This is a genomic window from Campylobacter sp. FU_520 (assembly GCF_025772385.1).
GTDB lineage: Bacteria > Campylobacterota > Campylobacteria > Campylobacterales > Campylobacteraceae > Campylobacter_D > Campylobacter_D lari_C.
Genome location: NZ_JAKMRZ010000010.1, coordinates 1 through 57,671, shown reverse-complemented (window position 1 = coordinate 57,671; position 57,671 = coordinate 1). Strand labels below are relative to the sequence as shown.

Here is a 57,671-nt window from a genome sequence, read left to right as displayed (position 1 = left end):
CACAAAGGCCTTTGCAAATTTTTACTAAAAAACAATATTCTTTGCCAAAAATTATAAAATTTATCCATATAGATGACGATTTAAAACCAAAATTTAAAAGTATTTTTAAAAACGCATTGGCTTTTTTTTCTTTATTTAAAATTTTTGCTTATGTGTTTTTAATAACAGGATTTTTATTTTTAGAGTTTCAAGGTTTAATGAGTATTTTTGCCTTGTTTTGTGCAATGTTTGTCACACCCATAGCGGTATTAATATATAATTTTTTAATAAGAAAATGTTGAGCTCAAAAAGAACGATTAGATCATTAACTGCATTGTTTTTTGGTATGATTTTTGTTTTTATAGGAAGTGCTTTAACGGTAAATTCTATAGCAATTATTTTAAAACATAACGATGTTAGTAATTTTTATATAGGGATAATAGGAAGTTGTTATTTTCTTGGTGCTATGGTAAGCACTATTAGTGCTCATAGGATAGTCTCTAAAGTAGGACATATAAGATCTTTTGGAATTTTTGCCATCATTTTTGGTATAGCTACTATGCTTCATAGTTTAAACTCTAATCTTTATTTTTGGATGGTTTTGAGATTTTTGCTTGGTTTTTGCTATTATGCACTTTTAATGGTCATAGAATCATGGCTTAATGAAAAAGCAAAAAATGCTATTCGCTCAAGAGTAATAGCCTTTTATGAAGTGGTATTTTACTCATCATCAGGCTTTGGAATTTTACTTATGTCATTTGACTTCCCAAGCAATACAGTATTTATTTTAAGCGCTAGTTTTATTATGTTTGCCTCTATTCCTTTATTTTTAATCCGTATTAAAGAGCCGGTTTTACCACAAAAAACCAAAATTTCCATCCCTAAAGTTTTTGATATAGTGCCTTTAGCTTTAGTGACAAGCTTTATAGCAGGTATGCTTTTAAATGGATTTTTCTCTATGGCTTCTTTATTTATACTTATACAAGGATTTGGCGCAAAAGAAGCTTCGATTTTTATATTTTGCACCATGTTAGGAGGATTTATATCTCAACTTTTCATCGGAACCCTTTCTGATAAAATTAGTCGTAAATTTGCTATTATTTTATGTGCTTTTACGGCTTTAAGTGCTATGCTTTGTATTTTATTATTAAGCTATAATATTTATTTAAAATACTTTTTTGGCTTTTTACTGGGTATGGGAATGTGTTGTTTATATGCTCTTTCTTTAGCTAGAGCAAATGATATGCTTGATGATTCTAGCAAAAGAGTTGAGCTAGGTAGAGCCGTTCTTTTTACTTATTCTTTTGGTGCTTTATTTGCGCCTGCTGTGCTTGGAACTTTGATGTATTATTTTGAAGGCAATGGTTTTATGTATTTTTACATCGTTTTATTAACTGTTTTAATTGCCTTTGCTATAGATAAACCAAAATTTAAAAATCTAACCAAATTTAAAAGAAAACCAGGTAATATGGTAATGCTAGATGATAACTAATATTTCTAACAATCAAAATCAATTTGCAAAAAACGAAACAAGCAAAGACAACAAAAGCGAGAAATCAGACAAAAAAACCTCACTTAATGATGCTTTAAAAAATCCTTTATTTTCTAAAAATGATCCTGAAGTCAAATTACATAAAGATTATGTAAGCAAAATCGATCAAAAATTACAAGAATTATTAAATAAACTTTTAGATCAAATCAAAACCAACAAAGATCCTGATTTAGCAGTATTAAAAAATCATAAAGATTTAAATTTTGCACCTAATTTTGCTAATGAAGTTAAAAAACTTCAAGCAGAGCTTTCTAAAAATCCTGAATTTGAAAAACTACTTAAAGTTTTAGAAGATCTAGTTAAACCCGCTAAAGATATCAACAATAAAAATCTTTCATCTTTGGTAAAAAATTCAGGTGTATTTTTAGAAGCAAAACTCAATCATTCTTTAAAAGAACAAAATTTACCACAAAGCTTTTTTAATCTTTTAAATACCATAAAAGGGGCTACTAGCGAAAATCTAAAACGCGATATAAGTAATTTAGATCTTAAAAATCTTGACACCACAAGTACGCTAAAAGAACTTATTCACATCTTACAAAATCATAAAAAAGAAAATAAAATTTCTTTAGAAAATACAAACTACAAGACACTTTTTAAACTATTTGATAAAATAGAAAATTTTAAAAACTATATCAATAAAAACCCAAACTCCATTAGTCAAGAAAAGCTACAAAATATTGCTAATAATTTCATTAAAAATCTTAATAAAAATTTAACACTTATCAATAAAGAACTAGCTAAACCTGAAAATATAAAAATTCAAAATACGCATATACTAAAAGAACTTAGTCAAAACATTAAAGATCTTATAATACTTTTAAAAGACATAAAAAATCACAAAAACAAAACTGAAACAACACAAGAAAATTTAAATAAAACTCCACACACTAAAGACATCAAAGAAGAGTTAAAAGAGGAAATAAAAACTCCGCAAAAAAACACAGAAGATAAAAAAGAAACTCAGCAAAAACAAGAAAGCATAGCAAAAGATAAAGAAATTCAAAACACAAAAGAAGAAAAAATACCACAAGGTAAAGATATTAAAGAAAATCCTAAAGAAGAACCAAAAACACTACAAAAAAATGCTGAAGAACCAAGCAAAAATGATAGTAAAAGTCAAAATTTACAAACAAATAATACTAAATTAGAAGATATATTTAAAAGCACTTCGGGCAAAATTTTACTAGAAGATATTTTCAAACAAAATGTAAGTAAAAATCTTAATTTTAGTCAAAATTTACAAGAAGAGCTTTTAAATAATCTAAACAAAGAACTAGGCTTAATAGGAAGAAAACTCAATGAGGTTTTAAAAGCTTTAGATCCTAAAAATTATGAGGCAAAAAATTCTTTAGATGATATAAAAAACATAGAAAAAAAATTAGAACTTTCTATAAAAGATCTTGGAAAAATTACTCCAAAAGATACTGCAGAAATTTCTTCAGAATTACAAAAAGACATCAAATCCACTCTTTTACAAGTTTCTAATCTAGCCAAAAATTTAGACAATGAAAGCATACTAAATCAAGCAAATCGTCTTATAGCTCAGCTTGAGTTTAATCAGCTTTTATCTTTAGCTAATAATAGCATTCATACTTTTTTACCTTTCTTTTGGGATGATTTAGAAAAATCTAATGTAGTTTTTAAACGTGGTAAAAAAGATAAATTTTATGCACAAATTAATCTTGAATTTGAAAAATTAGGAAAAATTAATGTATTTTTATCACTAAGCAATGATAAATACATTGATATAAATATGATGATAGAAAATGCTAATTTTAGAAAAAAACTTTACGAAAGAGCACATGAGTTAAAAAAAGCCTTAGTTAAAGTAGGACTTCTAAGCTCTAATTTTTTCATCAGCGATATAGTTAAAAGTAAATTTCACAATCAAGAAGAATACAATGATTTCAATATGGGTTTTGATACAAGGGCTTAAAAATGGCTAAAAAAACAAAAAAAGCCGTTGCGCTAGGCTATAACAAAGAAGATCAAAATGCACCAAAAATCCTAGCTAATGCCAAAGGTGAAAACGCTGCTAAAATCATCTCTTTAGCTAAAGAAAATGGCATACCCATAAAAGAAGACAAAGACTTAGTAGAAGTGCTTAGCAAACTTGACTTAGGCGATGAAATCCCACCTAATATGTATAAAGCAGTGGCTGAAATTTTTGCATTTTTATATAAAGTTGCTAATGAAGATGAGACTAAGCAAAGTCCGCAATCTTCTTAGAAAATTCAACTTGCTCGTAAGCATTTTTGCTAAATTTTAAAAACCCTTTTTGGGCGATTAAAACTATCGTTGAACCTAGCTCAAAATTTCCAAGTCTTTGGCCTTTTTTTACAAAAAGATCTTCATAAGTATGAGTAAAATCAAAATTTGCAGCGTTAGTTTGTATACTAGTATCAAAGCTAAAGTGCATTTTACCAACATTTAGCGCACCCACAAATACCATCCAAAGTATAAATTTTCCTTCCACTAAGCACTTTAAAACTACTCTTTCATTTTTAGTATAAAGATTTATAATCTTAGCTAACTTTGCCTCACTCACACTAAATAAAGCCCCACTCATATAAGTAGCACTTAAAATTTGCATATTACAAGGTGCGTGATAATGATGATAATCTTTTGGAGATAAATAAATATTTGCATAATCTATGCCATTTTCTAATTCTTCTTTACTGGCTGAGTTTTTTAAAAGCTCTTCTATACTATAACTTGAACCTTTAATGCTAAAAGCTAAATTTTCTTTTAAATCATTTTGAAAACTACTTCCAAGTTCTAAAATTTTACCATCACTTGGACTTACAAAGCCATCTTCTAATTCTCGCTCATTTAATAAAGTTCTTGTAAATAAAGCATTTAAGCTCTCATATTCTTCTAAAGACTTAAATTCACTCATATTGATATTAAAAGCATTTACATAAGCTTTATTAATATTTTTTTGTATGATTTTTGGAAATTTATATTTTGCTATGATTCCAAACATTTTTGAAGCACTATTGCTAAATCCCACTTATTCTCCTTTTAATCTAATCAAAGCTATCTCACTAGGAGCCAAAAATCTCACAGCAGGCCCCCAAAATCCAGCTCCACTACTTACATAAAGCAAACTATCTTTACTTAATTTATAAAGCCCATACACAAAGCCTTGCTCTAAATATACTAGCAAAGAAAAAGGGAAAATTTGTCCTGCATGTGTATGTCCTGATAAAATCAAATCAAACCCATTTACATCATAAGTTTTTACATACTTTGGTTGATGAGTGATTAAAATATTAACTTTTTCTTGATTGATTTGAGTTTTGATTTTTTCTATATTGCTTTCTTTAAATCCCAAACGCTTAGCAGCCAAATCCAAAGTCCCACTTAAAGTAAAATCCCCAAAATCAATACTTTCATCTTCTAAAACTTTGAAATTTTTAAGCGTTTTAAGCTTTTTGCTTATTGCATTTATATCATTATAATACTCATGATTTCCATAAACAAAATAAGTACCATATTTTGATTTAAAATTTTCTAATAAATTAATATAAGACATACTAGCTATATCTGCATCGATTAAATCCCCAGCTATGATAATTATATCAGCATTTAAAGCATTAACCTCATCGATTAAGGTTTTTAAAAAATCTTCACCTAAATTTTTCCCCAAATGCACATCAGAAAGCAAAGCTATGTTTAAATCTTCTTTTAAATTTTTAATTTTAATATCTACCTCATTAACCTTAGGTGTACTAATAGCATTTACAAAACCTTTAAACACCATACTAACGCTAAGTATAATAAGCCAAGAATCAAAAATTAATTTTAAAAACTTTCTTCTTTGAAGGCTAAAAATTTGCTCTTTTTTATTTTCATTAAAGAAAATCCAAGAACCAATTTCAAAAACCACTCCAAAAAGCAAGAAAAAACAGGTAATAGTAGGAAAAATCGCTAAAATATAATAAAGCTTTTCATGTAAAAAATCCCCGCGCATATTTACAAAAAAGATTAATTCACATGCAAAAACTATTAAAACAAAAGCTAACACAAGCTTTTTATAAGGTTTTAAAAAATCAACCTTACTTAAAAATCTTTTATAAATATACCAATTTGCCAAAGCAAAAAATAAAACTAATAAAGTAAAAAAAACAAACACTCTCATAGCGTAATTTTATTTAAGCAAAATTAATACTTTTTAAAGTAAAATCGCAAAAAAACATTTGGGAAAGAAATTTGGCTTTAATAGATTTAATTGACGCAAATAAGAAATTTAATACAAAAATAGTTTTAGAAAATGCAAATTTTAGTGCAAATTTAGGAGAAAAAATCGCCATTATAGGCAAAAATGGCGAAGGAAAATCAAGCTTTCTAAAAGCCCTTATGGGAACTTTAAAACTAGATAGCGGTAGAGTGATTAAACAAAATAATGCTAGCATAGGCATGCTAAGCCAACAAGTAAGCTTTGAAAGCACCTTAAGTGTGAGCGAAGCCATCAAAAAAGAACTTGAAGAAATTTATCAAGCCTTAAAAGAATTTGAAAACTATAACGAAAAACTAGCTCTTGATCCAGAAAACAAAGATTATTTAAAAAAAGTAGATGAACTAAGTTTATTTATAGATTCAAAAGATGCATGGAATTTAGACCAAAAAATACAAAGAATACTAGAAGAGTTTAAACTATTAGAGTATAAAGACAGAGCACTTTGCTCTTTAAGTGGAGGCGAAATAAGACGCGTAGGGCTTTGCACGCTTTTGCTGAAAAATCCTGATATATTATTGCTTGATGAGCCAACCAACCACCTAGATGTATATATGAGTAGCTTTTTAGAAGAAAGATTAAAAGCTTCTAAGATGTGTGTTATTTTCATCTCCCATGATAGGTATTTTATCGATGCGATAGCACAAAAATGCGTAGAAATAGAAGCAGGAAAATTAAGCATTTTTGAGGGTGGGTATACGCAATATCTAGAAAAAAAAGCAGCTATTTTAGCCTCCTTAGCTAAAAGTCATGAAACCTTACTTAAGCAATTAAAAAGCGAAGAAGAATGGCTAAGAAGAGGAGTTAAAGCTAGACTTAAACGCAACGAAGGACGTAAAGAACGCATTTTTAAAATGCGTGAAGAAGCTAAGAAAAATCCAGGAGCTATCAAACGTTTACAACTTGAGATTAAAAGAGCGAGTAAAAATTTCAATCAAACCCAAAGTCAAAACCGCAAAAAAATGCTTTTTGAACTTAAAAATATCTCAAAATCCATAGCAGACAAGACACTTTTTAAAGACTTTAATGCACGAATTTTACAAGGTGAACGCATAGCCATAGTAGGTAAAAATGGCTGTGGTAAATCTACTTTTTTAAAAATTTTACTTGATCAAATTCCGCTTGATAGCGGGGAAATTAAAAGAGGTGAAGTTAAAATAGGCTATTTTGATCAAAGTAGAAGCTTACTCAATACTGATAAAAAACTTTTAGAAATTTTTTGCCCAAATGGTGGTGATCATATTCAAGTGCGTGGTAAAAATATGCATGTTTATGGGTATTTAAAACAATTTTTATTTCCAAAAGAATTTTTAGAACAAAGTGTGAGTGTGTTAAGTGGGGGCGAGAAAAACAGAGTTGCTCTTGCCTTGCTTTTTACTAAAGAATATGATGTATTAATCTTAGATGAACCAACAAATGATTTAGATATAGCTACAATAAATATCTTAGAAGAATATTTACTTTCTTTTGAAGGTGCGATTTTGCTTGTATCACATGATAGATATTTTGTTGATAAAATAGCAACTAAACTTTATGCTTTTGAAGAGAATGCAAATATTAACATAGAAGTTCTTTCTTATAGTGAGTATTTAGAAAATGAAAGAGAATACAAAGACTTTGAAGAATTTTCTAAAAGTTTAGAAACAAACACTACAACAAGTGCAAAAACAAAAGAAAAATCAAGTAAAAAACTAAGCTATAAAGAAAATGAAATTTTAAACTCATATCCTGATAAAATTCATAAATTAGAAGAAGAAATAAAAGAAATAAAAAATGCTCTAAGTAATCCTGCAATCTATCAAGAACTAGGTATAAATACCCTTTATGAAAAGCTAAATTCCTTAGAAAATGAACTTAGTATTTTAGAAGAAGCTTATTTTGAGGTTTTGGAAAAAAGTGAAAGTATTGATTAACTTTATATATTTTAAATAAGATAAAATTACTCAAATTTATTTAAGGAAAAATTATGACTTTAATAACTATTTTATGTATTTACACAGCCTTTTTGGTTTTTATATCTTATATGCAAATTTCTTTTTTAAAAAAAGAAAGAGAAAAGCATGCAATTATTTTAAATGAGCATGATTATAAAAATGCTGCAAATATCGCCATAGAAAATGAAAAATACAAAATCTTTTCTAATCTTTATAATCTGATGATTAATATTTCTTGGATTAGCTTTGGCTTTTTATATTTAAAAGAAATTTTCATCAAAGAAAATTCTACTTTAGAAAATACTTTATTTTTACTTACATTTTTATTGATTATTAGTATTTTAAATTTACCACTTAGTTATTATGAAAGCTTTATAAAAGATAAAAAACACGGCTTTTCAAATATGACTTTAGCACTTTTTATTAAAGATAGCATTAAATCTTTAGCTCTAATGCTTATTTTTGGCTTTTTAATCATCTATGCTTTAGTGTTTTGTTTTGAATTTTTTAGCACATACTGGTGGGTAGTGGCTTTTGCTTTAAGCTTTATAATCATACTTATTATAAATCTCATCTACCCTACTCTTATTGCACCTATGTTTAATAAAATGAAAAAACTTGAAGATGAAAATTTATTAGAAAAAATCACTAATTTAATGCAAAAATGTGGCTTTAGTGCAAATGGTGTTTATGTTATTGATGCAAGTAAAAGGGACAAAAGATTAAATGCTTATTTTGGTGGCTTATTTAAGAGTAAAAGAGTGGTGCTTTTTGATACACTTTTAAATGCTTTAAAAGAAAAAGAACTCATCGCTGTTTTAGGTCATGAGCTAGGACATTTTGTGCATAAAGATTTACTAAAAATGTTATTTTCTAGTGCTTTGATGCTTTTTGCTTTATTTTTTATCTTTGCACATTTACCAAGCTTTTTTTATATTGAAAGTCATTTAGATGGGGTTAATGCTGGAGTTTTTGTGCTTTTATTGATTTTTGGAAATATTTTTACTTTTATTATCTCCCCGCTACTTAATAAAATGAGTCAAAAAAATGAATTTAATGCTGACTTACATGGAGCAAAACTAAGCTCTAAAGAAGATATGAAAAATGCTCTCATAGCTTTAGCAAAAGAAAATAAAGCCTTTGTTAAAACAAGTAAATTTTATACTTTCTTTCACTTAAGTCATCCTTGCATTTATGATAGAATCAAAGCTTTGCAATGATTTCAATCAAACAAGCTTTAAAGCAAGCTTACGCAAAAGATCCTACTCACAAAGAATATATACTTTTTATTCTTTGTGAGCTTTTACAAAAAGATAAGGCTTGGATTTTTTTAAATCCTGAATTTCAAATCGATGAAAAAATCTTTTTAGAATATGTAGATAGATTTTTAAATGGCGAGCCTTTTGAGTATTTATTTAAAAAAACACAATTTTATGGTTTAGATTTTTTTATTGAAAAAGGGGTTTTAATACCGCGTTTTGATAGTGAAATATTACTTGAAAGATGCTTAGAAATTTTAGATCATAACTCTTTTAAAAATATACTTGAGATTGGCTTTGGGAGTGGAATTTTAAGTATCTCCTTAGCAAAATTAAAACAAATTTTTATACAAGCTTGCGATATTAATCCAAAAGCACTAGAGCTTGCTAAAAAAAATGCAGATTTTCACAAAGTTTCAAATTTGATTGATTTTCAACTTTGTGATTTTAAAACTATGCGTGGAAATTTTGACTTTATTTTTTCTAATCCGCCTTATATTAAAAATGACTATCCTTTGGATAAATGGGTGCAAAATGAACCACATAATGCTTTATTTGGTGGGGATAAAGGTTGGGAAATTTTACATAAAATTATCCTTTTTGCTAAAAAACACAACACAAAAGTCTTAGCGTGTGAGTTTGGTTATGATCAAAAAGCAATTTTAAATAAAATTTTAGAGGAAAATGATTTCAAGGCCACTTTTTATCAAGATTATAATGGATTTGATAGAGCCTTTGTTGCGTGGAATTTAAAAAATTAGACTATAATTATCTTTTTATAGGAGAAAATAATGAAATCAATATATTTATTTTTGCTAGCAAGTTTAATTGGGATTGAAATTAGCATAGGTGTATTTTTAGCTCCGACTATATTTTATCCTGCTAAATTCATAGGCGAAGGGGTTTTAACTCATTTTCAAAGCGGACTTTTAATGACACACATTTTTGTACAATTTGGTTATGTTTTGCTAGGCGTGAGTGTTTTATCTATTTTAATGGAAATTTTCTCATTTAAGGATAAAAATTTAACTTTTAAAATAAATTTTTCAAAATTTATGCTTTCTTTAATCATTTTGGCACTAAGTTTGCTTTTTGTATTTTACTTCACTGCTTATGTTTTAGAAGCACAAAGTTTAGGAGAAGAAGCAACTAAGACTCAAGAATTTATAAAAATTCATGGTGCAAGTGAAGTTGTGATGAAAATTATCATGTTATCACAAGTAGTTTTGTTTTTTTTAAATTTTAAAACAAAAAAGTGATATAATAAAATAAGTCTTTAAAAGGAGTCAAAGATGAAAATAGGCGATATAGGAACAACTCAACAAAACCATTACTTAAATCAAGCTCAAAAAAGCCAAGAAAAAGCTTTAGAAAATATAGCCACAATGCGTGCTATAGATGGAAGCGATGGAGCAAATTTAGCCATAGCTGATTCTTTAAGAAGTCAGTATAGCACCATAGATCAAGGCATTTTAAATGCTTATGATTCAGTGGGTGTTTTGCAAATTGCAGACTCAGCGCTAAATAATATCTCGGCTACTGCAGATAGACTTAATGAACTTTCAGTACGCTCAAATAGTGCTGCATTAAATGATAGACAAAAAAGTATGCTAAACGCTGAAGCAAATAAACTTATAAGTTCAATCAATGATGCATTTTCAAATGCAACTTTTAACGGAAAAAATGTTTTCCAAAGTATGGATTTTGTTGTTGGAGCTGGGGTTGAAAGTATTAATTTAAATCAACCAAGCACAGCAAACTTAAGCCTTGAAAACCAAGATGGAATTCGCGATTTTCAAGATCAAGTAGGTTCTTTACGCGCAGATATTGGTGCTGGGATTAATGCTATCCATTCTAACATCAACTCATCTTTGCAAACTAGCATTAATACTAAAGAAGCTGAAAGTAAATTGCAAAATAATGACTTAGCACAAAATATCAATGATTTTAATGCAAACTACTTAAAAGAAAATGCATTTTTATTTGCAAATGCTCACTCAAATGTAATGCTACAAACTAAACTAGCAAGCCTACTTCAATAATAAAACTCCCAAATAAGGGAGTTTTTCAAGGAAAAATATGCAAGATAATGCTTTGTTAAAGCAAGTTTTAAAACATCCTTTATATGAAAAAATTCAAAAACTTAGCACAAAAATTCAAAACTCAAATTACCTTATAAATGAAAGTTTTGATATTTTTTGTGATAAAAGCTTAGATAATGAGATTAAGGACATTGCCTTGGAATTAAAACCTTGGCGCAAAGGACCTTTTAAAATCAATGATTTATTTATAGACACAGAATGGCAAAGTTTTATTAAATTTAATATATTAAAACCTTATATGCAAGAAATCAAAGGAAAAATAGTTGCAGATATTGGCTGTAATAATGGTTATTATATGTTTAAAATGCTTGAATTTAATCCTTCAAAACTCATAGGTTTTGATCCTTCTATTAAGTATTATTTACAATTTTTACTTTTAAACTCTATTGCAAAAACTCCTATACAATATGAGCTTTTAGGTGTAGCTGATGTGCCAAATTATGGCATAAAATTTGATGTGATTTTTTGCCTTGGAGTAATTTATCATCGTAGTGATCCTATAACCATGCTAAAACAACTCAAGCAATCTTTAAATAGAGATGGTATAGTCTTTTTAGATACTATGTATATAGAAGATGAAAGAGAAATTGCACTCATTCCTCAAAAAACTTATTCAAAAATACCAAATATTTTTTTCATTCCGTCGATATTGGGTTTAAGAAATTGGTGTTATAGAGCTGGATTTAGTGAATTTGAAGTTATAGCAACTAAACAAACTGATTTTGAAGAACAAAGAAAAACACAATGGATTGATTCTTATTCTTTAGATCAATTTTTAGATGAAAATGACTCAAATTTAACTTGCGAAGGTTATGAAGCACCAAAAAGAGTTTATGTTAAATTAAAGGTGTAAAAATGGCAAGAGCAGCAAGTGCTGTTAGCATAGAAGAATTAATAGACCCAGAAGAATTAAATCGCATTAAATCAGAACTTATCACCTGTCCAGGGATAAACAATACTCTAGCAGGAAGTATTTCCCATATAGAAAAAAATTTCGCCAAGGGTATTTTAATCACAACCCATGATATGGCAGTAGATGAGCTAGGATTAGTGCATAGTGGTTTTGTATTTAATGCAGCAAATTATATAGCTCAAGCTGCAATCAATAAAGAATTTAGTGTATTAATAGGCTCAAGAAGCTTTTTCTATGCTCCTTTAAAAGTTGGTGATATTCTAAACCTTGAAGCAAGTGCTTTATTTAGCGATGACTCAAGAAAAAGAGAAGTTAAAGTGGTTGGTTTTGTTAATGAGATTAAAATTTTTGATGCTTCTTTTCAAGTTGTCACAACCGAAGATCATATATTTAAGCTTAAACAGAGTCAAAACACCACAAACAACAACCAAAACCAACAAGAACCTGCAAAACAAGAAACAACACAAGAAGAACTCAATGCAGCCTTAAAAGGAATCGGGGGTTAAAGGTAAATCCACCCAATTCTTTGGGCATTCTTTATGGTAAGTCCCACTTGCATCATAATATTCTTTACAATCATCATAAAAGCGGTTTGAAACCCCTCTTTCATTTACAAAGCAACCATTAAAAAATAATACTAAAAACCCTAGAAAAAATACACTTTTAAACATTTTTCATCCTATTTTAATCTTATTTGTTTACGCCATTTATAAGGCTCTATAGGATTTTCATCTACCCATAAACCCTTTTTGTTTTCCTTGGCATAATTTTGCTCATTTACATATAAATCACTATAATATTCATAAGCCCAAGCAAAACCATTTTTAACCATAACTTGATTGATATCTTTATCATTTAAATACACAATGGCTAAAATTCTACCATATTTATCCTCATCTTTTACATTTAAAACAACTTCTTTATTCAATACAATAGCTTTTAAAAATTGCGTAGCCATTTTTCCATAGGCTTGATCACTCTCAGGCGCATCGATACCAAAAAGTCTGATTTTAAGTTTTTCATTTTCAAATTTAGCCTCAATAGTATCTCCATCTACCACACGACTTACTTTAGCATTAATATATGAGCCATTATCATAATTTAAAACATAAGCAAAAGCGACTAAAAAAAGCACAATTAAAAATTTCTTTGGCTCTTTTAATAAGGTTATTAATAATTTAATTTGCTTTTTAGAAATTTTCATTTAAACCTCATCTATATAAAAATATGCCATAATTACAACAAAAAAAGGAGATTTTATGCAAGAAATTATACAAAATTTTAAACAAATCGCTCAAATACCTCATTGTAGTTTTAAAACCGAAGAATTAAAAAATTTTCTCATTGATTTTGCTAAAAGTCACAACTGTCAAGTAAGCGTTGATAATGCAGGTAATATCCATGCATGTAAAGGAAATCCAAAAATTTGTTTACAAAGCCATTATGATATGGTTTGCATGGGAGAGGCTCCTAACATACAAATGTATGAAGAAAATGGATATTTAAAGGCTAAAAACTCAAGCTTGGGTGCAGATAATGGCATAGGAGTATCATTAATGATGCAAGCTTTAAAAGACTTTGAAAATATCGAATGTCTTTTTACTAATGATGAGGAAGTTGGCCTTTGTGGAGCAAATAATCTTACGCATACTTTGATTTCAAACAAGCTGTTAAATTTAGACCATGAAAGCGATGATGAAGTTGTTATAGGTTGTGCTGGCGGAGTAGATATTTTTGCTAATTTGAAATTAGAAATAGATGAAAAAGAAGATGAATGCTATGAAATAGAGGCAATAGATTTTAAAGGTGGACATTCAGGGATTGATATTGTTAAAAACATCAAATCTTCTATCAAAGAAGCAAGTTACTTTATCACTCAAAATCAAGGCGAGCTTTGTGAATTTAGCGCAGGTGAGAGAATAAATTCGATACCAAAACATGCTAAAATCGTAGCATTTTTTAAAAATCCTCCAAAAGAAAATAATCATTTTAAAGTAAATTATATAGGTAGAATCAAAAGAACATATTATAAAAACTCTAAAATCATTTTAAATCTTATCAATGCTTTTGCACAAGGAGTTAGAACTTTTAATCATCATCTAAATTTAGTCCAAACAAGTATCAATCTTTCACTAGCTTATGAAAAAGAAGGTAAATTTCATTTTGAGCTTTTTGCAAGATCAAATGATTTGCAAGAGCTTAAAAATATAGAATTTGAAACCTTAACTTATTTTAAAATGCAAAGCTGTGAAGTTTCAAGTGCAAATTTTTATCCACCTTGGACTAATAAAGATACTAAATTTGGAGAAGAAATTCTAAGTTATTTAAAAAAAGAAAATCCAAACGCCAAGCTTTATACTATACATGCTGGCTTAGAGTGTGGTATCATAAGTGAAAAACAACCTTTAGAATGTTGTTCCATAGGGCCAAATATATATAGTCCACATTCAACAGATGAAAAATGCGAAATAGCTTCTATCGAAAAAATCAGCAAAATTCTTTTTGCTATCTTAAAAAATCATCAATAATTAATAAATAAAAAACCAATATTTTAATAAATAAAATTAAAATATTGGTAAATATTTATTTAAATAATAAAAATTTTTATTTACTATTAATAAAACTTACACTATACTCTTGTATATTTTAAAAACAAGGAGAGAGTATGGAAATGCTAACTAGCCTTAGTGAAGGCACTCAATTTAGTATCCAACTAGCTGTAGTTCTCATTTGTCTTTTTTATGGGGCAAAAAAAGGTGGTATCGCTCTAGGTTTGTTAGGCGGTATAGGTTTATTGGTTTTAAGTTTTGGTTTTGCTGTAGCACCTGGAAAACCTTCAATTGATGTTATGCTTACCATCTTAGCTGTAGTTGTTGCTAGTGCAACCTTGCAAGCTAGCGGTGGTTTAGATGTAATGTTACAAGTAGCAGAAAGAGTTTTAAGAAAAAATCCTAAATTTTTAACCATCTTAGCACCTTTTGTAACTTGTATTTTAACCATGCTTTGCGGAACCGGACATGTTGTTTATACCATGATGCCTATTATTTACGACATTGCTATTAAAAACGGCATACGCCCAGAAAGACCAATGGCTGCTTCTAGTATTTCTTCTCAGCTTGGTATCATCGCAAGCCCTGTTTCAGTTGCTGTTGTAAGCTTAACAGCGCTACTTTTAAATCCAGAAATCAACAAACATCCTTTAGCAGGTTTTGATGGTTATGTGGATTTACTTGCTATTACTATACCTTCTACTTTGGTAGGTGTTTTAGCTATAGGAATTTTTTCTTGGTTTAGAGGAAAAGATCTTGATAAAGATGCAGACTTTCAAGCTAGAATCAAAGATCCAGAACAAAGAGAATATATCTATGGCGATAGCAAAACCCTTCTTGGTCAAAAACTTCCAACTATTCAATGGGTAGCTATGTGGATTTTCTTAGGCGCTATTGCAATAGTAGCTATACTTGGAGCCTTCCCAGAACTTAGACCGCAATTTACTTCAAAAGGTGTTACTAAACCTATGAATATGGTTGCAGTAATTCAAATGTTTATGCTTTTAGCAGGTGCAGCACTCATCATCTTTACTAAACTTGATGCAAGCAAAATTGCAAAAAATGAAATTTTTAAATCAGGCATGATAGCTTTAGTGGCTGTTTTTGGAATTTCTTGGATGGCAGATACTATGTTTGCGGTGCATACTCCTATGATGAAAGAATCTTTAGGAAATATCGTTATAGAACACCCTTGGACTTATGCAGTTATGCTTTTATTAATTTCTAAATTTGTTAATTCTCAAGCAGCAGCAATCGCAGCATTTGTCCCACTTGCACTAGGAATTGGTGTTGAACCAGGCATTATTATCGCTTTTGCAGCAGCTTGTTATGGATATTATATTTTACCAACTTATCCAAGCGATCTTGCAACCATACAATTTGATAGATCAGGTACTACAAAAATAGGTAAATTTGTTATCAACCACAGCTTTATCTTGCCAGGTTTAATTGGTGTAATTGTTTCTTGTATAGTAGGTTATTTCTTAGCTTTAGGTGCAGGATATTTATAAAAATTAAAGGGCTTTAAAGAAAGCCCTTTTTTCTTATTTAAATGCTTTTTCTAAATCAATAGGCATAGCTTGATAACCAGTACTTGCTCCACTAAATCGAATTTGTACCGAAGGCTCTTTAGCTCCCCATTTAAATTCATCTATTTCAGGTCTTGGCTCACCTACAGCAGCACCTTTGCTTAAGTCAAATGACATTCCAGCAGTAGCACTATAAACCATGATGGAATTTTTATCTTTATGATACTCAGTTAAAGAAGTAACAGGTGAAAACCACTCATTACCTCTTTGCTTACCATACTCCCAAATTTGTTCTACGGTTTTATTTTTTTGATCTATTTTATACACAACCGCTCTTGAGTATTTCATCGAAGCAAAAGCAGGTTGTTCTATACCCCTTGCATCGCCATTATCAAAAGCTGTGATATAAATATATCTTTTATCAGACTTTTCATCTATTCTAAAAGCAGTATGCTGTGTCCATGTAAAATCAAAACCACCTTCTTCGTTTTCATAGCCAGGACATTTGCTATACTCATCCTCACAAACTATCTTTTTGCCATTTTTATCAATAGGTTGTAAAAGTACTTTTTTATATTTTTCTCCCCAGCCCTTATGTGCTCCTAGTATCCATTTTACCTTTTTATCGCGTCCTATTTTTATAATAGCACTTTGATGACGGCTTGAAATAATAATACTATCATCACTTGGATCATAATCTACGCTATTTACATGAGCCCAGTTACGCCCTACTCCAGTACCTGCTATATCGCCAAAAGAATCACTTGCATCCATTTTAGCTAAATCCTCATCACTTAAAGTAACCCCTGCTTTACTCGCATCAATATTTAAACAAACCGCGCCTTGATCTAATGCTTTGATTACATTCGCTCTATATGGATCTAAAATTTCAAACAATCTCCACTCATCTACTACATTGCCATTTTTATCAACTTCTACTATCACATCACGCACTGAACGTACATTTTTACCATCAGGACGCTTAACATTGGCAGAAGCCACCCTTAAAAGATAATTTCCATTTTGCATATTATCCATAGAATGAGAAAAATCTATATATGAAGAAGGTAAAAGACGATTAAAAATTTCTCTACCCATCAAATCATACTTAACATATCTTTGTCCAAAACCCCAAGTTAAAGCTCCATCAGTATTTTGCCTAAATCCCATCATAATACCACGGTTGTAAATATTATTCCAATCCATCAATTTATCATTGTCAAAATACCAACGAATTTCACCTTTTGTATCAATGATAAATGCATTTGAATTTTCATCCCATTCCATTGCGCCACCTGCTGGGTTATTCCAAACAGATTGGGAACCTTTTCCACTTTGTTTCCCTGGAGCATTATTAACCAAATACAACCTATCTTCAAAACCCTTATCTACTTTAATCACTTCCACTTTTTCAAAAGGTACACCTCTTTGCATAATACTTCCACTTGGCTCTATATTTACTCCACCAGTTGCTATTTTATATACCTCATCTACTACTTTTTCACTTTTTCCAAAAGCAGTTTTGGTATAACTTACTTTTACTGTATTAAAATATGATGGATAAAGTCCAAAAACAGGAATTCCTCCATAAGTTTTAATTTTATTAGGGCTAACCTTATAAGATATAGTTTGCCCATTTGGCTTTGGAACTATAGTTACGCTTACATCGCTTAGTTTGTATCCTCCATCCATAATTACAGCGCTAAGCGGAGATAAACCATAAGGATTCATCTTTACTGCGCCAATTTTGCCTTGAATTTCCCAATCAATTTTAGCACCACTAGGTCCACCCATAGCTAAAGAAACACTAGGTGCTACCATAACAACACTACTAGCAAGCAAAATACTACTTACAATTTTACTAATTTTCATTCTTTCTCCTTTTTCAATACTACTAAGCCATTTGCACACTTGGCTCACCTAAAATTTTAAGAATAATCACAAACACCAAGACAATCAAAGCGTAAATTTTGGCCTTAGAGTGTGAAAACGCATAAGAGACAAACATGCCTCCTAAAATCACCAAACAAACAACAAAAGCCAATAAGCAACAAATCGCCATATTCATAAATTCCATACTAGGAATCAAATACCAACCATTACTATACAACCCATCTTCAAAATTTGGAGGAGTTCCAACAAAAAATTTCTGAAAAGCATTTAAACTACCATAAACATCTTCAGGTACTATAGGTGTATCCATGCCACACTCACCTGTTGGTAAAAACCATCCTGGTGCCCATTCATGCAATGGTAAATTAAAAGGATATATAGGAATTTCTCTACATCCATCAACACCAGCAAAAGGATTTTCTGAATGTACTACCTCATGGATATGATTAAGAGTAATACAATACTCTATACCAAGCCATATACCCCAAAAAACAAAAATATAAGCAAAAATTTTTAGATAATCATTTTTAGGATCTATCAAGGCTAAAATACCACCAAAAGCCATAGTTAACATAGCAAATCTTATATAAACACACTGCTCACAAGGTTCCATATAAAGATATTCTTGAAATAAAAAGTGCGCTATGAAAGTTAAGCCTACCATAGCTATAACCATTATTAACCAAGGCAACCTAGTATTTTGCCAAGCACCAATTTTACTAATAGGACAAAAATTCATTTTGACTCCAAAACTACATTTTACTTAATTCTTCTGTTATTTCTATTAAAGCTTGTGGAGATGTGATAGCTTGTGGTATGATTTGATATTTTCCATTTACTACAAAAGCAGGCGTGCCATAGTTTTTAGAAATATCATTAGCACTTTCATAAGATTTTAAAATTTCACTAGCCTCAGGAGTTTTTAAAAAATTATCTAAATCTTCTTTGCTTGCTGAAATTGCTTTTAATCCCACTTCATAAAACGCTTCAGGATTAGCTCCATTTCCCCATCTTTGTTTTTTCTTAAAATAAGCATTAAAATATGCTTCAGAAGCTTTATGAGTTAAACTATTTTTATCACTTTGGCTTACTTTATTTTGCTCATCTTTAAAAGCAGCAAAAGCAAAAATTTCATTAGCTTGCTTACCATAATCACCCATAGAGCTAACAGGATAAAATTTATAAGTTAACTGCGGTAATTTTTCTTTAACTTTTGAGATTGTATTGAATTTATGGTGATCATAACAATGCGTGCAACGATAAGAAAACACTTCTATTAAAGAATTTTGGGCATTTGGGATAGGTGTTTTTAAAACCACATATTCTTTACCTTCGCTAAGTGCATTTGCACTCACACCAAAAACAAAAGCAGCCATTGCTACTGCTTTTGACCAATTACTAAAGTTAAAATTCATTTTATTTCTCCTAAATTTTTTATTATTTATAATAAATTACAAATATTTATTATAAACTTTGTAAAGCTATATTAACATAACTTAAATATTTATTAAATATAAGAAAAAATTTACAAAATAAAATGCAATTATCAAAAAAAAAAAAAACGATAATATATTATCATAAAAATAAAAGAAGATGGATTACTAAATAATGCTTTTTAAAAGCATTATTTAGTAGAAAGTTCTTTAACTATACGGATTAATTCTTCTAAAGAAGTGATATACTCAGGATTGATTTGATATTTGCCATTTACTACAAAAGCAGGCGTGCCATAATTTCTTGAAATTTCATTAGCTACATCATAAGCAGTTAAAAGCTCTTTGGCTTCTTTTGTTTGTAAAAATTTTTGCAATTCTTCTTTACTAGCACCGATAGCATTTAAACCCATTTTGTAAAATAAATCAAGATCATTTAATTTTAACTTTTGTTCAAAATGACTTACAAAATACACATCAGCAAGTTTATAAGTAAGACTTTTTTCACTAGTTACATCTAACCCCAATGTCTTTTGCTTAAACGAAGCCAATGCAAACATCTCATTCAAAGCGCCACCATACTCACTCATAGAGCTTACCGAAAAAAGATCATATTTTAAATTTGGCAAAGCCTCTTTAACCTTTGCTAGAGTGTGAAATTGATGATGATTATAACAATGAATACAACGATAAGAAAAAATTTCTATCAGTGAATTTTGTGCATTTGGGATAGGCGTTTTTAAAGTAATATACTCTTTACCCTCACTTAACGCATTTGCATTTACACTAAAAACAAAAGCTATAATAACTAACAATTTAAACATTTTTTGCAACACTTGCATGATTTTCCTTTTTTTGATGATATAAAATATAATTTTAACATAAGATATAAAATCAAGAATATTTTATGCTTTTCTTATAGCATTTTAGATAAAATTTATATTTATTAGACATAAAACAAGGCAAAATAAATGCAAAAGCTTCTAGAATCTTATGGTGTATTGATACAAGAAAATATCAAAGATGCAAATGTAGAAATAAATGAGAATACAGTAACTATTCGCAACTCTAACATTAGTGAAATTAGTTTAAACACTCTAAAGCAAAAACAAATAAATAAAATCACTATAACAAACTGCGAAATCAATTGTATTTATTTTGCAAATAATAATATAGCATTATTTTTTACAGACTGTGTTTTTAAAAATCAAATCATTGCTAGAGGATTTAGCTTTCATAGAAAAGTTAGTTTTATTCAATGTATTTTTGAAAAAAAAGTTGATTTTTCAGGCACAATTTTTAATAATCAAGTTGATTTTGGTTTAACAAAATTTGAAAGTGAAGCAAGGTTTATAGAAACAAAATTCTTAGCTGAGTATACAAACCAAGAAAACATAGAAAATAATTTTAGAGAAGCGGTTTTTAAAGGTAAAACTTCTTTTGATAGGGCAGAATTTAAAGCTAGGGTTAATTTTGACATAGCACGCTTTGAAGGTGAAGCTAGATTTATACAAACAAAATTCTTAGCTGAATATACAAATCAAGAAATCACAGAAAATAATTTTAGAGAAGCGGTTTTTAAAGGTAAAACTTCTTTCGCTAGGGCAGAATTTAAAGCTAGGGTTAATTTTAATATGGCACGCTTTGAAGGCGAAGCTAGATTTATAGAAACAAAATTCTTAGCTGAGCATACAAATCAAGAAATCATAGAAAATAATTTTAGAGAAGCGGTTTTTAAAGGTAAAACTTCTTTTGATAAGGCAGAATTTAAAGCTAGGGTTGATTTTAGCATAGCATATTTTGAAGGTAAAGCTAGTTTTATAAACACTTCTTTTTTTAAAAATACAATCATATTTAGCGAAGTGGAATTTAATAATGTTAAATTTATTTCCAGTAAAAAACGTAATACAACTAATACCAATGATACAACAAAACAAATATACCATTTTCAAGATATTACTTTTAAAGGCATTGTCAATTTTGAAAACATACATATAGAGTATTTAAATTTTAAAAATGTAATATTTAACAATATCGTAGTTTTTGACAATGCCACTTTAGATAACAAACCAAAATTCATAAATTGTACTTTTTCTAATCAGTTTAACATAGAGCATGATTGCATACAATACAACCATGAAGAATTAGAAGAAGAAATAGAAAAAAATCATTATGATGAATTTTTAAATTTAAGAGATTTATTTAGAAAATTAAAAAGCAACCGCATAACTCATCACAATCTAATCGATGCTTCAGAGCTTAGAGCACAAGAGCTTTATGCTAGAGAATTAGAACTAACACACAAAGAAAATAAAAATTTAAAAGATACAATCGAGCAATGGCAACTTTTCTTTTATCGCAAGCTTTGCGATCATCATACAGATTTAGTTTTAAATGCAAAATGGCTAGTTTTTACAATAGCTTTATATATCTTACTTATAGGAAAAATTTGGTATATATACCCCATAGCATTAATAAGTTTTTTTATTATTGATGTTTTTTTAAAAGCAAAAAATACTTCTATAATAATATCATCTATAATAATTTTTATAACATTATGCAATCAACCCAAAATGATTTTAGCAATACCAAATTTATTAAGTAATGATTTTAACTGGTGGCAAAATTTAATCACATCAATTTATATCATAGTTTTTGGTTTAATCATCTTTTCCCTTCAAAAAACAGCAAGAAAAAACACTATCATACCAAATTAAAGGATTTTAAATGCAAATACGAATTTATTATGAAGATACCGATGCAGGTGGAGTGGTATACCATAGCAACTACTTAAAATTTTGCGAAAGAGCAAGAAGTGAGATTTTTTTTCAAAAAAATGCAAAAATTTTTGATAAAAATACAGGACATTTTCTACTTACAAAAGCAAATTGTAACTTTTTAAAACCCGCTAAACTTGGAGATCTTATAGAAGTAAAAACATTTATCACAAAGCTTAAAAAAGCCTCAGTTTGTATAAAACAAGAGATTTACAAAGATAGCACTAAGCTTTTTGAGGCTGAATTTACCCTAGCCTTTTTAAAAAATGAAAAAGTAGCCCCTATAGATGAGGCTATAGCTAAGGTTTTTACTGATCTTGCAAAGGAGCAAAACCTAAGCCTTGCGAGCGTATGATCTTAACCTTATAGTCAAATTGATTATCATTTAAGCTCTCATCGAAAATTCTTTGAGAGTCTTTGTCTAAAAACTGCGTATAAAAATAATCAAGTCCTACACTAGTTGCATACGCTATCCAGTTATAGTTAATATTTTGCGAAAAAAGCTCATTAAGATAGCTTAGAGTTTGATCCTCATTAGAAATGGAATTTGCTAGCAAAAGTTTTTTTCTATCATTAATTTGCGTTAAACTTAGCAAAATAGGATTATAATTAATCTGAGTTGATAATAGCACAAAAGGTTCTATATCGTAAGTTCTTATTTGCGAGCTTATGAGCGCTGTTTTAATCAAAGAAGTATTTAAAATAATACTAGAATCTTGAAAACTTCTATTTTGATTTAAAATACTTCTAAAATCAAACTTAGAACTATTAATAGTGTAAATTTTCTCACTACCATTCCCTGCGTTTAAAACATTCTCATCTAAGCGATTTGCCAAAGGTGTTTCATCTGAAAAAATAATATTTTTACCATTTGAATACTCTAAAAGTCTTTGAATTTGTTTTTGATAATCTATACTTCCAAAATATACATTTTCATTTTGCGTATCAAAATTTCTTTTGTGTGCAGTTGGTATGAAAACTTTTACATTTAAACCAAGATTTTCTTTTAATAAATTTTTCACACCCTTATCCGTAAAACCTGCTATGATATAGTTAAATTTTTCTTCTTGAGCTTGCTTAAGGGCTTTAGCTATCTTGCTCTCATCTTCAGTACCTATTAAAAACACCTTTACTTTTATCTGCGCTCTTTGTCTTAGCAAATACGCTATACTTGAATTTATAATAGTATTAGAATAACTTTTAATCGTTTGCTCAGGTATAATAATAGCTAGTTTTACACTAGCATTTTTTTGAATTCTTTTTTCAAAATCTATAATGGAGTTTAAAAGTTTAGTATAGATATTAACCAAAAGTTCATTTGCATTATCATTGTTAAATCTTGACAAGAAATTAAAATAAAGTCCTGTTTCTAGCAAAGTAAACAAACAATCATTATCGCAATTTTGAAATTCTAAATTAGGATAAAAAGACTCGCTAGGTTCTATGGGTGATGGCTTTTGCTCTTTTGCAAAAACACTTAAAGTTAAAACAAAACTCATCATCAAACAAACTAAACTTTTTCTCATAAATAACCTTTTATTTTTTTAATATCTTCTATAAATTCAGTATAAAAGCTAGGATTTTTACTCACAAAATTCAAATCATAACTTGGCAAAAGCAAAGCATTATTAAAACGCATACATTGCCCTTTGTATTTTTGAAAATTCTCAAAACCCAAACTCGCAAAAGCTTCTTGACCAAGACATAAAATAATCTTTGCTTTTACAAAATCAAGCTCATTATAAAAATATGGCAAGCATAATCTTAATGCCTGATCATCTATTTTAAAATTACTAAAACATTTAAACATATAAGAAAAATATATTTCATCTTCTTTTAAATTTAAAAGCTCTTTACATAATCTTAAAAACTCTTGCTTATTTTTAGAAGCAAAAAACTTTCCACTTTCATTTTCTTCTTTATCAACAAAAGCTTGGTAAATCAAAATTTTAGCATTTTTGGCTTCTTTTTCCATTAAACTATGCTTTCTTAGCCTAGAAAAATGACAAAGATTGCAAGTTTTCACTCTTTCATTTAATTCTTTAAAACTTAAGTTAAAATGTCTAATTTGCTTTTGTTCGTTAAAGTATTCATAGCCAAAAGCTTTTAGATAATACAAACTGCGTTTATTCATCACATCAATGCTTCTAAATTTTCACCCTCTAAACGATAAGTTCTCCACTCACTCATATGTCTTGCATTTAACTTGGTATAAAATTCAATGCCCAAATCATTATCATTTAAACAAACCCACTCTAAGCGTTTGAGATTTTTTTCTTTACAAATTTGCGCTAAATATTTAAAAACAGCTCTAGCATAGCCTTTTTTTCTATATTTTGGCTGTATGTAAATATCTTCTAGGTATAATCCACCCAAACCCCAAAAAGATGAAAAAGTAAAATAATACATCACATAACCTATTATCTCACCATCAACCTTTAAGCTCAAAGCCTTAGCATATTCATGTTTAAAAAACGATTCTTCAAGCTCTTTAGTTGTGCATTTTACATCATCAAGCATATTTTCATGAATAGCAAGTTCTTTGAGTAATTCCAAAATTTTTTCTAAATCTTCTTTTTTACTCTCACAAATTTCAAAAGCCATTATTTTTCCTTAATTTACAAAATAAAATCAAAATTTAGCAAAAAGTTTTAAAATAACTCTTAATTAAAAGCAGATTTAAGTAAGATTTTGCTAACATACTCGCTTATTATTTTGTTTTTTATTTTAAGTTTAAGGAAAAAATATGAAAAGAACATACCAACCACATAAAACCCCTAAAAAAAGAACTCACGGCTTTCGTGTACGTATGAAAAGTAAAAATGGTCGCAAAGTGATCAATGCTAGACGTGCTAAAGGTAGAAAAAGATTAGCGGTATAAAAGATTTTCTAAGTATTAACGACTTAGGAGAGTTTGCAACAATTTACAAAGAAGGTAAAAAATGGCATTGCGAAGGCATGATCATCTTTTACTCTTTAAGTGATGAAAAAAAATTCGCTGTTGTTGCTAGCAAAAAAGTTGGAAAAGCTGTCGTAAGAAATAGAGCCAAAAGGCTCTTAAGATCAGCTTTTTTTCAGGTTAAAAATCAAGTTGAAAACGGAAAATATATACTTGTAGCCAAAACAAGTATCACTGAAATTCCTTTTTTAAAATTAGAAAAAAACTTGAAATGGGGTTTGAAAAAAATAGGATGTATAAAATAGCTTGTCTAAAACTTATCAGATTTTATCAACTCTTTATCAGTCCTTTTAAACCACAATGCTGTAGGTATTACCCAAGTTGCTCTGAATATGCCTTGTGGCAATTTAAAAAAAATAATATTTTTAAGGCATTTGGTGCAGTTTTTTTAAGAATTTTAAAATGCAATCCGTTTTTTAAAGGTGGTATTGATTATCCTAAAATACGCAAGAATAATCTAAACTCAGGTATATGTTTTAAACCTAGTTTTAATGCTTTAAAACAACTCAACTATCTTTATATCCCTTGCAACGATAATCAATTTTTTTTAATTAAGATTATATTTCCAAAGGACAATCCGTGTCAGAAAATTTATCTCAACAAAAACGCATATTAATTGCTGTTGTATTATCATTTTTATTTTTTGTAGTTTATGATTATTTTTTTATCCCCAAAGCTCCACAAACTGAGCAAAATATCACCCAAATAGAACAAAACAATTCAGCACCACAAAGCACTACAAACACAAACACTCAAGCTCCAAAAACAGAACTTAGTGTTAATCAAAAAGAAGAAATAGCAGTTGTTAAAAGTGAGCATTTTGAAGCACATATTGACTCTTTAGGTAGAATAGCTAAATTTTATCTAAGTGATGAAAAATATAAAGACGAAAATGGTAAAAGTATTAATCTAGTAGATACTTCTTTGTCGCCTTTACCACTAGAAGTAAGATTTAGCGATGCAAAAATTAATCAAGAAGCTTTTAATACTTCATACACCACAAGTCAAAAAACTATCAATGTAAGCGATGAAAACACAACCTTAATCCTTACTCAAAATCTAAACGATTTAGTAGTAACTAAAAAAATTACTTTCCATAAATATGGAAACTATGATTTAGAGGTTAATCTAAGCAAGGACGCAGCTTATTTTATCACTCCAGGTTATCGTCCAAATATAGCAGTTGATAGCTATACAGTGCATGGGGTTTTAATCTTAGATAAAGATGATAAAATCACAATGTTAGAAGATGGTGATGTAGAAAATGATGAAAGTTTTTCTAATGTAACCCTTATGGCGGCTTCAGATCGCTATTATAGTGCTTTCTTTTATAATTTTGAAAAACCACTTAATGCTGTAGTTACTAAAGATAATCACGAAAACTCTATCGTTTTTGCAAGTGCGACAAATACTTTTAAAGCAAGCGGTTATGTTGGCTCAAAAGAACATGAAATTTTAAGAAGCATTCATGCGGATTTAGATGATGTTGTAGAATATGGTTGGTTTACTTTTATAGCTAAGCCTATGTTTGAATTTTTAAATTTCTTACATGGCTACATGGGCAACTGGGGTTGGGCTATTGTAGTGATGACTTTAATCGTGCGTATTATTCTTTTCCCACTTACTTATAAATCAATGATTTCTATGAATAAACTCAAAGATTTGGCGCCTAAAATGAAAGAAATCAGAGAGCGCTATAAAGGTGATCCGCAAAAAATGAATCTTCATATGATGGAACTTTATAAAAAACATGGCGCAAATCCTATGAGTGGATGTTTGCCTATACTTATTCAAATTCCAATTTTCTTTGCAATTTATAGAGTTTTACTAAATGCCATAGAACTTAAAGCTGCACCTTGGGCTTTTTGGATTACAGATTTATCTGTAATGGATCCATGGTTTATTTTACCTATATTTATGGGTCTAACTATGTTTATCCAACAACTTATCACACCAATGGCCATACAAGATCCTATGCAAGAAAAGATTATGAAATTTTTACCATTAATTTTCACTTTCTTCTTCTTAACCTTCCCAGCAGGTTTAACTTTATATTGGTGTGTAAATAATATATGCTCACTTATTCAACAAGTGATCGTAAATAAACTTTTCAAAAACCACAAAAAAGAGGAAATAGCTAAACATGAACATAGAAGCTAAAGACTTACAAACCGCACTCATAGAAGCCTCAAAGCAACTTGAGTGCTCTGTGATTGATCTAGAATATGAAGTTATTCAGCATGCTAAAGCAGGATTTTTTGGTTTGTTTAGAAAAAATGCTATTATTTGTATCAAAGGGCATAAAAAAACTCAAAAACCTCATCAAGAAAAAACTAAAAAATTTCATAATGAGAAATTTAACAAGCATACGCAAAAAAACTTTGATAAAAACGAACCAAAGAAAGAATACAAAGAAAATTTTCAAAAACCAATTGAAGATATTGCTCAACCTAAGGAGCATTATAAAGTAAAAAATGATGCTATTTTTGATTCATTTCATAAAGAATCTTCAGAAGAAAGAAATATCACTTCTTATATCGATGAGATAAAAATTTCACTAGAAAATTTACTGGCAACTTTTGATTTTGACATCAAAGTTGTACAAGTTAGCATTTGGGATGAAAATTGTGTATTGATAAAACTTGATGGAGAAGATGCGGCTTTACTTATAGGCAAAGAAGCTCATAGATATAAGGCTTTTTCTTATTTGCTTTATAACTGGCTTAGCGCTAAATACAAAATTCAACCAAGACTAGAAATTGCTCAATTTTTAGAAAATCAAACCCAAGCTATAGAAAATTATTTAAAAATTCTTATAGAAAAAGTAGAAAACACAGGAAGAGTTCAAACAAAACCACTTGATGGAATTTGGTTAAAACTTGCTTTAGAAAAATTAAGAGAACGCTTTCCCGACAAATATGTAGCTATCAAACAAAATGACGATCAAAGATATATCGTTGTGAATGATTTTTTGAAGAAAAATGAATGAATGATACTATAGCTGCCATTGCCACAGCCCATGGAGTGGGCTCTATAAGTATTATTAGAGTAAGTGGAGAAAAAGCTTTAGAGTTTGCATTAAAAATTACCCACAAAAAAGAACTAACACCACGCTATGCACATTTGTGCAAACTTTATAAAAACAACAACGATTTTTTAGACGAAGCTTTAGTAATTTATTTTAAAGCGCCCTACTCTTTTACAGGAGAAGATATAGTAGAATTTCAACTCCACGGGGGCTTTTCTTTAAGTGAAATTTTACTCGATGAGCTTATTTTAGCAGGAGCACGTCTTGCTAACCCTGGTGAATTTAGTAAAAGAGCTTGTTTAAATGGCAAGATGGATCTTTTAAAAGCTTTAAGTATACAAGATGCCATCATGTCAAAATCAGCAAGCGCTGCAAATATCATAGCAAAAAATATTAAAGGTGATTTAAGTAAATTTTTAAATACCATTAGAATAGATCTTGTTCAAACTCTTGCTTTTGTAGAAACAAGCATTGATTATGCAGATGATGACTTACCACAAGATTTACTTGATCAAATCATTACTATGTGTGAAAAAAATTCAAAACTTTTACGCGATATAGTAGATATTTCTTTAAGTAAAAAAGGGCTTATAGAGGGCTTTAAAGTTGCTATTATCGGTAAACCAAATGCAGGAAAAAGTTCCTTGTTAAATTCACTTTTAGCTTTTGATAGAGCTATTGTTTCTAATATTGCAGGTACTACAAGAGATCGTATTGAGGAAAGTTTAAAAATAGGTTCACATTTAATAAAAATCATCGACACAGCAGGTATAAGAAGCGCAGATGATGAGATAGAAAAAATCGGAGTTAATCTAAGCTATGAAAGTATTAAAGAAGCAGATATTATCATAGCTGTTTTTGATGGATCTAAAGAATTTGAAGAAGATGATGAGCGTATTTTACAAGCTTTAAAAAATTGTGATAAAAAAATCATTTATGTTTTAAACAAAAGCGATCTAGTTACCAAATTTCAACATGAAATTAGCACTTCTTGTATACGCATTTGCGCCCAAGAAAACACCCAAGCCATTAAGGAAAGTTTAAATGAATACTTAAATACTTTAGATGGCGATGGAATGCTAATTAGCAATACCTTAATACTCAATGCTTGTAAAAATGCTAGCGAAGCTATTTTGCGTGCAAGAGATTTATTAAAAGAAAGTTCTTTAGAACTTTTTGCTTTTGAACTAAATTTAGCCATAGGAGAGATAGCCCAATTTACAAAAGATTTTGAAAGAGATGAAATTTTAGATGCTATGTTTAGTAATTTTTGTTTAGGTAAATAAAAAGGAGAAAAAATGGATAAAGAAATTATAAAACAACACAAAATTAGTGACGAAGAATATCAAGAAATTTTAAATATACTAGGCAGAGAGCCTAATTTGCTAGAGCTTGGAGTAATTTCTGCTATGTGGAGTGAGCATTGCTCATATAAATCAAGTAAAAAATACCTTAATGGCTTTCCAACTAAAGCTCCTTGGGTGATCCAAGGTCCTGGTGAAAACGCTGGAGTAATAGATATAGGCAAAGGAATGGCAGCTGTATTTAAAGTAGAAAGTCATAATCACCCAAGTTTTATAGAGCCATTTGCAGGTGCAGCTACAGGTGTAGGCGGAATTTTACGTGATGTTTTTACCATGGGAGCAAGAGTTGTTGCAGGTATGAATTCTTTAAAATTTGGCAATATCCACGATGAAAAAATAGGTAAACATCAAAAATATTTAGTTAAAGGTGTGGTAAGTGGAATTTCACACTATGGTAACTGCATGGGCGTGCCTACTATTGGTGGAGAATGTGCTTTTGATGAATGTTTTAATGGAAATATCTTAGTTAATGCTTTTGCACTTGGAACTTGCAAAATCGAAGATATTTTTTATGCAAAAGCTGAAGGTATAGGTAATCCTGTAATTTATGTAGGTTCAAAAACCGGTCGTGACGGGCTTGGTGGAGCTGTAATGGCAAGTGATAGTTTTAATGAATCTAGCAAAAGCTTAAGACCAACCGTGCAAATTGGCGATCCATTTGCTGAAAAATTATTAATGGAAGCTTGTTTAGAACTTTTCAAAACTGATTATATAGTTGGAATTCAAGATATGGGCGCAGCAGGACTTACTTCAAGCTCTTTTGAAATGGCAGGACGCAGTGGTAGCGGTATGAAACTTTACCTTGATAAAACTCCTATGAGAGAAGAAGGTATGACTCCTTATGAGTTAATGTTAAGTGAATCTCAAGAAAGAATGCTAATTTGTGCTAAAAAAGGCTATGAAGAAAAAGTTATTGAAATTTTTAACAAATGGGGACTTGATGCAGCTATTATAGGCGAAGTTACCGATACTGGTAAAATGGAACTATTTTGGCATGATGAATTAGTTGGCTTAATCCCTATTGAACCACTAAGCGAAAAAGCACCTATGCTTGATAGACCTGTATCTAAGCCAAAATACTTAGATGAGATAAAAAACTATCAATTTAAACTTAACATTCCTACCCAAGAAGCATTTGAAAAACTCCTTGCAGATGAAAATGTTAGCAATAAAGCTTATATTTATGAGCAATTTGACTCAAGCGTACAAACCAATACTTTAAAAAGTGATGGAGCTTTAGGTGCAAATAGTATTAGAATTAAAGAAAATAACTGCTTACTTTCTATGGCAATTGAATGCAACTCAAGATTAAACTATGTAAATCCAAAAATCGGTGCAGCAGCAGCCGTTGCAAGTGCAGGAAGAAAAATAGCATGCTCAGGAGCTAGACCTTTAGCAATTAGTGATTGTTTAAACTATGGCAACCCACAAAATCCTGAGGTAATGTGGCAATTTGCACAAGGTTGTGAAGGTATTAAATTAGCTTGTAAAGAACTCAATACCCCTGTAGCAAGCGGCAATGTTTCTTTATACAATGAAACCGATGGTGTAAGTATTTTTCCAAGCCCAACTATAGCTTGCGTTGGGGTAAATGAAAAAGCAGAAAATGTTTTAAAATCATATTTTAGTAAAGACACTAGGGCTATTTATCTACTTGGAGAAAGCAAAGGTAATTTTGGAGGATCTTTGATTGCTAAAGTACTAGATCAAAAAGTAGCAGGAGGACTTGAAGATATTGATTTTAATGCAGAATTAAAACTATGGGATTTCCTATTAAAAGCAAACGAAGCAAAATTACTTGATTGTGCTAATAGCATAGGCATAGGTGGCCTTGCTATTACTTTAGCTAAAATGAGTGCAAAAGCAAATTTAGGTATTGAAGTAAAAACTGATTTTGAAGATAAGAGTTTTATTTTCGAAGAAAGTCCGACAAGAGTTATAGTTGGCGTTAAAGATGAGGAAAAATTTATTAAATTTGTAAATGAAATGGGAATTAAATTTACAAAACTTGGAAATTTAAATGAAAAAGATTTCATTTTAGATGATATTAAGATATCTTTAGCAAAACTACAAACAATTTATTTTGATAAATTTAATGAGTATTTAGGATAAAAATGCTTTTTGTTTTACTTGTATTGGCAATTTTGGCATTTTATTGGTATTATAAAACATGGGGTAAAGATGATCTTTTAGGCTCTTTTAAAAAAGGGGCTAAAAGTTTCTCTCAAGGTTTTAAGCAAGGCTATCACGAAGAAAGAATTGATGGCTTTAAAAGAAGATTAAACTACTATGTTATAGCACTTTTAGCAAAAATAGCAAAAAGTGATGGTAGAGTTAGTGAAAATGAAGCTAATATGATCTCACAAATTCTTGATTATAACGCTAAAGATTCAAGAGAAAGAGAGTTTTTAAAACAAAGTTTTAATGAACATAAAAATACCTTAAATGATACCTATGAAGTAGCCAAAGAACTCATCAAGGAAGTACCTTTACCTCAACAAGAAAGAATTAATATATTAAATGTTTTGGTTGCAATGGCCTTGATTGATGGAGAACTTAACAGCACTAAAAAAGATGTATTAAAAGCCATTGTCAAAGTCTTTAATCTTGATCTAAATATACTTGAAAGACTTCTAAATTCTATGCAAACTCAAAAAGTAGGTATGAATTTGCAAAAAGCATGTGAGATTTTAGGTGTAAGTGAAAATGTAAATTTACAAGAGCTTAAAAAACGCTATAGAGAACTTGCTAAAAAATATCATCCTGATATTTTAAACGCAAACAACAGCGATGAAGCAAAAATAAAAGAAGGTGTAAAAAAATTTCAAGAAGTTAATGAATCTTATGAATTTTTAAAACAATACATAGAAAGGAAAAATCAATGAAAGCACTAATTAGTGTCAGCGATAAAGAAGGAGTAGTAGAATTTGCTAGTGAGCTTGCAAAATTAGGTTTTGAGCTTTTATCTACTGGAGGCACTTATAAGCTTTTAAAAGAAAATAACTTGCAAGTACAAGAAGTTAGTGATTTTACTCAAAGTCCTGAAATGTTTGAAGGACGCGTAAAAACCTTGCACCCAAAAATTCATGGCGGAATTTTATACAAAAGAGAAGATGAAAATCACCAAAAGCAAGCTAAAGAACATAATATAGAAAGCATAGACTTACTTTGTGTGAATTTATATCCTTTCAAAAAAACTACAATTTTAACCCAAGATTTTGATGAGATTGTAGAAAATATCGATATCGGTGGTCCTGCTATGATACGCAGCGGTGCAAAAAACTTTAAAAATGTCATTGTGGTTTGCGATATTTTAGACTATGATAAAATCATACAAGCTTTAAAAGATAATACTTTAGATCTTGATTTTAGAAGAGCATTGATGATCAAAGCTTATGAGCATACAGCAAATTATGATGCTTATATAGCAAACTATATGAACGAGCGTTTTAATGGTGGTTTTGGGGCAAGTAAATTTATTGTAGGTCAAAAAGTGTTTGATACAAGATATGGAGAAAACCCTCACCAAAAAGGTGCTTTATATGAATTTGATGACTTTTTCACACACAATTTTACAACCTTAAAAGGTGAAGCAAGTTTTAATAATCTAACCGATATCAATGCTGCTTTAAATTTAGCAAGTGCTTTTGATAAAGCTCCAGCGGTAGCCATTGTAAAACATGCAAATGCTTGTGGATTTGCCATAAAAGAAAACTTACTCCAAAGCTATATCCATGCGCTTAAATGTGATACCTTAAGTGCTTATGGAGGAGTTGTAGCTATCAATGGAACTTTAGATAAAGAATTAGCGCAAAAAATCAATGAAATTTATATAGAAGTAATCATTGCAGCAAATGTAGATGATGATGCTTTGGAAGTATTTAAAGATAAAAAACGTATTAAAATCTTTACACAAAAAGCGCCATTTTTAACTAGAGCCTATGATAAATATGATTTTAAACATATAGATGGTGGTTTTGTATATCAAGATAGCGATGAAGTTAAAGAAAATGAATTAAAAAATGCGGTATTAAAAAGCGAAAGAAAAGCTAATGAACAAGAATTAAAAGATCTTGAAATAGCTATGAAAATTGCTGCATTTACCAAATCAAATAACGTAGTTTATGTAAAAAATGGTGCTATGGTGGCTATTGGAATGGGTATGACAAGTCGTATTGATGCAGCTAAAGCAGCTATTAATAAAGCTAAGGAAATGGGACTTGATTTAAATGGTTGTGTTTTAGCAAGCGAGGCTTTCTTTCCATTTAGAGATAGCATAGATGAGGCTAGCAAAATAGGTGTAAAAGCTATTATTGAACCAGGTGGAAGCATAAGAGATGAGGATATCATCCAAGCTGCTAATGAATATGGTATTGCACTATATTTTAGTGGCGTAAGACACTTTTTGCATTAACACAAGGAGTTTAAATGTTTAAAAGCATAGGTGCAAAGATATCTTTAGCAATGATTTCTACATTGCTAATTAGTTTTATTATTATGCAAATTATTTTACAAAAAGACTCTCAGCAAACGACCGATAGAATCAGCCGTGCAAATTTAGATACCTTAAGCACTTCTGTTTTTCAAACACTAAGAATGGCGATGAATTTGGGTGATCCTGCCATTATAGAACAAGCTATAAAAGAAGCAGGTGAGATAGAAGGTATAAAAGATATTAAAATTTATCCTTCCAAAAGCACCGTTGAGCTTTTTGAAATGCAAAAATACACAAAAAGTAACGAAAGTATTATCAATGAGCAATTTAACAAGCCAGAAATTAAAGCAGTTGAGATTAACAATGATCAAGGACATTATCTAAGGCTTATACGTCCATTAATTGCTAACGAGGGTTGTCTTGCTTGCCATGCAAACGCTAAAGAAGGTGATGTTTTAGGGGTTATGGATATGTATAATGACTTAAAACATATAGATGATGATTTGGCAAGCTCAGCTAGAACTTATATTATAATCTTTAGCATAGCTTTACTTTTTACTGTTTTTGCTGTGCTTTATATTTTAAAAATAGTTGTAGGTAATCCTGTTTTAGATCTTTTAAAACATGCTAAAGAGCTGGCTAGTGGCGATGGAGATTTACGCGCAAGAATTAACATAAAAAGCACTGATGAGATAGGTAAAGCTTGTACTTATATTAATCAATTTATTGAAAAAATTCAAAATGCAGTAATTTCTACTAATGAAAATTCTCAAATGGTAGATAAACAATCTAAACTTTTAAATGCTAATGCACTTGATCTAGCAAATAGAACTAAAGAAGGTCATACAAAAACTGATGAATCTTATCATTTAAGTGAGCAAATTCATACAGAGTTACAAGATCTTGCTGAACTTTCAAATAATGCAAACAAGGCAAATACAAAATCTTTTGAAGTTTTAAATACTATGCTTGATTCACTAAATCAGGTAGTAGATAAAGTAAGAGTTGTTGCAGACAATGAAGATGTGTTATCTCAAAAAGTTGAAGTTATGGAAAAACAAGCAGAAGAGATTAAAAAAGCTTCTGATATGATGGGAGAAATTGCCGATAAAACTAATCTTTTATCATTAAATGCAGGTATTGAAGCAGCACGTGCTGGAGAATTTGGTCGTGGCTTTTCAGTTATTGCTGAAGATGTAAGAAATCTTGCTCAAAACTCAGAGGAATTTTTAAAAAATATTGCTATTGTCACCAAGCAATTAGTAGATAGTATTAATGAAGTTTCCAAAGAGTTAAAACACAATGCTAAAGAAATTAATTCTTTAAATCAAGATGCAAAAGATCTTGTAGAAGGAACTAATGAAGTAAAAGTTTGCAATGAAAATGCAAGAGATTTAGCAAATGCTTGTATGCAAAAAATCTCAAGCACACAAGAAACTTTACAATCTTTGCTTGATAAAATGCAAGACACAGTAAAATTAAGTGATAAAAACGAAGAAATTTCAAAAATTTTACTTGATGTTGCTCATGAGTTAAATGTAGTTTGTCAAAATTTAGAAGATGAATTAAAACATTTTCATGTATAAGGAGAATCAAAATGAAAAAAATAATTACATTAAGTATAGCAAGCTTAGCTATTTTTAGTGGGTGTTCTGTGGCAAATTTAAGTGTTGATGATTTACAAAATAAAGAATTTACCATAAGTTCTTATGAAGCAAATGGAAAAAGTTATGAACTTCCTCAAAATTCTAAAGCAAGTATTAGTTTTGATAATAAAGATAAAAGAGTTTTTGGTGTTTCAGGATGTAATAGATTTTTTGGAAACTATAAAGATCAAGGAAATAGCATTAAAATAGAAGATAATCTTGCTTCAACAAAAATGCTTTGCGATCAAGAATCTATGAAATTTGAAGATAATTTCTTAAGAAATTTCAACGGAGATTTTCAAATTATTAGCGACGATGATGGGATTATTTTGGAAAATAAAAAAATGAAAGTATATTTAAAATAAGCCTTAAGGCTTATTTTAAATGCTCTAATATATCCTCGCAAACCTTTCTAGGTTCTTTTGCTTTATAAATAGGTCTTCCAACCACAATAAAATCTGACAAATTATCCTTAGCACACTCTATATCAGCCACTCTTTTTTGATCGTCTGAATTTTCTTTAAATGGACGAATTCCAGGGGTTAATGTGATAAATTTTGAATTAGTGTTTTCTTTTATCAACAAACTTTCATATACCGAACAAACCATACCATCAAGACCACTTTCATAGCTAATTTTAGAAAAATCCTTAACAGCTTGTTTGATATCTTGTTTATATACACTAAAAAATTCTTGCTCATCAAAACTAGTTAAAGCAGATACAGCAAGCACCAAAGGTCTTTTGCTTAAAGCATTTAAACGCTCCATAATCATACACATAGCACTTTTACCTGCACTTGCATGAATATTAAACATATCTACATCAAGCTTAGCAAGCTCTTCACAAGCATCTGCCATAGTATTTGGTATATCATAAAGTTTTAGATCTAAAAAGATTTTAAAATCATCCACTTTTTTAATCGCCTCTAAAAGCTTTACCCCGTCTCTTAAATACGATCTAAGCCCTATTTTAACCCAAAGGTCTAAGCCTTTTAATTCTTTGGCTAAATTTATACATTCATCATAGCTTGCCACATCAAAAGCCACACAAAGTTTCATTGCGCTTCCTTGTTGATTTTATCTAGTACTCCATTGATAAATTTAGGAGCATTATCCCCTGCCATTTCTTTAGCAAGCTCTATAGCCTCATTGATGATAATCGCTTTTTGCGTAGAAGTAAATAAAATCTCATAAGCACCCAAACGCAAAATGGCCTTTTCTATACTAGCCACTCCATCTAACTTATGCTCTTTCAAACACTCATTAATTTTCTCATCAAGCAAAGTAAGTTGCTCATTAATGCCATTATATAAATCTAGAGTGAATTTTCTTTGATCATTGCGAATTTTTTTCTCATCTAAAAATTCATTGATAAAATCTTTATTTTCTTGATTTAACTGTGCTGCATAAAGCAAAGAAACTATACTTTGTCTTACTTGGTGTCTAGTAGCCATTTTAAGCCTTAATTTTTTGGATTAAATTAAGCATTTCAACTACAGTAAGCATAGCTTCAAAACCTTTATTACCTGCTTTGCTACCTGCTCTTTCTATAGCTTGCTCTAAAGTATCAGTTGTTAAAACTCCAAAGCTTACAGGCATATTAGCTCCAAGCCCTACACTTGCTATACCTTTAGTAGTTTCAGCTGCCACATAATCAAAATGTGGCGTACTTCCACGAATTACCGCTCCAACACAACAAATTCCATCAAATTTTTTACTCTCACAAGCTTGTTTTAATGCAAAAGGAATTTCAAAAGCACCTGGAACTAAAATAAGACTTAAGTTTTCTTCCTTGCCCCCATGTCTTAAAAAAGCATCTTTAGCACCTTCAACTAAACGATCTGTGATAATGTGATTAAATCTTGCATTGATAATTGCAATTTTCTCATCACCTTTTAAACTTAAATTTCCTTCTATTATATTCATATTTTTCCTTTTTAAATGATTTCTTGAATTTTTAAAAGCGTATTTACGCAGTTTTTAAGTCTTGAAAGATCAAGCATATTTGGTCCATCGCATAAAGCCTTACAAGGATCAATGTGCGTTTCAAAGAAAAATCCATCCACACCCACACTAGCAGCAGCTCTTGCTAAAGGTTCTACAAATTCACTTTTGCCTCCACTACTTCCACCATTTGCTCCTGGCATTTGCACACTATGAGTAGCATCAAAAACAACCGGAGCATATTTTCTCATGATAACCAAACTTCTCATATCTACAACCAAATTTCCATAGCCAAAACTCGAACCTCTCTCAGCTACAAAAACACCATTTTCTTTGGCTATTTCAAAACCTTCTTCGTTAATGCCTCTAGTTTGTAAAATTTTAGCTACGCTGTATTTAATATCTTCAGGATTTAAAAATTGCCCTTTTTTTACATTTACCTTAGCCTTTGTTTTAGCAGCAGCTACTAATAAATCAGTTTGCCTACATAAAAAGGCAGGAATTTGTAAAACATCTACAACTTCAGCCGCAATACTTGCTTGAGAACTCTCATGAATATCAGTAAGAATTTGCATACCAAATTTATCTTTAACTTTTTGCAAAATTTCCAAGCCCTTTTCAATGCCTGGCCCTCTAAAACTATTAATACTAGTTCTATTTGCTTTATCAAAGCTTGATTTAAAATAAAAATCAATTCTATCATCTTTTAAAAAGCATTCAAGCTCTTGTGCAACTTTAAAAACAAGTTCTTCATTTTCTATCACACAAGGCCCTGCTATTAGTATCATTTTTTTCATCATTTTTCCTTGTTTTTTATTATTTTACTTTATTTTTATTATTTTCTTCAAGAGGGAAAACAAAATTTAAAATAATAGCTGTAATCCCACCTGCTGCAATCCCTGAAGAAAATAAAGTTTTAAACCACATTGGCATAAATTCTAAAATATCAGGATTATTAGAAACTCCAAGCCCTATACCCAAACTCATAGCTATAATGATAATAGAACGACGGTTTAAATTTTCTTTAGAAATAATCCTAACTCCTGTTGCAGCTATAGTGCCAAACATTACTAAAGTTGCTCCACCTAAAATAGGCTCTGGAATTTGTAAAGTAATATCAGCCACAATAGGAAATAAACCTAAAATCATCAACATAAAAGCTACAATAAATCCAACATAGCGACTTGCAACACCTGTTAGGGCTATGACACCATTGTTTTGCCCAAAACATGAGTTTGGAAAAGTATTAAAAAAGGCTGAAACAAAGGAATTAAAACCATTTGCCAAAACTCCACCTTTTAATCTTTTTGCATAAAGCTTACCTTTAACTGGCTGATTAGAAACTTCGCTAGTAGCACTAATATCGCCAATAGTTTCTAAAGAAGTTACCATAAAAACCAAAATCAAAGGCAAAATGAGATTATAATCAATACTCAATCCATAATGCAAAGGATCGGGTAAAAACATTAAAGGTAAATTTTCATTAAAATTAAAACTAAAATTTTCAAAAGTCATAGCTACTAAAAGCCCTATTATCATAGCTATAAATAAAGAAGAAATTCTTATATAAGCATTGTTAAAACGATTTAATATAATAATACTTAAAATTACAACCCCTGCTAATAATAAATTTTGCAAAGAACCAAACTCACCACTTGCCTTAGCCGCAAATCCACCCCCTGCACTCACAAGGCCAACATTAATCAAACTAAGACCTATAATCATCACTACTATACCTGAAACCAAAGGCGAAATCACTCTTCTGATAAAAGGTAAAATTTGAGAAATAATCATTTCGGTAGTAGAGCAAAGCATCAAAGTGCCAAAAATAGCTCCAAGCATTGCTTCTTGTGATAAACCATTATTTTTTAAAACAAGCCCACCTAAAATAATAGGTGCAACAAAGTTAAAACTAGTCCCTTGAATAGATAAAAGTCCACTCCCTATAGGACCCCAAGTTTTAATCTGCAAAAGCGAGGCAACACCTGAAGCAAAAAGCGACATACAAATAATTCTAGCTGTATTAGTATCATCTATCCCAAGACCTTTGCAAATTAACAAAGCAGGTGTAATCACAGCCACAAACATAGCCATCAAATGCACTAATGCAGCAAAAAATGCTTTAGCAAAAGGTGGTTTATCTTCTAAACCATAAATTAAATCTGTTTTATTTTCCATTTTTCTTTCCTTTTGTTTGCTTACTAACCAAAATAATTCCTCCTAAAATAATGCTAAAAATTCCTATAAAAACCATAAAACTAGGAAATTCATCTCCTAATAATATACCTAAAAACAAAGTAAAAACTACATCTATATAACTAACTCCTGCAACAACCCCTGCCTTTTTTGCTACTCCATAAGCTTTAGTAACATGAATTTGATACATTGCTCCAAAAATTCCCATCAAAACAATAAAAATCCAAGCTTTAAGACTAGGCATAACAAAAGGAGCAATTAAAAAATCAAGCTCTTTTATTTCATAAAAAGAACCTATAATCATAGACATTAAAGGCATCAAAGTGCCAATTAAAACAAAAGATAAAGCTATAAAAGGCGCTGGGTATGATTTTCTAAGTTCTCTTACACTAGTTAGCGCTAAAGCTGCACAAAAACCACTTAAAATTCCCAAAATACTATTTTTTAAATCAAAACCTGAATGCGTAGTACTATCTGCAAAAGGTTGACAAATTAATAACACTCCTATAAAAGCAATCAAAATCCCAAAACAAGCTTTTAATCCTAAACTTTCTTTAAAAAACAAAAAAGCGATCAAAGCTATAAAAATAGGTGCTGTTTTTTGAAAAGCAAAAGCACCACCTAATGAAATATTAGAAACATTATAAAAGAAAAGATATAAAGCGATCGTTCCTATAATACCTCTAAAAATAAGCAGTCCAAGATGTCCACCACTTTTATGAAAATTTAATTTTGAAAGCGCATAAAGCATAAAAGCTGTGCCTATGATATTTCTAAAAAACATAATTTCAATCGATGATAATTCTTCACTAAGAATTTTTGCACAAGCACCTACAAGTGCAAATTCTATAGAAGCAATAATCATAAAATATATACCTAAATTCTTTTTAACTATTCTTAACATATAAATTCCATATAAAAATTCCCGTTATTTTAGTCTTTTTTGCTTAATTTTAAGGCAATTTTTATATAATCACAAATAAAAATTTAAAAAATGAGTATTAATGCAAAGTATTATTTTAATAGGAAAACCAAATGTTGGCAAATCAAGTCTTTTTAATAGACTTGCAAGAAAACGTATAGCTATCACCAGTGACATAAGTGGGACTACAAGAGATACAAACAAAATAGAGGTAGAAATTGATGGCAAAAAAGCCCTATTAATAGATAGTGGCGGACTTGATGAGAGCAATGAGCTTTTTAAAAATGTCAAAGCAAATTCGCTTAAAGCTGCTAAAAATAGTGATATTATCTTTTATATGGTAGATGGAAAATTTCTGCCCGATGATGAAGATAAAGCTTTTTTTTATGAAATGAAAAAACTCAACAAACCTATAGCCTTAGTAATTAACAAGGTGGATAATAAAAAAGATGAGGAAAGATCTTGGGAATTTTCTAATTTTGGCGTAAAAGAAGTTTTTAACATCTCAGTTACACATAATATAGGCATTGACGAACTTTGTATGTGGGCTGGTAAGTTTTTAAATGAAAGTTTTTTAAATGCAGATGAAGAAGACTTTGAAAGTTATTTAGAAAATTTTGATGAAAATAGCGGAGATTTTAAACTAAAAACCATCAATGAAAATCATATTAAAGTAGGAATTATAGGTAGGGTAAATGTAGGAAAATCAAGTCTTTTAAATGCCTTAGTTAAAGAAGAACGTAGCGTGGTAAGCGATATAGCAGGCACCACCATCGATCCTGTCAATGAAAGCATTATGCATAAAGATAAAATCATCGAATTTGTAGATACTGCGGGTATTAGAAAACGTGGGAAAATACAAGGCTTAGAGCGTTATGCACTAAATAGAACTGAATATGCCCTAGCTAATGCTCAAATTGCACTTTTAGTACTTGATGCAGCTGAGGGTTTTAATGAACTTGATGAGCGTATTGCAGGACTTGCTGCTAAACATTGTTTAGGTGTGATTATAGTGCTTAATAAATGGGATAAAAGCGAACTTGATTTTGATAAAACTTTAAAAGAATTAAAACTAGATCGTTTTAAATTTCTAGCTTATGCACCCGTTGTAAGCGTATCAGCTTTAAGCGGAAAAAGAGTACATGTGCTTTTAGATAAAATCTTAGAAGTTTTTGCCAATTTCACGCAAAAAATTCCAACTGCAAAATTAAACGCCTTGGTAGAAGAAGCCACTAGAGCGCACCCATTACCACATGATTATGGCAAATTAGTAAAAATTTATTATGCAGTTCAATATGACTTAGCACCTCCAAAAATAGCTCTAATTATGAATAGACCAAAAGCTTTGCATTTTAGTTATAAGCGCTATTTGCAAAATCAAATTAGAAAACAATTTAACTTTGAAGGTGTTCCTTTGATTTTAGCTTCAAGAAAAAAAGGTAGCAAAGATGAGCAAGAAGGATAATCTCCTTTTTGTAGGCTTTATGGGCTGTGGTAAAACAACCATAGCAAGAGCTTATGCTAAAAAATATGATAAAATCTTTTTAGATACAGACAGTTTAATTAAAGAAAAATACAATCTTGAAATTGGTGAAATTTTTAAAACATATGGAGAGAAAAAATTCCGTAAAGAAGAGCAAAAAATAGCTTTATTTTTACATTGTTTACAAAATTGCTCCATTGCAAGTGGCGGTGGTTTTATAGAACAAAAAAAATTAAAAAATATTGGTATTATTGTTTATTTAAAAGCAAGTTTTGATTATCTTTTACAAAGATTAAGCAAAGAAGAATTAACCACTAGACCTTTATTTGCAAATACAAATAATGCCAAAATTCTTTTTGATCAAAGAGCAAAAAAATACGAAAAAAAGGCAAATATTATTATAGATATTGAAAATAAAAGCGTTAATGAGATTATTAAAGAAATTAAAAAAGAGGTAAAATGAGAGTTATCACAGGACTACAGCCAAGCGGGGATTTACATATAGGAAATTATTTTGGCTCTATAAGACAAATGTTAAATATGCAAGAAAAAAATCAAATGTATATGTTTATAGCAAATTACCATGCTATGACTTCAAGTTTTGATGGAGAAAAACTTAAACAAAATTCACTCAAAGCTGCGGCAGCTTTTTTGAGTTTAGGGATTGATCCACAAAAAAGCGTATTTTGGCTACAAAGCGATGTAAAAGAAGTAATGGAGCTTTATTGGATTCTTTCTCAATTTACCCCAATGGGGCTTTTAGAAAGAGCACATAGCTATAAAGATAAAATTGCCAAAGGTTTAAATGCCAACCATGGACTTTTTTCTTACCCTGTTTTGATGGCTGCAGATATTTTACTTTTTAATGCTCAAATAGTTCCTGTAGGTAAAGATCAAATTCAACACGTTGAAATAGCAAGAGATATAGCCTTAAAAGTAAATAATGAATGGGGTGAAATTTTTACCTTACCTCAAGCTAAAGTTAATGATGAAGTTGCAGTAGTACCTGGTACTGATGGAGCCAAAATGAGCAAGTCTTATCAAAACACAATCGATATTTTTAATACACCAAAAGCTATTAAAAAACAAATTTTATCTATTGTCACAGATAGTACGGCTTTAGAAGATCCAAAAGATTGGCAAAATTGCAATGTATTTAAAATCGCAAAATTGTTTCTAAGCAATACAGAACAAGAAGCTTTGAAAGGTCGCTATGAAAAAGGTGGCGAAGGATATGGGCATTTTAAAATGTATCTAAATGAAATCATTAGTGAGTATTTTGCCTCAGCCAAAGACGAATATGAAAAATTATTAGCTAATCCTTCTAAAATTGAAGAGATTTTAGAATTTGGAGCAAACAAAGCAAAAAAACAAGCCCAAGAAACAATGGAAAAAATTTATGCTAAAATAGGACTATAAAAGGAGTTAGAATGTTAGATTTAAAACTTTTACAAAATAATTTCGATGAAATTACACAAAAACTAAAAGCTAAAAAAGTAGATGAAAATTTACTCAAAGAACTGAGTAATTTATTTATAAATTTAAAAAAAGAAAAAGCACTTTTAGAAGAATTTCAAGCTTTTCAAAATAAATTTAGTAAAGAACTTGCAATAGCGCAAGATAAAGAAAGCTTAAAAGCTCAACTAAGTCAAAATAAAGAAAAAATTAATACTCAATCAAAAATCGTTAATGAATTAGAAGAAAAACTAGAGCAAATTGCCCTAGCAATACCAAATACCCCTGATGATTGTGTACCTTTTGGAGAAGATGAAGATGAGAATGTAGAATTAAAAAAAGTTCTAACACCTCCTAGTTTTGATTTTGAAATCAAAGAACATCATGATTTAGGAGAAAAATTAAACTGGCTTGATTTTACAAGAGGGGTTAAAATCTCGCAAAGTCGCTTTTGTGTGCTTAAAAACGAAGGGGCTTTACTAAGCAGAGCTTTAGTAAATTATATGATAGATTTTAATAGAAGTAGGGGTTTTGAGTTAGTTAATGTGCCATTTTTAGTAAATAGCACAACTATGTATGGTACAGGACAACTTCCAAAATTTAAAGATGATATGTATAAGATAGAAAATGATGATTTATACCTCATCTCAACTTCTGAAATTCCTGTAACTAATCTTTATTCTAATGAAATTTTAACTCAAGAAGAATTACCTTTAAAAATGACTTGCTATAGCGCTTGTTTTAGACAAGAAGCAGGAAGTGCAGGTAGAGACACAAGAGGTATTATAAGACAACATCAATTTGAAAAAGTAGAGCTTGTTAGTATATGCAAGCCTGATCAAAGCGAGCTAATGTTTGAAGAAATGCTAAATTGTGCTAGTGATTTACTAAGCTCTTTAGGTCTAGCACACAGACATTTGATGCTTTGTACAGGAGATTTAGGTTTTTCAGCTGCAAAAACAGTGGATTTAGAAGTTTGGCTTCCATCGCAAAATAAATACCGTGAAATTAGCTCTGTATCTAATTGTAAAGATTTTCAAGCAAGACGTGCAAAAATTCGCTTTAAAAATGATAAAGGTAAAAACGAATTAGTACATACACTTAATGGTTCTTCGCTAGCTGTTGGAAGAACCTTGGTAGCTATTATGGAAAATTATCAAGAAAAAGATGGAAATATAAGAATTCCTGATGTATTAAGAAAATACTTTTAAGAGAAAACATGGCCGAAGAAGTAACACTTAAAGAACAAGACAACCAAGAAAAAGCTTTCTCTGAGATGGATGAAAATCCAGGAGTAGAAGAACAAGCTATCCCTCCTGGTATGATACCCCCTGAATTAGAGGAGGAAGAAAGTACCTTTCAAAGAGTAGAAGAAGAACCTCAAACACCACAACCTGAAGAGAAAAAAAAGCTTTTTGATAAAAAGTTTATTATTTTAGTTTCTGCTCTTGGAGGTCTTGCCTTAATATTGCTTGTCGTTTTGATTTTACTTCTTATATTTAAAAATGATAAAAAAGTCATCACGAATAGTCCAATTTTAGAAGATAATGTTAGCGCAAGTATCACTAAAGTAAAACAATCAGCTTTAGATCTTGTAGTGCAAAAAGCAAATTTATTATATGAAAAAGGCGATATAGAAAGCGCTTTAGAGCTTTACAATAATATCAATATTTTTAATCAATCCTTATCTAGCTATAATCTTGGCGTAGCCCAAATGAAACAAAAAGACTATGCTAGTGCTATAGAAAATTTTAAACAATCTTTAGAGTTAGAAGAACATAAAGTAGCTGCGGCTATCAATATAGCTGTGTGTTATTTTAACCTTGGAAATAAAGAAAAATTTAGCTATTATCTTGATTTAGCAAAAGTACATTTACCACAAGATTCTAAATCATCTTTATATGATTATTACTTAGGCTTAATTAATTATTATCAAGGATTTTACCCTGAAGCTTTACAAATGTTTATGCGTTCAAATAATATTAATGGATACCAAAGTGAATCTTATTATCTTGGAGCAAAAATTTATGCCTTATTAAAATCAGAAAAAAATGCCATTGAATTTTTACAAAAACAACAAGATTATGAAGCTAGTTTACCTTTAGGTTTATTATATGCAAAAATAGGAGAATATAAAAAAGCTAAAGAATATCTTGAAAAAGCTTCAAAAATAGAAAATCATGAAGCAAGAAGTAAAGTTGCTTTAGCTTTAGTAGAACTAAAAACGGGTCAATTTGAAAGCGGAGCTCAAATTTTAAAAGCTTTGTATATAAAAGATAAAAATATAGGTTCAAAATATTACAAAATTAAAACAAGACTAAAAAGAAATTTTTCTAATATCGATATAGCCCAACAGCATTTTGCCAAAAGATTGATTACCGGAAAACAGCAAATTTATGATTTACTGTTTTACTTCTCACCTTATCGGGTTTTTGATGTTAAACAAAGTATGGAGCTTATCGCAAAAGCTGATTTAGGAAATTTTATACAAGGTTATGAATATGAAAACGAACTTCTTGTTAAAAGCAAAGCCTTATCAGGAGTTAATATAGAATTATCTCATGCCATTAATTTAGCTTTTAATTTTCATTTAAGAGAAGCAAATCAAGAATTTAAAAATTTAAGTGAAATTTATCATGCTCATGATGTAATTCATTACAATCTTGCACTAACTTATGCACAATTACAAGATTATAACAATGCCTACAAGCATTTTTCAACCGCATATCATTTAAATCCCAAAAATTATATCGCAGGGATTTTTGCTATATATTGCATGGACTTGGTAAAAAAAGATTATACTAAACTAGCTAATGAACTTTTAGAAAATCTCCAAGCAGATAACACTATAGATCAAAATCATAATATATTTAAATATCTATTGCATTTAGCCAAAAATGACTTTACTGCCATGATTCCTTATTTAGATGATCTTTCAAGCACAAATAATACACCTTTAGAGCTAATGTTTGCTATTATAGCTGCTAATGGCAATAATCTTGAAGCTTTAAGAAATCAAAAAATTAAAGAATTAAAAGATCTGTTAAATGAAGATATTATTAGCAATATTTTATATTTTAACTCCAAAAATATGAATCTTGATATTAAAGAATACGCCAAACAAGCACAAATGTATTTTTTAACTACCAAACTTGATTATAATTCTTTATTTGGTGGAGCTGGAATAGTTAAAGATAGTTATGTAACGCTTATGCAAATTACAGGCTTGCTTAATCATGTTAGAAACGACATTAAAAAAAGACTTGCCATGAGTAATAAAAACTCCATTGGATTGATTTTTGCCCTAGCTTATGTTGATATTTTTGCAAAAGAATATCAAGAAGCATACACGCTTTACAATATTTTAATAGATGATTACAAAATCAAAGATGCGCAAACTTTATTTTTAGCCGCAGTTGCAGCAATAGGTTCAAACAATCCAAATTCAGCTATAGCTTTGCTCGAACTAGCAAGATTGGAAAATGAAGAAACCTTAGAAGCAAGACTTGCATTAGGTCTTTTATATCATGAGGTACAAAATCTAGAACCTGCCATGTTTCAATATGAAAAAGTAGGTAATAATTTTGAAAGCAAATTCTTTACTTTTGATATTAAAAATTAGTATTTTCATAAAACAAGAAAATACTAATTAATTATTAAAAACATATACAAAAATAACTTACAAATTAACTTGTTATAATATATGGGAAATAATTTTATGAAGTGGCTCCGGATGTAGGATTCGAACCTACGACCAATCGGTTAACAGCCGACTACTCTACCGCTGAGCTAATCCGGAACATCAATAAATAAGAAATGGTATTATATAAGAAAAAAACATTCTTGTCAAGAGTTTTTTACAAAAAATTATATTTTTTTGTAAAAATTTACTCCTGCTAAATTTTTTACAATGACTTTTTGCTCTTTGATTAATTTTTCTAATACATCTTTGCTATATTGGCTAAATTTATTTTCTATATCAAATTCACTTTGCGCTCTAAGCTGTAACATCTTCAAAAGCTCTTGAACATTAAAATCAATCTTTTCGCCTTTATAATAATGTTTAGGAAGCACAACAGGCACACTAGTAATATACATACTTAATTCTTCTAGTTTTTCCAAAGATATACCTTTAACAGGATAAGCTGGAGGTCTATCAATAGTGCTAAAATCCACTCTTGATGGCTTTATTTTATCAAACACATCATTTAAAGCTAGCATTTCTTCTTTATTATCATTTAAGCCTTGCACAATCAATACTTCCATGATAAGCTCACCTGGAAATTTTTTCCTAAAAATTATCATTTTTTCAATCATTGTTTCAAGCTTAATTTGTTTTAAAGCTCTATCTATCCTATAAAATGTTTTTTCTTTAGCACTATCAAGACTAAATTTAACTACATCAATATCCATTAGAGCATCAAATGCATGTGTATTTAACACACCACTACCATTACTTAAGATCAAGAGCTTTTTATCTTGTTTTATTTTGTTTAACTCACAAACTAATTCTTTTAAATGAGGATATAAGCTAGGCTCACCATTTGCAGTTAATGTAAGAAAGTCAAATTTCACATCGCTAGCTAAAGATTGCTTTACCTGTTCTAAGATATCTTGAATTTTTGGATATATTAAAGATTTTTCCACGGGTTTTGCAGCTTGTAATTCACAATACACGCAGTCAAAATTACATTGTTTTTGATTTGGACTTAAATCAATCCCTAAAGAAAGTCCAAATCTTCTTGAGCTTATGGGACCAAAGGTAATTTTATTCACTTTTTAGATTTCTCTTGAACTAGCTTGATAAAATATTTAGCATTTTCAACAGGAATATCAGGCAAAATACCATGTCCTAGGTTGAAAATATGCGTACTATCTTGCATAATATTTAAAATTTTATCTACGCCCTGCTCAATAGCTTTTTTATCATACAATCTACAAGGCTCCATATTACCCTGTAAAGTATATTTAGCGCCTAGCTTTTCTTTTGCCAATTCTAAAGGCGTACTCCAATCTACACCAAAGACATCAAAATTTCCACTTATATCATCTAAGAACCCACTTATCCCCTTAGGAAATAAAATCACGGGAATATGTGGATATTTTTCTTTAATAAAATTAGCAATTTCAAGCATGTATTTAAAAGAAAACTCAAAAAACATTTCTTTTTCTAAAGCACTTGCCCAACTATCAAATATTTGTATAGCATTAGCTCCTGCTTTAATTTGCTCTTGAATATAATGCTTTAAAGCTAAAGTAAGTTTAGATAAAATTTGATGTAAAAATTCAGGATTTTGATAAACTAATTTTTTACATTTTGCATAATTTTTACTACCGCCACCCTCTATCATATAAGTAGCAATAGTCCAAGGACTTCCACAAAAACCAATCAAAGCTTTATCTTGTGCAAGTTTTTCTCTAGTAAGCGCTAATGCATCATAAACATAAGAAAGATTTTTAATACTTTTTTCAACATCTAATCTTTCCAAATCTTCCTTGGTTTTAATAGGATTTGAAAATACCGGTCCTTCACCTTTTTCAAATTTTAAATCCATACCCATTTCTAAAGGTACCACTAAAATATCTGAAAAAATAATAGCTGCATCAACACCTAAAATATCCACAGGTTGCAAAGTAACTTCACTTGCTTTTTGATAGTCCTTGCAAAGCGATAAAAAATCTCCAGCACTTGCTCTAACTTCCATGTATTCAGGTAAATATCTTCCTGCTTGACGCATCATCCAAACTGGAGTATAAGGGGTTGATTTTTTAAAACACGCATCAATAAAAATCATTTTTATTCCTTATTAATGATCACTTTTATGCAAGAAATAAAGCCCCATACAAAGAGCCAAAATAGAACCTGCCAAATAAGTCATATCCAAAACTGTATTAAGTTGCATTTGTAAAATTCTTTGGAAAAAATTTACAACTAAAACCATGATAATTACTTTTGCAAGCTTATCTTTTAGCTGATCCAAACTATGCACTTCTAAAACTTTTGACTGCTTTGTTTGTTTAAAATCCTCTATTTCACTAATAAAAAGCTCATAAATTCCAAAAGAGAAAATAAATAAAACTAAAGCCATTAAATATAAATCCACAGCTCCTATGATCAAACCAACAATATCTTCATGCAAATCCACCGTAGAATTTGGTAACATAAAGTATTCAAATACATATTTTAAAACTTTAATCACATCATAACTTGCGATAAAAAATAAAACAAAAGCTCCTATTAAACCAAAAATTACAGGTAAAATAGTAACCAAACGACTTTTAACTAATAAATTCTCAAAAAATCTTTCTAGCATTTTTCTCCTTTTAAACTAACTCTAGCCATTTTTGTGCAATACGCACTGCATTTGTAGCAGCCCCTACACGAATTTGATCAGCCACACACCATAAGTGCAAAATGTTTTTATGATTAATATCACGTCTTATTCTTCCTACATAAGTTTCATTAGTATCACTTGTAAAAAGCGGCATAGGATATTTTTTATTTTCTACATCATCAATCACAACAACACTTGGTGCTTTAGAAAGTATCTCTCTAACTTTAGCAACATCAACATCTTTTTCAAAATGCATAGTAATGGCTTCACTATGACTTCTAAGCACAGGGACTCTTACGCAAGTTGCTGAAATTTCAAGTTTTTTATGCAATATTTTTTGCGTTTCATTCACCATTTTTAATTCTTCTTTAGTGTAGCCATTTTCACTAAAAACATCAATTTGAGGAATCAAATTTAAAGCTAAGGTGTATGGAAAAGTTTTTGCTTCAAATTCATCTAATTTAAAAGCAAAAAAACTTTGCATTCCTTGAACTAACTCCTCCATACCTTCTTTACCCGCACCACTTGCTGCTTGATAAGTACTTACATCTACTCTTTTTAGATTAAATACATCATCAAGTGGTTTTAAAACATGCACCATTTGTATAGTAGAACAATTTGGATTAGCAATAATCCCTGTTTTTTCCCAATCTTTAATATCTTCACTATTACACTCAGGAACCACCAAAGGAACATTCTCATCCATTCTAAAATGACTTGTATTATCAATCACCACAGCACCACATTCTACTGCGTATTTTGCATACTCAGCACTTATATTTCCTCCAGCACTAAAAAAAGCAATATCCACACGATTTTCTTTAAAAACACTTGGAGTTAATTCTTTTACTTTATAACTTTTTCCTCTAAATTCTACTTCACTACCTGCGCTTTTTGCACTTGCTAATGGCAAAATACTTTCAACTGGAAAATCAAGCTCATCTAAGACATTTAAAAGTTCCTCGCCAACTGCCCCTGTTGCACCTACAATAGCTATTTTTTTCATTGTCCGTCCTTTTTTAAGTAATATTGTATTTTTTCATTTTTTCACTAAAATTTTTCTCACTCATCCCTATAAGCTTAGCTGCTTCTGTAATATCTTGTGAATTTTTTAAAGCTTCTAAAACCAATTCTTTTTCAAGATTTTTAATATCTTTACTTTTTCTACTTTCTAAAAATAAATCTTGAGCACTAATCTCATCATTTTCACTTAAAATACAAGCTCTTTGTATAATAGAAATCAATTCCCTAATATTACCTGGAAAATCATAAGCTAGTAAAGCATCTTGCGCTTCTTGACTTAAAGTTTTTTCATTAAAATCATATTCTTTGCACGTATCAAGCAAGACTTTTTGTGCAATTTGCAAAATTTCTTCTTGACGCTCTCTTAGTGGTGGTATATTAATAGGAATAGTATTAAGTCTATAATATAAATCTTGTCTAAATTCATTATCTGCAATCTTTTTTTCTATATGAGCATTAGTTGCACTGATAATTCTTACATCAATCTTTATACTTTTAGTACTTCCTAATCTTGTAATTTCTTTTTCTTGCAAAGCTCTTAATAATTTTGCTTGAATTTCATAAGGCATTTCACCTATTTCATCTAAAAACAAAGTGCCTTCATTAGCAAGCTCAAACAACCCTATTTTAGTAGTATTAGCATCAGTAAATGCACCTTTTTCAAAACCAAAAAGCTCACTTTCTATCAAATTTGATGGAATTGCTGCCATATTAATAGCCACAAAAGGTTTTTGCGCTCTTTTTGAATTTTTATGTACAAAATTTGCAAAAACTTCTTTACCTACCCCACTTTCTCCAAAAAAAAGCACGCTTGCATCTGTCTTAGCAGCTTTAGTAGCTAATTTCAAACAATTTTCCAAAGCTTTAGAAGTGCCATAAAAATCTTGATTTTCTTCTTTTTTGATAGTCTTTTTATTTGTTTTTTTAGAAGTCTTTTCTTGAATTATTTTTGCACGTTTTATTGCAGTTACTAAAGTATTAATATCAAATGGCTTTACTAGAAAATCTTTTACTCCAAGTCTTACTGCCTCTATAGCACGATTTAGTGTTGCATTACCTGTAATAATAATAAAATCATATTTATTCTCACAAGCTTGTACAAATTCAATACCATCCATACCTGGCATGTTAATATCTGTAATAATCAAATCAACATCATCATTTAGTTTCTTTAAAGCTTCAGTTGCTGATTTATAAGATTTTATAGTAAATTCCTCATACTCACTCAAAGCAATTTCGAGTGATTTTCTCATATTTATATCATCTTCGACTATAACCAAATTCATTTCAAACCTTAAGCTAAAATACCTTTTTTGGGACCACTTTTACCATGGCATTCTTTATATTTTTTACCGCTACCGCAAGGACAAGGTGAATTTCTAGGTACTTTAGTAATTTGCGCTTCACCATTTTCATCAACACCACTTTCTGTAGTACTAGCTAAGAACTGCTCATTTTGCTCATGGCTTTTTTCTTCAAAATTTTGTGCTTCTTTTTGAGTAAAAACTACATTAAATAGCAATTTTAAACTATCAAATTTAACACGCTCAACAAGCTCCATGAAAAGATTATAGCTTTCTTTTTTATATTCTACTAAAGGATCTTTTTGATTATAACTTCTTAAACCTATACCAGTTTTTAAAATATCCATTTGGTATAAATGCTCCCTCCATAGATTATCTAAAATTTGAAGGTATAAAATTCTTTCAATTCTTCTAGCTTCTTTATCTTCAATAATGCTCATTTTGTCTTTATAAGCTTTTTCTAAAATTTCACTTAATTTATTTTCTACTTCAATTACACCCAAATCTTTAAAATCAGCTTCGCTAAGCTCAAGATTGCATTCATAATTTACTTTTTGTTTTAAACTTTCAAAATGCTTAACATCATCTTCAAGCTCTGCATTTAGATAAATTTGACTTACCAAGTGATTGCTATATTCAGCAATATTTTTTAAAATTTTATCTTGCAAGTCAAATTCTTCATCTAACAATTCATTTCTATAATTATAAATAGTCTTTCTTTGCTCATTAGCCACATCATCATACTCAAGCAAATGTTTTCTACTTTCAAAATGTAAGCTTTCAACTTTTTTTTGCGCATTTTCAACAGCTCTTGTAACAATACGACTTTCTATATGCTCACCCTCTTCTATGCCCAATCTTTCCATAATATTTTTAATGCGATCGCCACCAAAAATTCTCAAAAGATTATCCTCTAAACTTAAATAAAACCTACTTACACCAGGATCACCTTGACGTCCTGCACGCCCACGAAGTTGATTATCTATTCTTCTGCTTTCATGGCGCTCAGTTCCTATGATATAAAGCCCTCCTAAAGCTCTTATTTCATCATCTATTTTTATATCAACCCCACGACCCGCCATATTAGTAGCTATAGTCACTGCACCTTTTTTACCCGCATCTTGGATAATCAAAGCTTCTTGTTCGTGATTTTTTGCGTTCAATACATGATGAGGAATGCGTTCTTTTACAAGCATATTATGAAATACTTCACTTCTTTCAATACTTGCAGTTCCCACTAAAACTGGCTGACCCTTTGCATTTGCTTTTTTTATCTCTTCAATAACTGCTTTAAATTTTTCTTCTTGAGTTTTATAAATCAAATCATCTTTATCTATTCTTGCAACCGGTATATTTGTAGGTATAGAAACTACATCTAAATTATATATTTGAGAAAATTCCGTTGCTTCAGTTTGTGCAGTACCTGTCATGCCTGCTAACTTTTTATACATTCTAAAATAATTTTGGAAAGTAATATCTGCTAAAGTTTGACTTTCTTCCTGAATTTTTACCCCTTCTTTAGCCTCTAATGCTTGATGTAAACCATCACTAAAGCGTCTTCCCTCGCTTAGCCTTCCTGTAAATTCATCAACAATTACAACTTCTTTATCTCTTAATACATAATGCACATCTTTTTCAAATAAATTATGTGCTTTTAAAGCCTGATCAAGCTGATGGGCCAATATTGCATTATCTAAGCTGTATAAATTTTCCACTCCGAATAATTTTTCTGCCTTAGAAATTCCAGCCTCTGTAATCATGATAGTTCTATTTTTCTCATCAACAACAAAATCACCACTTGGTAATTCTTGAGGAGTAGCAGCTGCTTGGCCTTTTTGCATTTGTTTTGCTACTTCATTTGCTTTAATATAACCATCTAAAGTTCTATTTGTGGGCCCGCTTATAATAAGTGGGGTTCTTGCTTCATCTATTAAAATACTATCTACTTCATCAACTATAACAAAATTATGTTCCCTTTGTACTTTCTCAAGCTTTGAAAATTTCATATTATCGCGCAAATAATCAAAGCCAAATTCATTATTTGTACCATAAGTTATATCACACTCATAAGCTTTTTTATGTGCCTCATCGCTATTTTGCTCTGAAAGTATCACCCCCACACTAAAACCTAAAAAATTATAAATGGCACTCATTTGCTCTGCATCTCTTTTGGCCAAATAATCATTTACAGTAACTACATGCACGCCCTTACCACTCATAGCATTTAATACAACAGGTAAAGTTGCAACCAAGGTTTTACCTTCCCCAGTTTTCATTTCAGCGATTTTTCCCTCATGTAAAACCATACCGCCGATTAATTGCACATCAAAATGACGCATATTAAGCGTTCTTTTTCCTACTTCTCTAACTATTGCAAAAACATCATTTAGTATTTGATCTAAAGTTTTTTCTTCTTTTTGAATTTGTGTTTTAAAATCTATAAAATTTTGTTTTAATTCATCATCGCTTAAATTTTGGTATTTTGACTCTAAAGCATTAATTTGCGCAACTCTCTTTAAATATTTCTTTACTTCTCGATCGTTTTTTGTGCCAAATATTGCTTTAAATACGCTAGAAAACATTTTTTTACCTTTAATTACAAAAATATATGCTAGATTATACCTTGATTTTAATTAGAACTATATAAAAGTTTTATTTGCATAAATTTTATATAATTTGTTAAATTTTAAAGGATAATTATGAAATATTTTATATTTTTAATGATATTTGCTTGTAATATTTTTGCTTTTGATATAAATTTTAAAAGTTTTAGCAGTGATTTTGAACAAAAAGTGCAAAGTAATAATTCTTCGCTAAATTATAAGGAAATTTTATCATCACTCAAAATAAAGCCTTTTGGAATTACACTAAGCCAAATAAAAAGCAAATTTATATCAACAACAAAGAAGTTGTTATCATAGAACCTGAATTAGAACAAGCCATTTATACTCAATTACAAAATTTACCAAATCTTCAAGCAATTTTTAAAAATGCAAAATCAATATCTCATGAAAACTATGAAGCAAAATATGAAAATATCACATATAATATCAAACTAGAAAATAATAGCCTTAGTAGTATTTCTTATAAAGATGAATTGGGAAATTTAGTCAGTATTTATTTTTACAACCAAAAATTTGATCAAAATATTAACGAAAATATTTTTATACCAAAAATCCCAAGCCATTTTGATATAATCCAATAATCAAAATGGTATCTCTTTAAACAAATCTTGTTCTTTGCTTGGTGCTAACATTTGCATTTGAGTATTTTCCATAGTTTTTAAAATCATATCCATGGCTTCTTTGCTTGTATTAACATCTTGATTGAAACTTATATTGCCATCTTTAACACTACTTATTTGAGTAGCATTCATATCTTTTGGTTGGGTATTATTTTGATCTGAAGTTTTAGTAACTTTAAGAATATTTTGAATTTCTTCTTGTTTAGCAGTTTCTTTTAAATCTTCGTCCTTTTTTTCTAAATCTTTTACAAAGCGCTTAAGCTCTTCTATATCAAACCGAACCACTGAGTTAATTTTTAAAATATAAATGTTTTTTATTTGAGTTTTGTATTTTTTATTGCTAAATTTAAGCAAAGTTTCTTTAAAGTTGTTTTTACCCACTTCTGTGAATAAATCTTCATAAAAATAACTAGATACAATAGTGTTTAAAGCATCTATGATTTTTTTTTGATCTAAATTTTCTCCTTCAAAATCCAAAGTCATTTCAATCTTTTTTAAAGTATTATTTCCAACCTTTGAATACAAATCTGTTCTAAAATCTTCTATGCTTAAAGAATTAGCATAAATACCGCAAAAAGAAAAAAATAAAATTACTATCCATCTCATAATCACTCCCCATTTTCTTCTAAATTTACAAATTTTTCTTGTTGATAAAATCGTTTTACCTCTTTATCGAATTTTAAAATTTTTAAAAAATAATCCTCAAAAGGCATTTTATAATTATATACGATTTTTAAATTACTTGGATTAATGGCTCTTGATAAACATACATATAATTGCCCTTTTTCAAAAATTCCATCAATATCACATATTAATTTATCTATACTCATACCTTGAGATTTATGGATTGTTATAGCATAAGCTAGTTTTATAGGAAATTGAACAAATTTAGCTTTTATCTTAACTTCCAGTTTTTCATCTTTGTCTAACTCATACTCTTCTAAGGTATATTCATATGATTTTAATTTCAATCTTTCACCATTATTTTTTTCTATCAGAATATATTCTTGCTCTTTATCTTTTATAAAATCTAAAACAACACCCTGCTCCCCATTATAATAATTTTCTTCTTTATTATTCACACAAAAAATAATCTTAGCGCCTATTTTTAATTTTAACTCACTCAAAGAATTAAGTCCGTTGATCCACTGCTCATAAGTTTTATCATCTAATGTAGAATCTAGTTTTTCAGTTTTTGCCTTAAATATACTTTCTTTACCTTGTAAAAGATTTAATTTTTCAGTATTAATATGATTAGTCTTTTTATTTGTAGCACATAATAGAGTATATTCATCCATACGCTCAAGTAAATTTTTTGAACTAATTAACATTTTTTTAAAGAAATTTAGTATTTCTTTGTTTACTTCACCCATTCTAAGAAAAAACAGATATTCGTAAAATTGTTTATCTAAAGTTCTTTTTGTGATACTAAGTTTTAAATTAATAAATTTAAGATCATTCCAAGCTTGTGAAGAAAAAGTATATAAAGTATTTTGAAATAAAGTATTTTGAGTTTGATTTTCTTTGTACTTAACCACGGGTGGAAGTTGAAAAAAATCTCCAACTAATAAAATTTTACCATTAAAACCACTTCTTGATAATCTATAATAAATCATTTCCATCAATGAAGCACTTACCATAGAGATTTCATCAATAACCAATAAATCACATTGTTTTAAAATTCTCTTTAATTTTTCTAGTTTATCTTTTTGCTTTCTATCTTCATAATACAACTCATCATAATTTTGACATCTTTTAAAAGCAAAAAAACTATGTAAAGTAACCCCACCTATATTAAAAGCACTAAGTGCAGTAGAACCCAATACAACGACAATTTTTCCTTGAACTCTATAAGATCTTATAAGCTCCATAGTTAAAAAAGACTTACCAACACCTGCACCACCACTTAAAAATATATTATTATCTCTTAAAAAATTTTCCAATCTACTCAATATCATCTTAACATTATATTATAATCTAGTAAAACCCTTATAAAAATCTATTGCAAACAATTACATATTTTACCAATTAATACCTTTCTCGATCTTCTTTTTATTTCAAAATACCAAATATAGCCACCACTACCCCGCCCAATTAAGTAAAAAATTTTCACAATCAAATAACTAAGAACTAGAAATTAAAAAATCACCTACAGCTAACAACCATAAAA

General features: G+C 29.7%; 57 protein-coding genes and 1 tRNA gene (1 of these 58 running past the window's edge). 32 read left to right on the top strand and 26 right to left on the bottom strand.

The window, feature by feature from the left end:
• The 4 genes in view from L8W55_RS05185 to L8W55_RS05170 are tightly spaced (at most 2 nt apart) and all read left to right on the top strand, a layout consistent with a single transcriptional unit that may run on beyond the window.
• A protein-coding gene (locus L8W55_RS05185) for a hypothetical protein (protein WP_263677664.1) crosses the window boundary here: on the top strand, positions 1-281 show its 3' portion. 205 nt of this gene lie to the left of the window's left edge; 281 of the gene's 486 nt are visible here — the last part of the coding sequence; the start codon falls outside the window, past its left edge; the stop codon is at positions 279-281.
• The gene (locus L8W55_RS05180; RefSeq protein WP_233431018.1) at positions 278-1,471 is read left to right on the top strand and encodes an MFS transporter; all 1,194 of its coding nucleotides are present in this window, start codon (positions 278-280) and stop codon (positions 1,469-1,471) included. The genes L8W55_RS05185 and L8W55_RS05180 overlap by 4 nt, the downstream gene beginning before the upstream one ends.
• Positions 1,461-3,470, top strand: a complete 2,010-nt coding sequence (locus tag L8W55_RS05175; protein ID WP_263677663.1) for a flagellar hook-length control protein FliK — start codon at positions 1,461-1,463, stop codon at positions 3,468-3,470. The genes L8W55_RS05180 and L8W55_RS05175 overlap by 11 nt, the downstream gene beginning before the upstream one ends.
• Positions 3,471-3,472: 2 nt before the next feature.
• A complete protein-coding gene (locus L8W55_RS05170) occupies positions 3,473-3,763 on the top strand; it encodes a FlhB-like flagellar biosynthesis protein (RefSeq protein ID WP_012661291.1) in 291 nt (96 codons plus the stop codon).
• Here the strand turns inward: L8W55_RS05170 and L8W55_RS05165 are convergent.
• Both L8W55_RS05165 and L8W55_RS05160 read right to left on the bottom strand, forming a co-directional pair.
• A complete protein-coding gene (locus L8W55_RS05165) occupies positions 3,738-4,547 on the bottom strand; it encodes a phosphatidylserine decarboxylase (protein WP_039625682.1) in 810 nt (269 codons plus the stop codon). The genes L8W55_RS05170 and L8W55_RS05165 overlap by 26 nt on opposite strands.
• Positions 4,548-5,678 (bottom strand): metallophosphoesterase, encoded by a 1,131-nt coding sequence (locus L8W55_RS05160; protein WP_263677662.1) that lies wholly within the window; start codon positions 5,676-5,678, stop codon positions 4,548-4,550. It abuts the gene before it with no gap.
• Between the two features lie 71 nt (positions 5,679-5,749).
• On the opposite strand from L8W55_RS05160, the gene abc-f reads away from it, so the two are divergent.
• From abc-f to L8W55_RS05125, 7 genes are read left to right on the top strand one after another with little or no spacing between them, the layout of a single operon-like run.
• Complete coding sequence (gene abc-f / locus L8W55_RS05155; protein ID WP_263677661.1) at positions 5,750-7,687, top strand: ribosomal protection-like ABC-F family protein; 1,938 nt, start codon at positions 5,750-5,752, stop codon at positions 7,685-7,687.
• Between the two features lie 53 nt (positions 7,688-7,740).
• Positions 7,741-8,928, top strand: coding sequence for a M48 family metallopeptidase (locus L8W55_RS05150; protein ID WP_263677659.1), 1,188 nt, complete (start codon positions 7,741-7,743; stop codon positions 8,926-8,928).
• Positions 8,928-9,728 (top strand): HemK/PrmC family methyltransferase, encoded by an 801-nt coding sequence (locus tag L8W55_RS05145; RefSeq protein WP_263677675.1) that lies wholly within the window; start codon positions 8,928-8,930, stop codon positions 9,726-9,728. Before L8W55_RS05150 ends, L8W55_RS05145 begins: the two co-directional genes overlap by 1 nt.
• A gap of 30 nt (positions 9,729-9,758) precedes the next feature.
• Positions 9,759-10,226 carry a DUF4149 domain-containing protein gene (locus L8W55_RS05140; RefSeq protein WP_263677657.1) on the top strand — a complete coding sequence of 156 codons (468 nt, stop codon included), beginning with the start codon at positions 9,759-9,761 and terminating at the stop codon, positions 10,224-10,226.
• 33 nt (positions 10,227-10,259) lie between these two features.
• Positions 10,260-11,009 carry a flagellin gene (locus L8W55_RS05135; RefSeq protein ID WP_039617926.1) on the top strand — a complete coding sequence of 250 codons (750 nt, stop codon included), beginning with the start codon at positions 10,260-10,262 and terminating at the stop codon, positions 11,007-11,009.
• Positions 11,010-11,046: 37 nt separating this feature from the next.
• Positions 11,047-11,922 carry a tRNA 5-methoxyuridine(34)/uridine 5-oxyacetic acid(34) synthase CmoB gene (cmoB, locus tag L8W55_RS05130; protein WP_263677655.1) on the top strand — a complete coding sequence of 292 codons (876 nt, stop codon included), beginning with the start codon at positions 11,047-11,049 and terminating at the stop codon, positions 11,920-11,922.
• Between the two features lie 2 nt (positions 11,923-11,924).
• On the top strand, positions 11,925-12,488 hold the full coding sequence (locus L8W55_RS05125; RefSeq protein ID WP_039617921.1) for a hypothetical protein: 564 nt from the start codon (positions 11,925-11,927) through the stop codon (positions 12,486-12,488).
• Here L8W55_RS05125 and L8W55_RS05120 read toward each other — a convergent pair.
• Together L8W55_RS05120 and L8W55_RS05115 are read right to left on the bottom strand one after the other, a co-directional pair.
• A complete protein-coding gene (locus L8W55_RS05120; protein ID WP_263677654.1) occupies positions 12,468-12,653 on the bottom strand; it encodes a hypothetical protein in 186 nt (61 codons plus the stop codon). The two genes, L8W55_RS05125 and L8W55_RS05120, sit on opposite strands and share 21 nt — an antisense overlap.
• An 8-nt stretch (positions 12,654-12,661) precedes the next feature.
• The gene (locus L8W55_RS05115) at positions 12,662-13,186 is read right to left on the bottom strand and encodes a thermonuclease family protein (RefSeq protein ID WP_263677653.1); all 525 of its coding nucleotides are present in this window, start codon (positions 13,184-13,186) and stop codon (positions 12,662-12,664) included.
• Between the two features lie 55 nt (positions 13,187-13,241).
• Here L8W55_RS05115 and L8W55_RS05110 point away from each other — a divergent pair, with 55 nt between their 5' ends.
• Positions 13,242-14,510 (top strand): M20/M25/M40 family metallo-hydrolase, encoded by a 1,269-nt coding sequence (locus tag L8W55_RS05110; protein WP_263677651.1) that lies wholly within the window; start codon positions 13,242-13,244, stop codon positions 14,508-14,510.
• A gap of 137 nt (positions 14,511-14,647) precedes the next feature.
• The gene (locus L8W55_RS05105; RefSeq protein WP_263677650.1) at positions 14,648-16,042 is read left to right on the top strand and encodes an anaerobic C4-dicarboxylate transporter; all 1,395 of its coding nucleotides are present in this window, start codon (positions 14,648-14,650) and stop codon (positions 16,040-16,042) included.
• Between the two features lie 33 nt (positions 16,043-16,075).
• Here L8W55_RS05105 and L8W55_RS05100 read toward each other — a convergent pair whose 3' ends face one another.
• The 4 genes from L8W55_RS05100 to L8W55_RS05085 all read right to left on the bottom strand — a co-directional run bounded on the left by L8W55_RS05100 (position 16,076) and on the right by L8W55_RS05085 (position 20,228).
• Complete coding sequence (locus tag L8W55_RS05100) at positions 16,076-17,932, bottom strand: aryl-sulfate sulfotransferase (protein ID WP_263677648.1); 1,857 nt, start codon at positions 17,930-17,932, stop codon at positions 16,076-16,078.
• A gap of 22 nt (positions 17,933-17,954) precedes the next feature.
• Positions 17,955-18,692 carry a protein-disulfide oxidoreductase DsbI gene (gene dsbI / locus L8W55_RS05095; RefSeq protein ID WP_263677647.1) on the bottom strand — a complete coding sequence of 246 codons (738 nt, stop codon included), beginning with the start codon at positions 18,690-18,692 and terminating at the stop codon, positions 17,955-17,957.
• A gap of 13 nt (positions 18,693-18,705) precedes the next feature.
• Positions 18,706-19,368 (bottom strand): thiol:disulfide interchange protein DsbA/DsbL, encoded by a 663-nt coding sequence (locus L8W55_RS05090; RefSeq protein ID WP_263677646.1) that lies wholly within the window; start codon positions 19,366-19,368, stop codon positions 18,706-18,708.
• Between the two features lie 209 nt (positions 19,369-19,577).
• A complete protein-coding gene (locus L8W55_RS05085) occupies positions 19,578-20,228 on the bottom strand; it encodes a thiol:disulfide interchange protein DsbA/DsbL (RefSeq protein WP_263677645.1) in 651 nt (216 codons plus the stop codon).
• A 129-nt stretch (positions 20,229-20,357) separates the two neighbouring features.
• Between L8W55_RS05085 and L8W55_RS05080 the strand changes: the two genes are divergently transcribed.
• Positions 20,358-22,103 carry a pentapeptide repeat-containing protein gene (locus tag L8W55_RS05080; RefSeq protein ID WP_263677644.1) on the top strand — a complete coding sequence of 582 codons (1,746 nt, stop codon included), beginning with the start codon at positions 20,358-20,360 and terminating at the stop codon, positions 22,101-22,103.
• A gap of 10 nt (positions 22,104-22,113) precedes the next feature.
• Positions 22,114-22,518 (top strand): YbgC/FadM family acyl-CoA thioesterase, encoded by a 405-nt coding sequence (locus L8W55_RS05075; protein WP_263677643.1) that lies wholly within the window; start codon positions 22,114-22,116, stop codon positions 22,516-22,518.
• Here the strand turns inward: L8W55_RS05075 and L8W55_RS05070 are convergent.
• Genes L8W55_RS05070 through L8W55_RS05060 form a run of 3 tightly spaced genes read right to left on the bottom strand, consistent with a single transcriptional unit; the run spans position 22,472 to position 24,770 of the window.
• Positions 22,472-23,689 (bottom strand): hypothetical protein, encoded by a 1,218-nt coding sequence (locus L8W55_RS05070; protein ID WP_263677642.1) that lies wholly within the window; start codon positions 23,687-23,689, stop codon positions 22,472-22,474. The genes L8W55_RS05075 and L8W55_RS05070 overlap by 47 nt on opposite strands.
• A complete protein-coding gene (locus L8W55_RS05065; protein ID WP_263677641.1) occupies positions 23,686-24,297 on the bottom strand; it encodes a uracil-DNA glycosylase family protein in 612 nt (203 codons plus the stop codon). Before L8W55_RS05065 ends, L8W55_RS05070 begins: the two co-directional genes overlap by 4 nt.
• Complete coding sequence (locus tag L8W55_RS05060) at positions 24,297-24,770, bottom strand: GNAT family N-acetyltransferase (RefSeq protein WP_232017402.1); 474 nt, start codon at positions 24,768-24,770, stop codon at positions 24,297-24,299. Before L8W55_RS05060 ends, L8W55_RS05065 begins: the two co-directional genes overlap by 1 nt.
• A gap of 139 nt (positions 24,771-24,909) precedes the next feature.
• Here L8W55_RS05060 and rpmH point away from each other — a divergent pair, with 139 nt between their 5' ends.
• From rpmH to L8W55_RS05005, 11 genes are read left to right on the top strand one after another with little or no spacing between them, the layout of a single operon-like run.
• Positions 24,910-25,044 carry a 50S ribosomal protein L34 gene (gene rpmH / locus L8W55_RS05055; protein ID WP_012661270.1) on the top strand — a complete coding sequence of 45 codons (135 nt, stop codon included), beginning with the start codon at positions 24,910-24,912 and terminating at the stop codon, positions 25,042-25,044.
• Positions 25,041-25,367: a ribonuclease P protein component gene (gene rnpA / locus L8W55_RS05050; protein WP_039617894.1), complete on the top strand. Its 327-nt coding sequence runs from the start codon at positions 25,041-25,043 to the stop codon at positions 25,365-25,367. The genes rpmH and rnpA overlap by 4 nt, the downstream gene beginning before the upstream one ends.
• The gene (gene yidD, locus L8W55_RS05045; protein WP_039617892.1) at positions 25,355-25,738 is read left to right on the top strand and encodes a membrane protein insertion efficiency factor YidD; all 384 of its coding nucleotides are present in this window, start codon (positions 25,355-25,357) and stop codon (positions 25,736-25,738) included. Before rnpA ends, yidD begins: the two co-directional genes overlap by 13 nt.
• On the top strand, positions 25,702-27,282 hold the full coding sequence (gene yidC, locus L8W55_RS05040) for a membrane protein insertase YidC (RefSeq protein WP_039641126.1): 1,581 nt from the start codon (positions 25,702-25,704) through the stop codon (positions 27,280-27,282). The genes yidD and yidC overlap by 37 nt, the downstream gene beginning before the upstream one ends.
• Positions 27,266-28,111, top strand: a complete 846-nt coding sequence (locus L8W55_RS05035) for a Jag N-terminal domain-containing protein (protein WP_263677638.1) — start codon at positions 27,266-27,268, stop codon at positions 28,109-28,111. Before yidC ends, L8W55_RS05035 begins: the two co-directional genes overlap by 17 nt.
• Positions 28,108-29,436, top strand: a complete 1,329-nt coding sequence (gene mnmE / locus L8W55_RS05030) for a tRNA uridine-5-carboxymethylaminomethyl(34) synthesis GTPase MnmE (protein ID WP_263677637.1) — start codon at positions 28,108-28,110, stop codon at positions 29,434-29,436. The genes L8W55_RS05035 and mnmE overlap by 4 nt, the downstream gene beginning before the upstream one ends.
• A 12-nt stretch (positions 29,437-29,448) precedes the next feature.
• Positions 29,449-31,626 (top strand): phosphoribosylformylglycinamidine synthase subunit PurL, encoded by a 2,178-nt coding sequence (gene purL / locus L8W55_RS05025; protein ID WP_263677636.1) that lies wholly within the window; start codon positions 29,449-29,451, stop codon positions 31,624-31,626.
• Between the two features lie 2 nt (positions 31,627-31,628).
• Positions 31,629-32,399: a DnaJ domain-containing protein gene (locus tag L8W55_RS05020; protein WP_263677634.1), complete on the top strand. Its 771-nt coding sequence runs from the start codon at positions 31,629-31,631 to the stop codon at positions 32,397-32,399.
• Entirely contained in the window at positions 32,396-33,928 is a 1,533-nt protein-coding gene (gene purH / locus L8W55_RS05015; RefSeq protein WP_263677632.1) for a bifunctional phosphoribosylaminoimidazolecarboxamide formyltransferase/IMP cyclohydrolase, read from the top strand. Before L8W55_RS05020 ends, purH begins: the two co-directional genes overlap by 4 nt.
• Before the next feature lie 14 nt (positions 33,929-33,942).
• A complete protein-coding gene (locus L8W55_RS05010; RefSeq protein WP_263677631.1) occupies positions 33,943-35,535 on the top strand; it encodes a methyl-accepting chemotaxis protein in 1,593 nt (530 codons plus the stop codon).
• Between the two features lie 11 nt (positions 35,536-35,546).
• Positions 35,547-35,960, top strand: a complete 414-nt coding sequence (locus L8W55_RS05005; protein ID WP_263677630.1) for an META domain-containing protein — start codon at positions 35,547-35,549, stop codon at positions 35,958-35,960.
• 10 nt (positions 35,961-35,970) lie between these two features.
• Here L8W55_RS05005 and pyrF read toward each other — a convergent pair whose 3' ends face one another.
• From pyrF to L8W55_RS04975, 6 genes are read right to left on the bottom strand one after another with little or no spacing between them, the layout of a single operon-like run.
• Positions 35,971-36,654, bottom strand: coding sequence for an orotidine-5'-phosphate decarboxylase (pyrF, locus tag L8W55_RS05000; RefSeq protein WP_263677629.1), 684 nt, complete (start codon positions 36,652-36,654; stop codon positions 35,971-35,973).
• The gene (gene nusB, locus L8W55_RS04995) at positions 36,651-37,049 is read right to left on the bottom strand and encodes a transcription antitermination factor NusB (protein ID WP_257397005.1); all 399 of its coding nucleotides are present in this window, start codon (positions 37,047-37,049) and stop codon (positions 36,651-36,653) included. Before nusB ends, pyrF begins: the two co-directional genes overlap by 4 nt.
• A gap of 1 nt (position 37,050) precedes the next feature.
• Positions 37,051-37,521, bottom strand: a complete 471-nt coding sequence (gene ribE / locus L8W55_RS04990; RefSeq protein ID WP_257938136.1) for a 6,7-dimethyl-8-ribityllumazine synthase — start codon at positions 37,519-37,521, stop codon at positions 37,051-37,053.
• Positions 37,522-37,532: 11 nt separating this feature from the next.
• Positions 37,533-38,336, bottom strand: coding sequence for a 3-deoxy-8-phosphooctulonate synthase (kdsA, locus tag L8W55_RS04985; protein WP_240386734.1), 804 nt, complete (start codon positions 38,334-38,336; stop codon positions 37,533-37,535).
• Positions 38,337-38,355: 19 nt separating this feature from the next.
• A complete protein-coding gene (locus tag L8W55_RS04980; protein ID WP_263677628.1) occupies positions 38,356-39,717 on the bottom strand; it encodes a uracil-xanthine permease family protein in 1,362 nt (453 codons plus the stop codon).
• Positions 39,707-40,639 (bottom strand): DMT family transporter, encoded by a 933-nt coding sequence (locus L8W55_RS04975; protein ID WP_263677627.1) that lies wholly within the window; start codon positions 40,637-40,639, stop codon positions 39,707-39,709. The genes L8W55_RS04980 and L8W55_RS04975 overlap by 11 nt, the downstream gene beginning before the upstream one ends.
• 100 nt (positions 40,640-40,739) lie before the next feature.
• Between L8W55_RS04975 and der the strand changes: the two genes are divergently transcribed.
• The 5 genes from der to L8W55_RS04950 are packed head-to-tail and all read left to right on the top strand — an operon-like array spanning position 40,740 to position 47,217.
• The gene (gene der, locus L8W55_RS04970) at positions 40,740-42,122 is read left to right on the top strand and encodes a ribosome biogenesis GTPase Der (protein WP_263677625.1); all 1,383 of its coding nucleotides are present in this window, start codon (positions 40,740-40,742) and stop codon (positions 42,120-42,122) included.
• Positions 42,106-42,603 carry a shikimate kinase gene (locus L8W55_RS04965; RefSeq protein WP_263675203.1) on the top strand — a complete coding sequence of 166 codons (498 nt, stop codon included), beginning with the start codon at positions 42,106-42,108 and terminating at the stop codon, positions 42,601-42,603. Before der ends, L8W55_RS04965 begins: the two co-directional genes overlap by 17 nt.
• Positions 42,600-43,559, top strand: coding sequence for a tryptophan--tRNA ligase (trpS, locus tag L8W55_RS04960; protein ID WP_263677623.1), 960 nt, complete (start codon positions 42,600-42,602; stop codon positions 43,557-43,559). Before L8W55_RS04965 ends, trpS begins: the two co-directional genes overlap by 4 nt.
• Before the next feature lie 11 nt (positions 43,560-43,570).
• On the top strand, positions 43,571-44,806 hold the full coding sequence (gene serS, locus L8W55_RS04955) for a serine--tRNA ligase (RefSeq protein ID WP_263677622.1): 1,236 nt from the start codon (positions 43,571-43,573) through the stop codon (positions 44,804-44,806).
• An 8-nt stretch (positions 44,807-44,814) separates the two neighbouring features.
• Positions 44,815-47,217: a tetratricopeptide repeat protein gene (locus L8W55_RS04950; protein ID WP_263677620.1), complete on the top strand. Its 2,403-nt coding sequence runs from the start codon at positions 44,815-44,817 to the stop codon at positions 47,215-47,217.
• Positions 47,218-47,319: 102 nt separating this feature from the next.
• Here the strand turns inward: L8W55_RS04950 and L8W55_RS04945 are convergent.
• The 7 genes from L8W55_RS04945 to secA all read right to left on the bottom strand — a co-directional run bounded on the left by L8W55_RS04945 (position 47,320) and on the right by secA (position 54,839).
• Positions 47,320-47,394: transfer RNA gene (locus tag L8W55_RS04945), tRNA-Asn, on the bottom strand.
• A gap of 68 nt (positions 47,395-47,462) precedes the next feature.
• Complete coding sequence (locus L8W55_RS04940; protein ID WP_263677619.1) at positions 47,463-48,371, bottom strand: radical SAM protein; 909 nt, start codon at positions 48,369-48,371, stop codon at positions 47,463-47,465.
• A complete protein-coding gene (hemE, locus tag L8W55_RS04935; protein WP_263677618.1) occupies positions 48,368-49,390 on the bottom strand; it encodes a uroporphyrinogen decarboxylase in 1,023 nt (340 codons plus the stop codon). Before hemE ends, L8W55_RS04940 begins: the two co-directional genes overlap by 4 nt.
• 12 nt (positions 49,391-49,402) lie before the next feature.
• Entirely contained in the window at positions 49,403-49,909 is a 507-nt protein-coding gene (locus L8W55_RS04930) for a YqhA family protein (RefSeq protein WP_263677617.1), read from the bottom strand.
• Positions 49,910-49,919: 10 nt separating this feature from the next.
• Entirely contained in the window at positions 49,920-50,936 is a 1,017-nt protein-coding gene (locus tag L8W55_RS04925) for an aspartate-semialdehyde dehydrogenase (protein WP_263677616.1), read from the bottom strand.
• 13 nt (positions 50,937-50,949) lie between these two features.
• A complete protein-coding gene (locus L8W55_RS04920; protein ID WP_263677615.1) occupies positions 50,950-52,239 on the bottom strand; it encodes a sigma-54-dependent transcriptional regulator in 1,290 nt (429 codons plus the stop codon).
• Positions 52,240-52,247: 8 nt separating this feature from the next.
• Complete coding sequence (gene secA / locus L8W55_RS04915) at positions 52,248-54,839, bottom strand: preprotein translocase subunit SecA (protein WP_263677613.1); 2,592 nt, start codon at positions 54,837-54,839, stop codon at positions 52,248-52,250.
• Positions 54,840-55,090: 251 nt separating this feature from the next.
• Between secA and lolA the strand changes: the two genes are divergently transcribed.
• Positions 55,091-55,462: a LolA-like outer membrane lipoprotein chaperone gene (gene lolA, locus L8W55_RS07985; protein ID WP_412175271.1), complete on the top strand. Its 372-nt coding sequence runs from the start codon at positions 55,091-55,093 to the stop codon at positions 55,460-55,462.
• Here lolA and L8W55_RS04910 read toward each other — a convergent pair whose 3' ends face one another.
• Together L8W55_RS04910 and L8W55_RS04905 are read right to left on the bottom strand one after the other, a co-directional pair.
• Positions 55,463-56,107 carry a flagellar basal body-associated FliL family protein gene (locus tag L8W55_RS04910; RefSeq protein ID WP_263677612.1) on the bottom strand — a complete coding sequence of 215 codons (645 nt, stop codon included), beginning with the start codon at positions 56,105-56,107 and terminating at the stop codon, positions 55,463-55,465. It lies immediately after the preceding gene.
• A 2-nt stretch (positions 56,108-56,109) separates the two neighbouring features.
• Positions 56,110-57,456, bottom strand: a complete 1,347-nt coding sequence (locus tag L8W55_RS04905) for an ATP-dependent DNA helicase (protein WP_318529904.1) — start codon at positions 57,454-57,456, stop codon at positions 56,110-56,112.
• Between the last annotated feature and the right edge of the window lie 215 nt (positions 57,457-57,671).

What these genes read in the sequence shown, in the direction of transcription:
- rpmH (WP_012661270.1), top strand. Translation starts at nt 24,910, where the DNA reads ATGAAAAGAACATACCAACCACATAAAACCCCTAAAAAAAGAACTCAC.
- L8W55_RS05100 (WP_263677648.1), bottom strand. Translation starts at nt 17,932, where the DNA reads ATGAAAATTAGTAAAATTGTAAGTAGTATTTTGCTTGCTAGTAGTGTT.
- L8W55_RS04950 (WP_263677620.1), top strand. Translation starts at nt 44,815, where the DNA reads ATGGCCGAAGAAGTAACACTTAAAGAACAAGACAACCAAGAAAAAGCT.
- der (WP_263677625.1), top strand. Translation starts at nt 40,740, where the DNA reads ATGCAAAGTATTATTTTAATAGGAAAACCAAATGTTGGCAAATCAAGT.
- L8W55_RS05135 (WP_039617926.1), top strand. Translation starts at nt 10,260, where the DNA reads ATGAAAATAGGCGATATAGGAACAACTCAACAAAACCATTACTTAAAT.
- secA (WP_263677613.1), bottom strand. Translation starts at nt 54,839, where the DNA reads ATGTTTTCTAGCGTATTTAAAGCAATATTTGGCACAAAAAACGATCGA.
- L8W55_RS04910 (WP_263677612.1), bottom strand. Translation starts at nt 56,107, where the DNA reads ATGAGATGGATAGTAATTTTATTTTTTTCTTTTTGCGGTATTTATGCT.
- purH (WP_263677632.1), top strand. Translation starts at nt 32,396, where the DNA reads ATGAAAGCACTAATTAGTGTCAGCGATAAAGAAGGAGTAGTAGAATTT.
- cmoB (WP_263677655.1), top strand. Translation starts at nt 11,047, where the DNA reads ATGCAAGATAATGCTTTGTTAAAGCAAGTTTTAAAACATCCTTTATAT.
- L8W55_RS04920 (WP_263677615.1), bottom strand. Translation starts at nt 52,239, where the DNA reads ATGAATTTGGTTATAGTCGAAGATGATATAAATATGAGAAAATCACTC.
- L8W55_RS04975 (WP_263677627.1), bottom strand. Translation starts at nt 40,639, where the DNA reads ATGTTAAGAATAGTTAAAAAGAATTTAGGTATATATTTTATGATTATT.
- purL (WP_263677636.1), top strand. Translation starts at nt 29,449, where the DNA reads ATGGATAAAGAAATTATAAAACAACACAAAATTAGTGACGAAGAATAT.
- serS (WP_263677622.1), top strand. Translation starts at nt 43,571, where the DNA reads ATGTTAGATTTAAAACTTTTACAAAATAATTTCGATGAAATTACACAA.
- L8W55_RS05005 (WP_263677630.1), top strand. Translation starts at nt 35,547, where the DNA reads ATGAAAAAAATAATTACATTAAGTATAGCAAGCTTAGCTATTTTTAGT.
- L8W55_RS04965 (WP_263675203.1), top strand. Translation starts at nt 42,106, where the DNA reads ATGAGCAAGAAGGATAATCTCCTTTTTGTAGGCTTTATGGGCTGTGGT.
- L8W55_RS05160 (WP_263677662.1), bottom strand. Translation starts at nt 5,678, where the DNA reads ATGAGAGTGTTTGTTTTTTTTACTTTATTAGTTTTATTTTTTGCTTTG.
- kdsA (WP_240386734.1), bottom strand. Translation starts at nt 38,336, where the DNA reads ATGAAAAAAATGATACTAATAGCAGGGCCTTGTGTGATAGAAAATGAA.
- L8W55_RS05070 (WP_263677642.1), bottom strand. Translation starts at nt 23,689, where the DNA reads ATGAGAAAAAGTTTAGTTTGTTTGATGATGAGTTTTGTTTTAACTTTA.
- dsbI (WP_263677647.1), bottom strand. Translation starts at nt 18,692, where the DNA reads ATGAATTTTTGTCCTATTAGTAAAATTGGTGCTTGGCAAAATACTAGG.
- ribE (WP_257938136.1), bottom strand. Translation starts at nt 37,521, where the DNA reads ATGAATATAATAGAAGGAAATTTAAGTTTAAAAGGTGATGAGAAAATT.
- yidD (WP_039617892.1), top strand. Translation starts at nt 25,355, where the DNA reads ATGTATAAAATAGCTTGTCTAAAACTTATCAGATTTTATCAACTCTTT.
- L8W55_RS05065 (WP_263677641.1), bottom strand. Translation starts at nt 24,297, where the DNA reads ATGAATAAACGCAGTTTGTATTATCTAAAAGCTTTTGGCTATGAATAC.
- mnmE (WP_263677637.1), top strand. Translation starts at nt 28,108, where the DNA reads ATGAATGATACTATAGCTGCCATTGCCACAGCCCATGGAGTGGGCTCT.
- L8W55_RS05125 (WP_039617921.1), top strand. Translation starts at nt 11,925, where the DNA reads ATGGCAAGAGCAGCAAGTGCTGTTAGCATAGAAGAATTAATAGACCCA.
- L8W55_RS05120 (WP_263677654.1), bottom strand. Translation starts at nt 12,653, where the DNA reads ATGTTTAAAAGTGTATTTTTTCTAGGGTTTTTAGTATTATTTTTTAAT.
- L8W55_RS05110 (WP_263677651.1), top strand. Translation starts at nt 13,242, where the DNA reads ATGCAAGAAATTATACAAAATTTTAAACAAATCGCTCAAATACCTCAT.
- nusB (WP_257397005.1), bottom strand. Translation starts at nt 37,049, where the DNA reads ATGGCTACTAGACACCAAGTAAGACAAAGTATAGTTTCTTTGCTTTAT.
- L8W55_RS05090 (WP_263677646.1), bottom strand. Translation starts at nt 19,368, where the DNA reads ATGAATTTTAACTTTAGTAATTGGTCAAAAGCAGTAGCAATGGCTGCT.
- L8W55_RS05150 (WP_263677659.1), top strand. Translation starts at nt 7,741, where the DNA reads ATGACTTTAATAACTATTTTATGTATTTACACAGCCTTTTTGGTTTTT.
- L8W55_RS05175 (WP_263677663.1), top strand. Translation starts at nt 1,461, where the DNA reads ATGATAACTAATATTTCTAACAATCAAAATCAATTTGCAAAAAACGAA.
- L8W55_RS05020 (WP_263677634.1), top strand. Translation starts at nt 31,629, where the DNA reads ATGCTTTTTGTTTTACTTGTATTGGCAATTTTGGCATTTTATTGGTAT.
- L8W55_RS04980 (WP_263677628.1), bottom strand. Translation starts at nt 39,717, where the DNA reads ATGGAAAATAAAACAGATTTAATTTATGGTTTAGAAGATAAACCACCT.
- L8W55_RS05085 (WP_263677645.1), bottom strand. Translation starts at nt 20,228, where the DNA reads ATGCAAGTGTTGCAAAAAATGTTTAAATTGTTAGTTATTATAGCTTTT.
- hemE (WP_263677618.1), bottom strand. Translation starts at nt 49,390, where the DNA reads ATGATTTTTATTGATGCGTGTTTTAAAAAATCAACCCCTTATACTCCA.
- L8W55_RS05170 (WP_012661291.1), top strand. Translation starts at nt 3,473, where the DNA reads ATGGCTAAAAAAACAAAAAAAGCCGTTGCGCTAGGCTATAACAAAGAA.
- trpS (WP_263677623.1), top strand. Translation starts at nt 42,600, where the DNA reads ATGAGAGTTATCACAGGACTACAGCCAAGCGGGGATTTACATATAGGA.
- L8W55_RS04930 (WP_263677617.1), bottom strand. Translation starts at nt 49,909, where the DNA reads ATGCTAGAAAGATTTTTTGAGAATTTATTAGTTAAAAGTCGTTTGGTT.
- L8W55_RS05010 (WP_263677631.1), top strand. Translation starts at nt 33,943, where the DNA reads ATGTTTAAAAGCATAGGTGCAAAGATATCTTTAGCAATGATTTCTACA.
- L8W55_RS05075 (WP_263677643.1), top strand. Translation starts at nt 22,114, where the DNA reads ATGCAAATACGAATTTATTATGAAGATACCGATGCAGGTGGAGTGGTA.
- L8W55_RS05140 (WP_263677657.1), top strand. Translation starts at nt 9,759, where the DNA reads ATGAAATCAATATATTTATTTTTGCTAGCAAGTTTAATTGGGATTGAA.
- pyrF (WP_263677629.1), bottom strand. Translation starts at nt 36,654, where the DNA reads ATGAAACTTTGTGTGGCTTTTGATGTGGCAAGCTATGATGAATGTATA.
- L8W55_RS05080 (WP_263677644.1), top strand. Translation starts at nt 20,358, where the DNA reads ATGCAAAAGCTTCTAGAATCTTATGGTGTATTGATACAAGAAAATATC.
- L8W55_RS05035 (WP_263677638.1), top strand. Translation starts at nt 27,266, where the DNA reads ATGAACATAGAAGCTAAAGACTTACAAACCGCACTCATAGAAGCCTCA.
- L8W55_RS04925 (WP_263677616.1), bottom strand. Translation starts at nt 50,936, where the DNA reads ATGAAAAAAATAGCTATTGTAGGTGCAACAGGGGCAGTTGGCGAGGAA.
- L8W55_RS05105 (WP_263677650.1), top strand. Translation starts at nt 14,648, where the DNA reads ATGGAAATGCTAACTAGCCTTAGTGAAGGCACTCAATTTAGTATCCAA.
- L8W55_RS05115 (WP_263677653.1), bottom strand. Translation starts at nt 13,186, where the DNA reads ATGAAAATTTCTAAAAAGCAAATTAAATTATTAATAACCTTATTAAAA.